This is a genomic window from Massilia atriviolacea, from assembly GCF_003953935.1.
Classification (GTDB): Bacteria; Pseudomonadota; Gammaproteobacteria; order Burkholderiales; family Burkholderiaceae_D; genus Telluria_A; species Telluria_A atriviolacea.
Genome location: NZ_RXLQ01000007.1, coordinates 229,963 through 286,675 on the forward strand (window position 1 = coordinate 229,963; position 56,713 = coordinate 286,675).

51 protein-coding genes, 1 tRNA gene and 1 pseudogene (2 of these 53 running past the window's edge) are annotated in these 56,713 nt (G+C 66.2%); 24 read left to right on the forward strand and 29 right to left on the reverse strand.

The genetic code is table 11. From position 1 onward, the window contains the following. Window positions 1-392, reverse strand: the 5' portion of a protein-coding gene (locus tag EJB06_RS15095; RefSeq protein ID WP_126074860.1) for an MBL fold metallo-hydrolase. It extends 661 nt beyond the left edge of the window; the window shows 392 of its 1,053 coding nt (coding positions 1-392); the start codon lies at window positions 390-392; its stop codon lies off the left edge, out of view. A gap of 141 nt (window positions 393-533) precedes the next feature. Between EJB06_RS15095 and EJB06_RS15100 the strand changes: the two genes are divergently transcribed. The 7 genes from EJB06_RS15100 (at window position 534) to EJB06_RS15130 (ending at window position 7,821) form a co-directional block, all read left to right on the forward strand. Continuing rightward, the gene (locus tag EJB06_RS15100) at window positions 534-932 is read left to right on the forward strand and encodes a MerR family transcriptional regulator (protein WP_126074861.1); all 399 of its coding nucleotides are present in this window, start codon (window positions 534-536) and stop codon (window positions 930-932) included. Between the two features lie 82 nt (window positions 933-1,014). After that, a complete protein-coding gene (locus EJB06_RS15105) occupies window positions 1,015-2,199 on the forward strand; it encodes an isovaleryl-CoA dehydrogenase (RefSeq protein ID WP_126074862.1) in 1,185 nt (394 codons plus the stop codon). A 153-nt stretch (window positions 2,200-2,352) separates the two neighbouring features. Next, window positions 2,353-4,179, forward strand: a complete 1,827-nt coding sequence (aceK, locus tag EJB06_RS15110; RefSeq protein WP_126074863.1) for a bifunctional isocitrate dehydrogenase kinase/phosphatase — start codon at window positions 2,353-2,355, stop codon at window positions 4,177-4,179. Next, the gene (locus EJB06_RS15115) at window positions 4,172-5,371 is read left to right on the forward strand and encodes an acetyl-CoA C-acyltransferase (RefSeq protein WP_126074864.1); all 1,200 of its coding nucleotides are present in this window, start codon (window positions 4,172-4,174) and stop codon (window positions 5,369-5,371) included. The genes aceK and EJB06_RS15115 overlap by 8 nt, the downstream gene beginning before the upstream one ends. An 83-nt stretch (window positions 5,372-5,454) precedes the next feature. Next, window positions 5,455-6,123, forward strand: coding sequence for an SDR family oxidoreductase (locus EJB06_RS15120; protein ID WP_126074865.1), 669 nt, complete (start codon window positions 5,455-5,457; stop codon window positions 6,121-6,123). Window positions 6,124-6,142: 19 nt separating this feature from the next. After that, window positions 6,143-7,270, forward strand: a complete 1,128-nt coding sequence (locus EJB06_RS15125) for an acyl-CoA dehydrogenase family protein (RefSeq protein WP_126074866.1) — start codon at window positions 6,143-6,145, stop codon at window positions 7,268-7,270. Between the two features lie 2 nt (window positions 7,271-7,272). Further along, window positions 7,273-7,821: a GNAT family N-acetyltransferase gene (locus tag EJB06_RS15130; RefSeq protein ID WP_126074867.1), complete on the forward strand. Its 549-nt coding sequence runs from the start codon at window positions 7,273-7,275 to the stop codon at window positions 7,819-7,821. Window positions 7,822-7,892: 71 nt separating this feature from the next. On the opposite strand, the gene EJB06_RS15135 is transcribed toward EJB06_RS15130, so the two are convergent. The 11 genes from EJB06_RS15135 to EJB06_RS15185 form a co-directional block, all read right to left on the reverse strand. Then, window positions 7,893-8,432 (reverse strand): type II secretion system protein, encoded by a 540-nt coding sequence (locus tag EJB06_RS15135; RefSeq protein WP_229427096.1) that lies wholly within the window; start codon window positions 8,430-8,432, stop codon window positions 7,893-7,895. A gap of 169 nt (window positions 8,433-8,601) precedes the next feature. Beyond that, window positions 8,602-8,979 (reverse strand): type IV pilin protein, encoded by a 378-nt coding sequence (locus tag EJB06_RS15140; RefSeq protein WP_126074868.1) that lies wholly within the window; start codon window positions 8,977-8,979, stop codon window positions 8,602-8,604. 5 nt (window positions 8,980-8,984) lie between these two features. Then, window positions 8,985-9,455, reverse strand: a complete 471-nt coding sequence (locus tag EJB06_RS15145; protein ID WP_267876903.1) for a type II secretion system protein — start codon at window positions 9,453-9,455, stop codon at window positions 8,985-8,987. Next, window positions 9,452-11,419, reverse strand: a complete 1,968-nt coding sequence (locus EJB06_RS15150) for a secretin GspD/PilQ domain-containing protein (protein WP_229427097.1) — start codon at window positions 11,417-11,419, stop codon at window positions 9,452-9,454. The genes EJB06_RS15145 and EJB06_RS15150 overlap by 4 nt, the downstream gene beginning before the upstream one ends. Next, a complete protein-coding gene (locus EJB06_RS15155) occupies window positions 11,416-11,958 on the reverse strand; it encodes a hypothetical protein (RefSeq protein WP_126074869.1) in 543 nt (180 codons plus the stop codon). The genes EJB06_RS15150 and EJB06_RS15155 overlap by 4 nt, the downstream gene beginning before the upstream one ends. Continuing rightward, window positions 11,955-12,569 (reverse strand): type 4a pilus biogenesis protein PilO, encoded by a 615-nt coding sequence (locus EJB06_RS15160; protein ID WP_126074870.1) that lies wholly within the window; start codon window positions 12,567-12,569, stop codon window positions 11,955-11,957. The genes EJB06_RS15155 and EJB06_RS15160 overlap by 4 nt, the downstream gene beginning before the upstream one ends. Further along, entirely contained in the window at window positions 12,557-13,108 is a 552-nt protein-coding gene (locus EJB06_RS15165) for a hypothetical protein (RefSeq protein ID WP_126074871.1), read from the reverse strand. The genes EJB06_RS15160 and EJB06_RS15165 overlap by 13 nt, the downstream gene beginning before the upstream one ends. Window positions 13,109-13,110: 2 nt before the next feature. Continuing rightward, on the reverse strand, window positions 13,111-13,917 hold the full coding sequence (locus EJB06_RS15170) for a hypothetical protein (RefSeq protein ID WP_126074872.1): 807 nt from the start codon (window positions 13,915-13,917) through the stop codon (window positions 13,111-13,113). Continuing rightward, on the reverse strand, window positions 13,904-15,598 hold the full coding sequence (locus EJB06_RS15175; RefSeq protein ID WP_126074873.1) for a GspE/PulE family protein: 1,695 nt from the start codon (window positions 15,596-15,598) through the stop codon (window positions 13,904-13,906). Before EJB06_RS15175 ends, EJB06_RS15170 begins: the two co-directional genes overlap by 14 nt. Further along, window positions 15,595-16,785 (reverse strand): type II secretion system F family protein, encoded by a 1,191-nt coding sequence (locus EJB06_RS15180; protein WP_126074874.1) that lies wholly within the window; start codon window positions 16,783-16,785, stop codon window positions 15,595-15,597. The genes EJB06_RS15175 and EJB06_RS15180 overlap by 4 nt, the downstream gene beginning before the upstream one ends. Window positions 16,786-16,940: 155 nt before the next feature. Continuing rightward, window positions 16,941-19,472: a M4 family metallopeptidase gene (locus EJB06_RS15185; protein WP_126074875.1), complete on the reverse strand. Its 2,532-nt coding sequence runs from the start codon at window positions 19,470-19,472 to the stop codon at window positions 16,941-16,943. 752 nt (window positions 19,473-20,224) lie between these two features. On the opposite strand from EJB06_RS15185, the gene EJB06_RS15190 reads away from it, so the two are divergent. Further along, complete coding sequence (locus tag EJB06_RS15190; protein ID WP_126074876.1) at window positions 20,225-20,887, forward strand: hypothetical protein; 663 nt, start codon at window positions 20,225-20,227, stop codon at window positions 20,885-20,887. Between the two features lie 409 nt (window positions 20,888-21,296). On the opposite strand, the gene EJB06_RS15195 is transcribed toward EJB06_RS15190, so the two are convergent. From EJB06_RS15195 to EJB06_RS15205, 3 genes are all read right to left on the reverse strand, one after another. Next, on the reverse strand, window positions 21,297-22,352 hold the full coding sequence (locus EJB06_RS15195) for a S66 peptidase family protein (protein WP_126074877.1): 1,056 nt from the start codon (window positions 22,350-22,352) through the stop codon (window positions 21,297-21,299). 48 nt (window positions 22,353-22,400) lie between these two features. Then, window positions 22,401-25,229 carry a TonB-dependent receptor domain-containing protein gene (locus EJB06_RS15200; protein WP_126074878.1) on the reverse strand — a complete coding sequence of 943 codons (2,829 nt, stop codon included), beginning with the start codon at window positions 25,227-25,229 and terminating at the stop codon, window positions 22,401-22,403. A 172-nt stretch (window positions 25,230-25,401) separates the two neighbouring features. After that, window positions 25,402-27,123: an ABC transporter substrate-binding protein gene (locus EJB06_RS15205; protein ID WP_126074879.1), complete on the reverse strand. Its 1,722-nt coding sequence runs from the start codon at window positions 27,121-27,123 to the stop codon at window positions 25,402-25,404. A gap of 151 nt (window positions 27,124-27,274) precedes the next feature. On the opposite strand from EJB06_RS15205, the gene EJB06_RS15210 reads away from it, so the two are divergent. Further along, window positions 27,275-28,513, forward strand: coding sequence for a spore maturation protein (locus EJB06_RS15210; protein WP_126074880.1), 1,239 nt, complete (start codon window positions 27,275-27,277; stop codon window positions 28,511-28,513). Between the two features lie 2 nt (window positions 28,514-28,515). Next, window positions 28,516-30,021 (forward strand): D-alanyl-D-alanine carboxypeptidase/D-alanyl-D-alanine endopeptidase, encoded by a 1,506-nt coding sequence (gene dacB / locus EJB06_RS15215; RefSeq protein ID WP_229427098.1) that lies wholly within the window; start codon window positions 28,516-28,518, stop codon window positions 30,019-30,021. Window positions 30,022-30,151: 130 nt separating this feature from the next. Here dacB and EJB06_RS15220 read toward each other — a convergent pair whose 3' ends face one another. The 10 genes from EJB06_RS15220 to EJB06_RS15265 all read right to left on the reverse strand — a co-directional run bounded on the left by EJB06_RS15220 (window position 30,152) and on the right by EJB06_RS15265 (window position 39,722). Further along, entirely contained in the window at window positions 30,152-30,553 is a 402-nt protein-coding gene (locus tag EJB06_RS15220) for a GNAT family N-acetyltransferase (RefSeq protein ID WP_126074881.1), read from the reverse strand. 71 nt (window positions 30,554-30,624) lie between these two features. Beyond that, window positions 30,625-31,236, reverse strand: a complete 612-nt coding sequence (locus EJB06_RS15225; protein ID WP_126074882.1) for a M15 family metallopeptidase — start codon at window positions 31,234-31,236, stop codon at window positions 30,625-30,627. After that, on the reverse strand, window positions 31,233-32,141 hold the full coding sequence (locus EJB06_RS15230) for a LysR family transcriptional regulator (RefSeq protein WP_126074883.1): 909 nt from the start codon (window positions 32,139-32,141) through the stop codon (window positions 31,233-31,235). Before EJB06_RS15230 ends, EJB06_RS15225 begins: the two co-directional genes overlap by 4 nt. A gap of 13 nt (window positions 32,142-32,154) precedes the next feature. Continuing rightward, window positions 32,155-32,949 carry an N-acetylmuramoyl-L-alanine amidase gene (locus EJB06_RS15235; protein ID WP_126074884.1) on the reverse strand — a complete coding sequence of 265 codons (795 nt, stop codon included), beginning with the start codon at window positions 32,947-32,949 and terminating at the stop codon, window positions 32,155-32,157. A gap of 23 nt (window positions 32,950-32,972) precedes the next feature. Then, the gene (locus tag EJB06_RS15240) at window positions 32,973-33,896 is read right to left on the reverse strand and encodes an N-acetylglucosamine kinase (RefSeq protein ID WP_126074885.1); all 924 of its coding nucleotides are present in this window, start codon (window positions 33,894-33,896) and stop codon (window positions 32,973-32,975) included. After that, window positions 33,893-35,467, reverse strand: a complete 1,575-nt coding sequence (locus tag EJB06_RS15245) for a glycoside hydrolase family 10-like protein (protein WP_229427099.1) — start codon at window positions 35,465-35,467, stop codon at window positions 33,893-33,895. The genes EJB06_RS15240 and EJB06_RS15245 overlap by 4 nt, the downstream gene beginning before the upstream one ends. Before the next feature lie 85 nt (window positions 35,468-35,552). Then, window positions 35,553-36,677 (reverse strand): acyltransferase family protein, encoded by a 1,125-nt coding sequence (locus EJB06_RS15250; protein WP_126074887.1) that lies wholly within the window; start codon window positions 36,675-36,677, stop codon window positions 35,553-35,555. Between the two features lie 10 nt (window positions 36,678-36,687). After that, the gene (locus tag EJB06_RS15255; RefSeq protein WP_229427100.1) at window positions 36,688-37,974 is read right to left on the reverse strand and encodes an MFS transporter; all 1,287 of its coding nucleotides are present in this window, start codon (window positions 37,972-37,974) and stop codon (window positions 36,688-36,690) included. Window positions 37,975-38,015: 41 nt separating this feature from the next. Next, on the reverse strand, window positions 38,016-38,897 hold the full coding sequence (locus tag EJB06_RS15260; protein WP_126074888.1) for an N-acetylmuramic acid 6-phosphate etherase: 882 nt from the start codon (window positions 38,895-38,897) through the stop codon (window positions 38,016-38,018). A gap of 84 nt (window positions 38,898-38,981) precedes the next feature. Beyond that, a complete protein-coding gene (locus tag EJB06_RS15265; RefSeq protein WP_126074889.1) occupies window positions 38,982-39,722 on the reverse strand; it encodes a GntR family transcriptional regulator in 741 nt (246 codons plus the stop codon). Window positions 39,723-40,084: 362 nt separating this feature from the next. Here EJB06_RS15265 and EJB06_RS15270 point away from each other — a divergent pair, with 362 nt between their 5' ends. The 12 genes from EJB06_RS15270 to EJB06_RS15325 all read left to right on the forward strand — a co-directional run bounded on the left by EJB06_RS15270 (window position 40,085) and on the right by EJB06_RS15325 (window position 53,115). Beyond that, window positions 40,085-41,320 (forward strand): D-amino acid dehydrogenase, encoded by a 1,236-nt coding sequence (locus tag EJB06_RS15270; RefSeq protein WP_126074890.1) that lies wholly within the window; start codon window positions 40,085-40,087, stop codon window positions 41,318-41,320. 166 nt (window positions 41,321-41,486) lie between these two features. Then, complete coding sequence (locus EJB06_RS15275) at window positions 41,487-41,777, forward strand: hypothetical protein (protein WP_126074891.1); 291 nt, start codon at window positions 41,487-41,489, stop codon at window positions 41,775-41,777. A 137-nt stretch (window positions 41,778-41,914) separates the two neighbouring features. Next, entirely contained in the window at window positions 41,915-42,340 is a 426-nt protein-coding gene (locus EJB06_RS15280) for a YchJ family protein (RefSeq protein ID WP_198420838.1), read from the forward strand. Window positions 42,341-42,352: 12 nt separating this feature from the next. Further along, window positions 42,353-43,960 carry a carboxyl transferase domain-containing protein gene (locus EJB06_RS15285; RefSeq protein WP_126074892.1) on the forward strand — a complete coding sequence of 536 codons (1,608 nt, stop codon included), beginning with the start codon at window positions 42,353-42,355 and terminating at the stop codon, window positions 43,958-43,960. Between the two features lie 9 nt (window positions 43,961-43,969). Then, a complete protein-coding gene (locus EJB06_RS15290; protein WP_126074893.1) occupies window positions 43,970-44,755 on the forward strand; it encodes an enoyl-CoA hydratase/isomerase family protein in 786 nt (261 codons plus the stop codon). Window positions 44,756-44,769: 14 nt separating this feature from the next. Beyond that, complete coding sequence (bioA, locus tag EJB06_RS15295) at window positions 44,770-46,110, forward strand: adenosylmethionine--8-amino-7-oxononanoate transaminase (protein ID WP_229427101.1); 1,341 nt, start codon at window positions 44,770-44,772, stop codon at window positions 46,108-46,110. A 3-nt stretch (window positions 46,111-46,113) separates the two neighbouring features. Then, the gene (gene bioF / locus EJB06_RS15300; RefSeq protein ID WP_126074895.1) at window positions 46,114-47,295 is read left to right on the forward strand and encodes an 8-amino-7-oxononanoate synthase; all 1,182 of its coding nucleotides are present in this window, start codon (window positions 46,114-46,116) and stop codon (window positions 47,293-47,295) included. Window position 47,296: 1 nt separating this feature from the next. Next, window positions 47,297-48,103, forward strand: a complete 807-nt coding sequence (gene bioD / locus EJB06_RS15305; RefSeq protein ID WP_126074896.1) for a dethiobiotin synthase — start codon at window positions 47,297-47,299, stop codon at window positions 48,101-48,103. Between the two features lie 16 nt (window positions 48,104-48,119). Further along, window positions 48,120-49,148 carry a biotin synthase BioB gene (gene bioB / locus EJB06_RS15310; RefSeq protein WP_126074897.1) on the forward strand — a complete coding sequence of 343 codons (1,029 nt, stop codon included), beginning with the start codon at window positions 48,120-48,122 and terminating at the stop codon, window positions 49,146-49,148. 34 nt (window positions 49,149-49,182) lie between these two features. Continuing rightward, a complete protein-coding gene (locus tag EJB06_RS15315; protein ID WP_126074898.1) occupies window positions 49,183-51,225 on the forward strand; it encodes an acetyl-CoA carboxylase biotin carboxylase subunit in 2,043 nt (680 codons plus the stop codon). Window positions 51,226-51,253: 28 nt separating this feature from the next. After that, the gene (locus tag EJB06_RS15320) at window positions 51,254-52,183 is read left to right on the forward strand and encodes a 2-hydroxyacid dehydrogenase (RefSeq protein WP_126074899.1); all 930 of its coding nucleotides are present in this window, start codon (window positions 51,254-51,256) and stop codon (window positions 52,181-52,183) included. Between the two features lie 20 nt (window positions 52,184-52,203). Then, window positions 52,204-53,115: a hydroxymethylglutaryl-CoA lyase gene (locus tag EJB06_RS15325; protein WP_126074900.1), complete on the forward strand. Its 912-nt coding sequence runs from the start codon at window positions 52,204-52,206 to the stop codon at window positions 53,113-53,115. A 276-nt stretch (window positions 53,116-53,391) separates the two neighbouring features. On the opposite strand, the pseudogene EJB06_RS32890 reads toward EJB06_RS15325, so the two are convergent. Further along, a pseudogene (locus tag EJB06_RS32890) lies at window positions 53,392-53,565 on the reverse strand (LysR family transcriptional regulator); the annotation flags it as partial. 111 nt (window positions 53,566-53,676) lie between these two features. On the opposite strand from EJB06_RS32890, the gene EJB06_RS15335 reads away from it, so the two are divergent. Continuing rightward, window positions 53,677-54,192 (forward strand): cupin domain-containing protein, encoded by a 516-nt coding sequence (locus EJB06_RS15335; protein ID WP_126074901.1) that lies wholly within the window; start codon window positions 53,677-53,679, stop codon window positions 54,190-54,192. 74 nt (window positions 54,193-54,266) lie between these two features. On the opposite strand, the gene EJB06_RS15340 is transcribed toward EJB06_RS15335, so the two are convergent. Next, a tRNA-Pro gene (locus tag EJB06_RS15340) sits at window positions 54,267-54,343 on the reverse strand. 46 nt (window positions 54,344-54,389) lie between these two features. Between EJB06_RS15340 and EJB06_RS15345 the strand changes: the two genes are divergently transcribed. Beyond that, window positions 54,390-55,055 carry a hypothetical protein gene (locus EJB06_RS15345; protein WP_126074902.1) on the forward strand — a complete coding sequence of 222 codons (666 nt, stop codon included), beginning with the start codon at window positions 54,390-54,392 and terminating at the stop codon, window positions 55,053-55,055. A 27-nt stretch (window positions 55,056-55,082) separates the two neighbouring features. Here EJB06_RS15345 and EJB06_RS15350 read toward each other — a convergent pair whose 3' ends face one another. Beyond that, window positions 55,083-56,087 (reverse strand): alpha/beta hydrolase, encoded by a 1,005-nt coding sequence (locus EJB06_RS15350; protein ID WP_126074903.1) that lies wholly within the window; start codon window positions 56,085-56,087, stop codon window positions 55,083-55,085. A 109-nt stretch (window positions 56,088-56,196) separates the two neighbouring features. Beyond that, window positions 56,197-56,713, reverse strand: the 3' portion of a protein-coding gene (locus tag EJB06_RS15355) for an alpha/beta fold hydrolase (RefSeq protein WP_126074904.1). 215 nt of this gene lie beyond the right edge of the window; the window shows 517 of its 732 coding nt (coding positions 216-732); the start codon falls outside the window, past its right edge; it ends in the stop codon at window positions 56,197-56,199.

The following is a 56,713-nucleotide window of genomic DNA, read 5'->3' on the forward strand; positions in this document are numbered from 1 at the left end:
AGGGCCGCCGACATCATGCGCGCGAAGGCGTATTCGCCGGTGCTCATCCACAAGGGTGCGCCGAAGCGCGCGCACAGCCAGTCGGACAGTCCCACATGGTCCGGATGGCAATGGGTGGCCAGCACGCGCAGCAGCGGCGCGCCGTCCATGCCCTGCGCAAACACCTGCTCCCAGGCGGCGCGCGTGGCATCCGTGGCCGCGCCGCAATCGATAACGGTGTATCCCGTGCGCCCGTCGCGCCGGTCGGCCAGCAGCCACAGGTTGATATGGTCGAGCGCGAACGGCAGCGGCATGCGCAGCCACTGGACGCCGTCGGCCAGGGCCAGCAGGCCGCCTGTGGCGGGCAAGGTCTCGCCCAGGGGATAGGCCAGCGCGGATTCGAGAGCATTCATGCGGCATTCTTTCGTGTTCAGGATAGCGGCAGGCACGCTACAATAGGTTGACGTTGACGTAAACGGCAAGCTGCGCCCCAATTCTAAGCGATTGCGGCAAGCCCCTTCCAACCGCCGCCCATGAATAGTGCCGAGCCACAGATGTCCCTACGTACCTACACCATCGCCGAACTGGCGCGCGAATTCGACATTACCGCGCGCGCCATCCGCTTCTACGAAGACCAGGGCCTGCTGCACCCCAGCCGCGAAGGCGTGGGCGGACGCAACCGGGTCTACACGGCGCGCGACCGCACCCATCTCAAGCTGACCCTGCGCGGCAAGCGCCTCGGCCTGACTTTGTCGGAAATCAAGAGCATCGTCGACATGTACGAGTCGCCCAAGGATACCGCCGCGCAAATGAACCGCTTCCTCGGCGTGCTGGCCCACCAGCGCGAAACCCTGGAGCGCCAGCGCGAGGATATCGACATGGCGCTGGCCGAAATCGCCGCCCATGAAGAAGAATGCCGCCGCATGCTGGCCGAAACGACGGCCAATGCCTGACCGCCCGCCTGCTTGACGTTTACGTTAACGTCAAACATGCGTATGATGAACGCTTCCCTTTCCGACCCCGCGAGGACGACACATGCTGCATCTTCCAGGCTTGACCTTTGACCATGGCGAAGACATCGCCGCGCTGCGCGAAGCAGTTCAACAATTCGCCGCGGTAGAGATCGCTCCCCGCGCGGCGGAGATCGACCGCAGCGACCAGTTCCCGATGGACTTGTGGCGCAAGATGGGCGACCTGGGCGTGCTGGGCATCACTGTCGACGAGCAATACGGCGGCGCCCAGATGGGTTACCTGGCGCACATCGTGGCGATGGAAGAAATCTCGCGCGCGTCGGCCTCGGTCGGCCTGTCGTACGGCGCCCACTCGAATCTGTGCGTCAACCAGATCAAGCGCAACGGCACCGAAGAACAGAAGAAGAAGTACCTGCCGAAGCTCATTTCCGGCGAGTACATCGGCGCCCTCGCCATGTCCGAGCCGAACGCCGGTTCCGACGTGGTCAGCATGAAGCTGCGCGCCGACTTCAAGGGCGACCGCTGGGTGCTCAACGGCACCAAGATGTGGATCACCAACGGCCCCGACGCCGACGTGCTGGTGGTGTACGCCAAGAACGACCTGGAAGCCGGCCCGCGCGGCATGACGGCCTTCATCATCGAAAAAGGCTACAAGGGTTTCTCGATCGCGCAAAAGCTCGACAAGCTCGGCATGCGCGGCTCGCACACGGGCGAACTGGTGTTCCAGGATTGCGAAGTGCCGGCCGAAAACGTGCTCGGCGGCCTGGGCAAGGGCGTCAACGTGCTGATGTCGGGCCTCGACTTCGAGCGCACCGTGCTGTCGGGCGGTCCGCTGGGCATCATGGCGGCCTGCATGGATGCGGTGGTGCCGTACGTGCACGACCGCAAGCAGTTCGGCCAGCCGATCGGCGAATTCCAGCTGATGCAGGGGAAACTGGCCGATATGTATTCGACCATGATGGCCTGCAAGGCGTATGTGTATGCCGTGGGCCAGGCCTGCGACCGCGCAACAACGCCGGAAGCGATCCGCAACCTGCGCAAGGATGCCGCCGGCGCGATCCTGTACAGCGCCGAAAAGGCCACCTGGATGGCGGGCGAAGCGATCCAGACCCTGGGCGGCAACGGTTATATCAACGAGTATCCGGTCGGACGTCTCTGGCGCGATGCGAAGCTCTACGAAATCGGCGCAGGCACCAGCGAAATCCGGCGCATGCTGATCGGGCGCGAATTGTTTGCGGAGACGAAGTAAAGGCAGTTAGTGCGTTACATGCATAGCCGTCGTACCCGCGCCGAGGCGGCACCCGGCGCGAACGACGGGGTGGCGGCTGATCGGCGCGTACCCAACCGTGCCGGCGCGACCATATAGAATAGTCTTCCCACAAAAGACTGATCGAGAAGCCAGATGACACAAGTTGCGTTTCCCAAGCTGCTGTCTTCGCAGATTGCTTTCGACATCGCCCGCACCATTCTCGACGGTTTCGACAAGCACTATCGCCTGTTCCGCCAGACCAGCCAGACCGCCAAGCGCCATTTCGAAACCGGTTCCTGGGCCACCGCCCAGCAGGCGGCGCGCGAGCGCATCGGCTTCTACGACCAGCGCGTGCAGGAATGCGTGCAAGTGCTCGAAGACGAATACGATAACAGCGAACTGAGCGACGAAGTCTGGCGCGAACTCAAGCTGCACTACATCGGCATGCTGTCCGGCCACAAGCAGCCGGAACTGGCCGAAACCTTCTTCAACTCGGTCTGCTGCAACATCCTGCACCGCACCTATTTCCACAACGATTTCATCTTCGTGCGCCCGGTGGTCTCCACCGAGTACATCGAAACCGACGAACTGCTGCCGACCTACCGCGTCTACTACCCGGCCAAGGACGGCCTGCGCTTCGCGCTCAAGCGCATCGTCACGAATTTCCAGCTGAACTGCAAGTTCGCCGACCTGGACCGCGACATCGCCCTGGTCGAAGGCCGCCTGAAGCTGATCTTCGGCGGCGAGGCGCTGGAGCCGAACCACCAGATCCAGGTGCTGTCGAGCCTATTCTTCCGCAACAAGGGCGCCTACATCGTCGGCAAGGGCATCAACGGCAACCGCGAATACCCTTTCATCGTGCCGGTCCTGCACAACCGCCACGGCGAGCTGATCCTCGATACGGTGCTGTTCGACCACGAACAGATCACCATCCTGTTCTCGTTCACGCGCGCCTACTTCCTGGTCGACATGGAAGTGCCCTCGGCCTACGTGCAGTTCCTGCGCAGCCTGCTGCCGCGCAAGCCGCGCAGCGAGATCTACACCATCCTCGGCCTGCAAAAGCAGGGCAAGACGCTGTTCTACCGCGATTACCTGCAGCACCTGAAGCACACCGCCGACCGCTTCGAAATCGCCCCCGGCATCAAGGGCCTGGTGATGCTGGTGTTCGCCCTGCCCTCCTTCCCCTACGTGTTCAAGGTAATCAAGGATTTCTTCCCGCCGCCGAAGGAAACCACGCGCGCCCAGATCAAGGAAAAATACCTGCTGGTCAAGAACCACGACCGCGTGGGGCGCATGGCCGATACGCTCGAATACTCGAACGTGGCTTTTCCGCTGGAACGCTTTTCGGAAGAACTGATCGCCGAGCTGATGCACCACGCACCGTCGCTGGTCGAGTACGAAGGCGACCGCATCATCATCCGCCACCTGTATATCGAACGGCGCATGGTGCCGCTGAATATCTTCCTGAACAAGGCGGAAACGGCCGGCAACGACGCCCTGATCGAGCATGGCGTGATCGAATACGGCAACGCCATCAAGGAACTGGTGGCGGCGAATATCTTCCCCGGCGATATGCTGTATAAAAACTTCGGCGTCACGCGCCACGGCCGCGTGGTGTTCTACGATTACGACGAAATCGAATACATCACCGACTGCCATTTCCGGGATATCCCGCAGGCGCGCAACGAAGAAGACGAAATGTCGGCCGAGCCGTGGTATTCGATCGGCAAGCACGATGTATTTCCCGAGCAGTTCGGCGCATTTTTGCTGGGTAACGCGAAAATCCGCCTGTATTTCATGAAGCACCATGCCGATTTGCTGACCAGGGATTTCTGGCAGTCGCGCAAGCAGCGCATCATGGACGGCCATATCGAGGATGTATTCCCGTATCCGCAGCAAATCCGTTTTTGCAACCAGACATCCGCCGATCATCCGGCGGCTTATACCCCGTCCTATTTGGAGAACTTACACAATGAATGATCCAGTCGTTATCGTCGGCGCGGCCCGCACACCCATGGGCGCGTTCCAGGGCGATTTTTCCTCCAAGTCCGCCAGCGACCTCGGCGCCGTGGCGATTGCCGCCGCCGTCGAGCGTGCCGGCGTCGACGCCAAGCTGGTCGAACACGTCTACTTCGGCAACTGCCTGATGGCCGGCCAGGGCCAGGCCCCGGCGCGCCAGGCCGCCATCAAGGGCGGCTTGCCGTTATCAAGCGGCGCGGTGACCCTGTCCAAGATGTGCGGCTCGGCGATGCAGTCGACCATCTTCGCGCATGACACCCTGCTCGCGGGCAGCGCCGACATCGTCGTCGCCGGCGGCATGGAATCGATGACCAACGCGCCCTACCTGATTCCGAAGGCGCGCGGCGGCTACCGCATCGGCCACGGACAGATGTTCGACCACATGATGTACGACGGCCTGGAAGACGCCTACTCGCGCAACGAGAAGACCGGCGAAGGCCGTTCCATGGGCACCTTTGCCGAAGAATGCGTGGCCAAGTATGCCTTCACGCGCGAGGCGCAGGATGCGTTCGCGATCGCCTCGGTCAAGCGCGCGCAGCAAGCCGGCAGCGAAGGCTGGTTCAAGTGGGAAATCGCGCCGGTCACGGTGAGCACGCGCGCCGGCGATGCGGTCATCGACAAGGACGAAGGCCCGGCCAAGGCAAAGCTGGACAAGATCCCGGCGCTCAAGCCCGCCTTCAAGAAGGATGGCACCATCACCGCCGCCTCGTCGTCGTCGATCAACGACGGCGCCGCCGCGCTGGTGCTGATGCGCGAATCGAAGGCGCGCGAACTGGGCCTGGCCCCGATCGCCCGCATCGTCGGCCACAGCACCTTTGCGCAGGAACCGAACCTGTTCACCACCGCCCCGATCGGCGCGCTGCAAAAGCTGTTCGCCAAGACCGGCTGGAAGCCGTCCGACGTCGACCTGTACGAGATCAACGAAGCGTTTGCCGCGGTGCCGATGGCGGCGATGCACGAACTCGACATCCCGCACGAGAAGGTCAACATCCACGGCGGCGCCTGCGCGCTGGGCCACCCGATCGGCGCCTCCGGCGCGCGCATCATCGTCACCCTGCTCGGCGCCCTGAAGAAAACCGGCGGCAAGCGCGGCGTGGCCTCGCTGTGCATCGGCGGCGGCGAAGCGACCGCGATGGCCTTCGAGATGATGTAATCCGACGCAGCGTCGTTCCCGCCTGCGCGGGAACGACGGACATGGCGCAAGCCTGCCTACCCGAATCCCAACCAAGAAACTCAATGCCAACAGCACTCATCATCGGCGCCTCGCGCGGCATCGGCCGCGAACTGGTGCGCCAGTACCTGGCCGACGGCTGGCGCGTGCTCGCCACCGCCCGCAAGAGCGAAGACTGCGCCGCCCTCGGCGCCATGGGCGCACACCCGTACCAGCTCGATGTCGCCAGCGCCGATTCCATCGCCGCGCTGGGCTGGAACCTGGACGGCGAACTGCCCGACGCGGCCTTCCTCAACGCCGGCGTATACGGCCCGCGCCACGACGGCTTTCCCACCCAGGACGACTTCGACACGGTCATGCACACCAACGTGCTGGCGGCGCTGCGCCTGCTGCCCGTGATCGCGCCGATGGTGGCCGAGGCGCGCGGCAAGCTGGCCGTGATCTCCTCGCGCATGGCGTCGATGGGCGCGCGCAGCAGCGCTTCCGGCACCCTGTACCGCGCCAGCAAGGCGGCCCTGAACTCGGTGCTGGTCGACACCGCCATCCGCTTCGGCCCCAAGGGCGCGACCTGCGTGGCCTTCCATCCGGGCTGGGTCCAGACCGACATGGGCGGCGTCGATGCCGACATCACCCCCGCACAAAGCGCGGCCGGCCTGCGCGCCACCCTGGCCGGCCTGGACCCCGCCGCCAACGGCGCCTTCCTCAATTACGACGGCACGCCACTTCCCTGGTAAGCCCAACCTGACGAGACCTATGATACTGACCGAAGAACACCAGATGATCCGCGACGCCCTGCGCACCTTTTCGCAGGAGCGCCTTGCCCCCAACGCCGCGCGCTGGGACAAGGAGCACTACTTTCCCAAGGAAGAACTGAAGGAACTGGCCGCGCTGGGCGCGTTCGGGGTGGCGGTGCCCGAGGAACTGGGCGGCGCCGGCCTCGATTACGTGTCGCTGGCGCTGGTGCTGGAAGAAATCGCGGCCGGCGACGGCGGCACCTCGACCATCATTTCGGTCAACAACTGCCCGGTATGCAGCATCGCCATGATGTATGCCAACGACGCGCAGAAAGAACAGTGGCTGCGGCCCCTGGCGCAAGGCGCCATGCTGGGCGCGTTCGCGCTGACCGAGCCGCACACCGGCAGCGATGCCTCGGCGCTGCACACCACCGCCACGCGCGACGGCGAGCACTACGTCATCAACGGCACCAAGCAGTTCATCACCAGCGGCAAGTACGCCGACGTGGCGATCGTCATGGCGGTCACCGACAAGGCGGCCGGCAAGAAGGGCATCAGCGCGTTCTGGGTGCCCACTTCCACCCCCGGCTACATCGTGGCCGGCCTGGAACAGAAGATGGGCCAGCACTCGTCGGACACGGCGCAGATCCTGTTCGAGAACTGCCGCATCCCGGCCGCCAACCTGATCGGCGAAGAAGGCCAGGGCTACAAGATCGCCCTGTCGGGCCTCGAGGGCGGGCGCATCGGCATCGCCTCGCAGGCGGTCGGCATGGCGCGCGCCGCATTCGAGGCCGCGCTGGTGTACGCGCGCGAGCGCGAAAGCTTCGGCAAGCCGATTTTCGAGCATCAGGCGGTGCAGTTCAGGCTGTCCGGGATGGCCACGCAAATCGAAGCGGCGCGCCAGTTGATCCGCCACGCCGCGTCGATGAAGGACGCTGGCCTGCCCTGCCTGAAAGAAGCCGCGATGGCCAAGCTGTTCGCTTCCGAAATGGCCGAACGGGTCTGCTCCGACGCGATCCAGGTGCACGGCGGCTACGGCTACGTGAGCGACTTCCCGGTCGAACGCATCTACCGCGACGTGCGCGTGTGCCAGATCTACGAAGGCACCAGCGACATCCAGAAAATCCTGATCGCGCGGGCCTTGTAGGCATGGCGCGGGAAGCGCTCATCCGGCAGGCTGGCGGCGAGGACCTGGAACGGTTCTTCGCCTACCTGGACGACCATCTGCGCGACAACGGCAGCGGCGCCACGGCGCTGTTCATGCCGATGCCGCGCGCCGCCTCGCGCTTCGGTCCCGAGCGCGAAAACGCCTTCCGCAGCGCGTGCGCGAACGCCCTCGGGCAGCCCGGGTGGCGCCGCCTGTGGCTGGCCGTCGACGCGCACGGCGCCATCGCCGGCCACATCGACCTGCGCGCGCGTCCCGAAGGCGCCTGCGCGCACCGCTGCCTGCTCGGCATGGGCGTGCATCGCGACGCCCGCAAGCAGGGGCTGGGCGCGCGCCTGATCGCCGTGGCGGCCGCATGGGCCGCCACGGAAGCGTCGCTCGACTGGATCGACCTTGAGGTGCTGTCGGTGAACCAGCCGGCGCGCCAGCTGTACGCGCGCTGCGGCTTCGTGCAGACCGGCGAGACGGCCGACATGTTCCGCATCGACGGCGAGGCGCTGGCCTATACCTTCATGAGCCGCAGGCTGCCGTGACGGCGCCGCCGTCCTGACAAGCAGCGCGGGCTTTCCTCAGGCGATGGCGTTCACCCACCTCGAATCGGGACTCAGCGCGGCATAGCGGGTCTGGGCAGCACGCCAATATTCAGCGCACCTGCGGGCTTGCCGTCCGCGCCATCCTGCGGCGGGACGAACATATCGTGCGGGTGGACGAAGGTCCAGTCGGCGTAACGGCCCTTGTGGCGAAAGCCGCTGTCGTGCTCGTCGAAGTGATCGATCTTCATCGGCGCGCCCTGCGAGAGCGAATGCACGCCCACGATGCGTCCTTCCACCCGGATCAGGCCCCACTCGGCCTTGCCCGTGATCGGATCCGCGTACAGGCGCCGCAGGTGCCGTTTGGCGTTCGGGAAGCGCGGGTCCTTGAGCAGCTCCTGCAAGGTCAGCGGATACATCTGCGGCCCGGCGGCGGCGCTGCCGTGATAGCGCGCGATGGCGGCGCGAAATTCGTGGCCGATGAACAGCAGCTCGCGTTCCTTGTCGCGCCGTACCGAGGTCGCATACAGCTCGCCGGCGATGCTGCTGCCGATGCCCATGAAGGCCACCAGCAGCAGGGTCCAGATGTACGCGAACCCGGCCTGCCTCCGCAATGCCTTCGATCCGGCCCTTCCCAAATCATCGACACGCTCAGCACCGTCATTCCCGCGAAGGCGGGAATCGAATGCCGTCGCGCCGCCATGGGCGGCAGCATGGACCTGGAGTCCCGCCTGCGCGGAAATGACGGATCGCCGGCCGGCGGCATCGGCCGCGCGCGTCCGGTTACAGCTGTTCATACGGCACGCCGTCGCGCGTCTTGCCGCGCGCGCCGCTGCGGATATCGGCCACGCCGGGTTTGTCCGGATCGATCGACGCCACCGGCTGCCACGTCACGCTCGATTCGGTGATCGGATCGACCGGCACCGAGCGAAAATACTTGTGCGTCACCAGGTCGCCCAGCGAGGACGGATACACGCCCCTGTCGCCGTAGAATTTGTCGATCCCCACGCGCAGCACCTGCAGGTTTTCCTTGAGCGCGACTTCCTTCGACTTGTCGACCGAGCTGAAATAGCGCGGCACGGCGATCGTCAGCAGCGTCGCGATAATCGCCATCACCACCAGCAGTTCGACCAGCGTGAATCCCGCGTATAGTCTTTTCATCTCGCTCACCATTGTTTGTGCGGCACGCCGTTCAATCCCATCGCCGCCGAACGCGAGCTGACGTCGAACACGTCCTCGCCCTCGCTCGGGTTATCCGGCGGCGAGGAATACGAGCGCTTGGCCCAGGTATCGGCGGCGCGCCCCTGGTCCTGGGGCGCGAAGGGATCGCGCGGCAGGCGCCGCAGGAAATACATGTTCTTCTTGGCGGGACTGAGCTGGTCGGGCACGCCCTCGAACAGCTCTTCCAGCTTTTTCGGATAGCCCGAGTCGCCCGCCGCGATCTTGATGCGCCCCAGGTCGGCCGCCTTCTTGTACGCTTCCAGGCCTTCGCGGATCTCGATCAGGGCGCTGCGCAGGCTGCGCTCCTTCTCGCGCTGCACCGCCACCTGCGCCATCGGCACCGCCACCACCGCCAGCGTACCCATGATCGCCAGCGTGATCATCAGCTCGATGAAGGTGAAACCGCGCGCCTTCACTGGATCACCTTGCGCGGCGCATCGGCGCCGGGCGGCTTGCCGGCGGCATTGCCGGTGGCGCTGTCGCCCGCTTCCGGCAGCGGCTGCGGATTGTCGCCACCGGTCATGGGCGATGGCGCCGGCGGCGGCGGCGCCTCCACCGGCTGCGGCTGCGCTGCCTGCTGCGGCGCCGCGCCCGCCCCGCCGCTACCCGCACCGGGGCCGGGACCGGTGCCGCCCACGTTCGACTCGGTGCCGGAATCGAATTGCGCGGTCGTCAGGTCGGGCCGGCGCAGGCCGCGCAGCACGCGCGGCGTGATCGACAGCACGATCTCGCTGCGCGAGGTATCGTCCTTCTGGCTGCCGAACAGGCGCTTGAGCACCGGCAGTTCGCCCAGGCCGGGCAGCTTGTCGGCGCTGCGCCGGTCTTCGTCGCTGATCAGGCCCGCCAGCACCTGGGTCTCGCCGTCGCGCAGGCGCAGCACCGTGCCCGCGCTGCGCGTGCCGATCTGGTACGCCTGCGTGCCCGATTTGCTGATCACTTCCTTGACCACGTTGCTCACTTCCAGGTTGATCTTGATCGCCACCTCGTCGTCGAGGTGCACATTCGGTTCGACGTCGAGCTTGAGGCCGACGTCGACGTAGTTCACGCTGTCGGAACTGACGCCGTTGTTGGTGGTGACGGTGATCACCGGCACGCGGTCGCCGATCAGCACCTTGGCTTTTTCCTTGTTGCGCACGCGGATGCGCGGATTGGCCAGGATGTTGCTGTCGCTGTCGACCTGGTTGGCGTTGATGCTGGCGCTGCCGATGGCGACGTTGATGCGCCCGCGGTTGATGCCGCCCAGGTCCTTCAGGGTCAGGGGTTTGAGGCTGTCGCCGACGCTGGCCAGGCTCAGGGTCGCCTTTTCGGGCCAGCGCACGCCCAGCTCCATCAGGCGCGTGCGTTTGACTTCCAGCACCTCGACTTCGAGCATGACTTCCGGGTCGGCCATGTCCTGCATGGCGATGATGCGTTCGGCCATGCGGATCATGTCGGGCGTATCGCGCATCATGATGATGCCGAGGCGGTCGTCGGTGATGATGTCCTTGGCCTTGAGCAGGGTCTTGATCGAAAACGAGACCGTCTTGGCGTCGGCATTGGTCAGGTAAAAACTGCGCACCACCAGCTGCTGGTAATCCTTTACCTTTTGCGCGGTGTTCGGGTAGATGGTGATGGCGCGCTCGCCCGTCACCGTCTGTTCCAGCTGGCTGGCCGCGAGCAGCATGCGGATCGCTTCTTCCAGGCTGGTATTGCGCACCGAGATGGTGGTGCGGATGGCCGGGTCGACATCGCGGTCGAACACGAAGTTCAGGCCCGAGACCTTGCCCAGGAAGTCGAACACGGAGCGCACCGGCGCGTCGCGAAATTCCAGCGTCACCGGCTTTTTGTAGGCGGCGGCCAGCTTGCCGCCGCCGGCGTTCTTTTTGGCCTGCTCCTCGGCGATGCGGCTTTTGAGCGCCAGCGCGTCGCGCTGGTTGGGGCGCTCCTGCAGCACCACGCGCAGCGCTTCGAGCGCCTGCGCCAGGTCGGCCTCGCCGGCGCGCCGCCACGACGCTTCGGCGCCGGCCACCATCTCCTTGTGGCGCTGTTCCAGCGCGATCGCCTGCAGGCCCTGCTGCGCCACCGCGTTGGCCGGATCGATGGCCAGCACCTGGGCCGACAGCTTTTCGGATTCGGCGAAGTTGCCTTGCTGGCGCAGCTGTTCGGCGCGCCCGTTCAGGGCGTTGACGATGCTGGCCCTGCGGCTTAACAGGCCAATCCGGTATTCGGCGTTGCCGGGGTCCTGGCGCACGGCTTCTTCGAGCTTGGCCAGGCCCTGTTCGATCTGTCCCTGCTCGATCAGGGCCTTGCCTTCCTTGAAGGTTTGGGGGCCGGCGCAGGCGCTCAGGGCCGCCGCCAGGGCCAGCATGCGCAAGGTGTTACGGGTCAGTGTGCGATTCAATTCATCTCCCCTACTGCGAGTGTCTGTTTCTTCCGGAGCGGCAGATACGTGAAGGTCAGCGAGTCCGCGCCGGCGCTGTCGAAGGTGTAGCTGTCGTCGATCTTGTCGCCCACGTAGGCGACCACGTTGCGCTCGTCGACCTGTAAAAAATAGGCCTGCCTGCCGTCGTCGAGGAAGCGCCCCAGCAGGCGGATCGGCAGTTCGGGCGCGCCGTCGGCGGTGTCGGGCGCCCTGGCCTGGGCTGGCTTGGTGACGGCGCTGTCGGCCGGCTTGAGCGGCGCCGTGTCGGCCCCGGCGACAAGCTGCGCCTGCCAGCTCTGGCGCGCAAAGGCGTTGCCCAGTTCCTCGTCCTGGCCGCGCGGGCGGATTTCCAGCAGCGGGGCTTCGGGCTCCTGCAGCGCCGCCTGCACCGGCGCCGCTGGCGCGGGCGCGATGCCGCGCGCCTGGGCCGGGGCGATCAGGTCGGTCTCGTCGTCCGGTGCGAAATAGCCGGCCAGCAGCGTCACGCCCAACGCCACCGCCATCGTCATCTTTTTCATCGGCGTCCTCCTTTTGCTGCGGCCTTCCTGACCAGCAGGTTGAAATGCACGCGCGCTTCGACCTCGCCGGTGTCGATCTGCTCGCGCTTGAATGTGACGGAATCGAGCGTCAGGGCCGGCATGTCGCGCAGCGCGCCGACGATAAAGGCCTGCACGTTTGCGTAGTCGGCCTTGATCGGCAGCGTGATCTGGTAGCGCATGAAGGCCGCGCCGTCCTCGGCCTGCGCCTTGTAGTCGGCCTTGGCCAGCACCACGCCGTTGCTGGTGGCGACATCGACCAGTTGCTTGAGCAGGTCGGGAATGGTGTCGTGGGCCGGCAGGTAGGCGTAGAAGGCGGCCACGCGGCGCGCGCCGTCCGGCAGCGCCACCCTGTGCTGCGCCGGCTTGGCCGAACGCGCGGCGGCGATCTGCCGCGCCAGTTCCTGCTGGCGCGCTTCCAGGCGCTGCGATTGCCACGCGCACAGGGCGGCCAGTGCCAGCGCGCAGGCGCCGACGGCGGCGCCCCAGCCCAGGCGCGCCCCATGGAGGCGCGCTTCCCAGGCGACTCGCGCGGCCAGCATCGACGGCGCCGCCGCCTGCCGCCCCGCGCTGGCGATTTTCAATCCTGCCATTGCGCCTCCAGTTGAAAACGGTAGGGCCGGTTGGCCGCCGCGCCGTTCAATTCATGCTTGACCAGGTACACGGAGGTGAACAGGGCCTGCTCGTTGAGGTAGGCGACGTACTTCATCATGTCGCCCGCGGTTTCGGCTTCGGCCGCGATCTTCAGGCCGCCGGCGGCGGCGCCGCCTTGCGCGCCGTTGTCGGGCTTGCCGTTCAGGTCCATGCCGAGCAGTGCGACGTGGATGTCGGCCGGGGCCTGCACCGTTTTCACCAGGCGCCCGACCGGCAGATTCAACTGGCGCACGGCGTCGCCGATGATGGCCAGCTGGCGGTCCTGGGCGCGCTGCTCGGCTTCCGACAGGCGCGCCTGCGGCGCCTCGCGCGGCGCCACCTGCGCCAGCTGCGCTTCCAGCGCGCCGGCCTGGCGCGCCTGCAGCACCCAGTCGACGCCGGCCACGCCCAGCGCCAGCAGGCCGCCGGCCAGCAGGGCCAGGCGCCAGCCCCTGGGCGCCGCCGCGCCCTGTACGAAATTGAGTTGGGTCAGCGCCATGCTCAACACCTCATCATGGCAACGGCGGCGTAGCCGGGCGCCGGGGCCGGCGGCAGCTTGACCATGTCGAAGTGCTCGGGCAGCACCGGCGCCACCGGCCGTTCGTCGAGGCTGACCAGGGCCACCTGCGCGATTTCGCCCAGCTCCGGCGCGCGCAGGGTCCAACGCTGCCACGCTTGCGGCAGTTCGCTTTCCCACGGGCCGCGCAGGGCTTGCGCCTGCACCGCGTGAATGCGGCCGTTGGCGGCGGCGGCCAGCACCAGGCGGCCCGGTTCGACCAGGGCAAAGGCCTGCGGCTGGCTCGATGCGATGGCGCGCCAGGTGATCGACAGGACCGATTCGATCGCCATGCACGGATGGCCGCATTCGCGCGCCACGTCCTGCAAGCCTTGCAGGAAATCGCGTTCGATGGCGCAGGCCAGGCGCGGCTGGCCGTACGGCGCGTCGTCGCACACGATGGCCCAGGTGCGGGCGGCGTCGCCGTAGATGCCGATGAACTGGGCCAGCTGGAAGCGCTGCGCCGATCCCTGGTGCAGCAGGGCGTCGCTCCACGGGATCATGGCCAGCTGGCACCAGCGCGTGGTCAGCGCCACCGAGACCGGCACGCCTTTCAGGGTCACGCCGGCGGTGCGCAGGTAGGCGCCGAAGGCGGCCAGCGCGCCATCCCATTTGCCGTCGCTCTGGTCGAGGGGAATCCGTACTTCGCTGTGGGCGACGATGCGCTTGCCGCTGCGGACCACGGCGGTGAGCAGGTCCGGCGCGAGGGACACGCACACGGTGCGGCTGGAGAAGAGTTCAGTAAGTGACACGGTTAAGCTCCATCAGTGTTGTTTCGCCCTGGCGCACCAGGTCCAGCGCCGCTTCGCGCACCAGGCGGATGCCGGCGCGCGCCGCTTCTTCCTTCATGCGGCTGACCGGCGCACGGGTGGTGATCATTTCGCGCATGGCGTCGTTGAGGATCAGGACTTCGGCCACCGCCTTGCGGCCCTTGTAGCCGGTGCCGCGGCAATGGCCGCAGCCGGCGCCGGCCTTGAAGCGCCAGCCGGCCACCTGGGCAGGCGTCAGGCCGCTGTCGCGCAGTTCGTCCGGGTCGGGCGGCACCGCCACCGCGCAGTGTTCGCAATTGAGGCGCAGCAGGCGCTGGGCCACGATGCCGTTCAGGGCGGCGGCGAAGCTGTAGGCGTCCACGCCCATGTGCAGGAAGCGGCCGACCACGTCGAACACATTGTTCGCGTGCAGGGTGGTAAACACCAGGTGGCCGGTCAGCGCGGCCTGCACCGCGATCTGCGCGGTTTCGTCGTCGCGGATTTCGCCGATCATGATCTTGTCGGGATCGTGCCGCAAAATCGAGCGCAGGCCGCGCGCGAAGGTCAGTCCCTTCTTTTCGTTGACGGGAATCTGCAGCACGCGCGGCAGCCGGTATTCGACCGGGTCTTCGATGGTGACGATCTTGTCGCGCCCGGTGTTGATCTCGGTGATGGCCGCGTACAGGGTGGTGGTCTTGCCCGAGCCGGTCGGCCCGGTCACCAGCAGCATGCCGTGCGGCTTGGCGGCCAGGCGGCGGATCAGGACGATCGCGTCGGCGTTCAGGCCCAGGCTTTCCAGGCGCAGCGACTGAGCCGCCTCGGTCAGGGCGCGCCGGTCCAGCAGGCGCAGGACCGCGTCTTCGCCAAAGATATTCGGCATGATCGAGACGCGGAAGTCGATTTCGGCGCCCTTCACGCGCACCTTGAAGCGGCCGTCCTGCGGAATGCGGCGCTCGGCGATGTCCAGGTCGGCCATGACCTTGATGCGCGAGATGATCTGTTCGGCCATCTGCAAGCCCTGCACCTGGCCGGCCTGCACCAGCACCCCGTCGACCCGGTACTTGATAATGAGCTTGTCGCCGTCGCATTCGAGGTGGATGTCGCTGGCCTGGAACTTGAGCGCGTCGTAGATGGTGGAGTTGACCAGCTTGACCACCGGGCTGCTGTCTTCGCTGATGCGCACCAGCGAGATGTCTTCGATGCTCTGGTCCAGGCTGTCGACCTGGTCGGCGTCGCCGGCCATGCCGGCCATGGCTTGCTGCGCGTTCTCCTGCTGCGCCAGATACGCGCTCAGTTCGTCCGGGTGCGTCAGCGCCACCGAGAAACCGCCCGCGAGCGCGGCGTCGGCCCATTGCAGGGTGTCGTCGGCGAAGGGGTCGCCCAGCACCAGCACCGGCAGGCCGGGGCCCTCCATCAGCACGCACTCGCGCTGGGCGCAGTCGGTATAGGGCATCAGCCCGAAAGCCGGGGTGCCGGCCTGCAGCGCGCCGATGGTCCACAGCGGATAGGCAAACAGCGCGGCCAGTTCGGCGACGAAGGTTTCCGGTTCCAGGCCCGTCATCTCTTCCAGCACCACCAGCAGCGGGCGGCCCTGGCCTGGGGCGGCCAGGCGCGCCTGCCGCACCAGCGCGGCGCAGAGCGGCGCGGCCGCCGGCGCAGTGTGGGGAAAACCGGGCGCGTTCATGACAGGCTCCCGGCCAGTTCGAAAATCGGCATGTACATCAGCACCACCACGCCGCCGATCACCACGCCGATGAAGGTCATGAGCAGCGGTTCGAGCAGGCGCGAGGCCCAGTCGACCCAGCGCGCGAATTGTTCGTCGTGAAAACGGGCCGAGCGCTCCAGCATGTCGCCCAGGCGGCCGGTGTTTTCGCCGACCTTGAGCAGCGATTGCGCGACCGGCGTGGCCAGCTGGTTCTGTTCCAGCGCGCAGGAAAACGGCATGCCCTCCTGCACCGCGCGGCGGGCGGCGTCGAGCTGCTGCTGCTGGCCGGGCAGCAGCATGGCCGAGACCATGGCCAGCCCCTTGGAGAGGGGAATGCCGGCGTGCAGCAGCAGGCTCAGGGCGCGGTAAAAGCGCGCCAGGCGGAACTCGGCCGCGCGCGCGTTCAGCAGCGGCAGGCGCAAGAGGGCCAGGATCAGGCGCTGGCGGATCGCAGGATGGCCGAGCGCGAACACGATGCCCCCGACCAGGGCCGCCAGCGCGCCGAGCAGCACGAAGGGATGGGCCGCCATGAGCTGGCCGAAGCCGAGCATCATTGCCGAGGCCCAGGGAATGTCGCGCCCCGAGGTTTCGTACACCACGCTGAACTTGGGCACCACGTAGCCGAGCAGGAACAGGGTGACCAGGCTGCCGACCACCAGCAGCATGAGCGGATAGATGGCGGCCGAGACCAGCTTCTTGCGGATCGCTTCGAACTGCAGCTGGTAGGCGACAAAACGGCCGAGGGCTTCGGGCAGGTTGCCGGAGCGCTCGGCCGCGTGGACGGTGGCGACGTAGATTTCGGGGAAGATGGCGGGAAAGTCGTTCAAGGTATCCGACAGGCTCTTGCCCTGCTGTAGGGTCTGCAGGATGGCGCCGATGGTGGCGCGCGTGGCGGGCTGGGTTTCCTTGTTGTGCAAGGTGGCGATGGCTTCGGTGAGGTTGAGCCCCGCTTCGAGCAGGGCCAGCAACTCCTGGCTGAACTGCATCAGGGGAAACGCGTGTTTGCGGCGCGGCTCGGCCGGCGCCTGCGGGCGCTCGATGGCGAGGACGCGCCAGCCCTTGCGCGCGGCGATGCGGATGGCATCGGCTTCGCTGGGGGCATCGATGGCGATATGCTGGCGGCTGCCTGCGGCGGCAGCGGCCTGGACCTGGAGTTGAAACTGCATGCTTGACCCTTCGTACTAATTGACTCCCTGCATCAGAAAAGGACCTGGTTATCCAGGTGACATCACGGCCTCCTTAAAGAAAAATAGCCCCGGCCGAAGCCGGAGCTGAAAAAAGAGGACAGACAGCCAGCCATCCTCTTGTGGGGTCACCCGGTTTATTGCGTCAGCAGACTCACTTTGTCGACCACGAACGAGGTTTGCAGCGACGAGTCTTCACGCGCCGAGAACGACAGGGTCACGGTCTGGCCCTTGTACGGCAGCAGGTTGAAGGTGCGGACCTGGTAACCGGCAGCCTTGTTCAGGTTGGTGTAGGTTGCCAGGGTGCCGAGCACGGTGCCGGCCGCGTTCTTGACCGTGACGGTCAGGCGGTCGTAGGCCACGTTTTCGGTTTCCGCGGTATCGATGTGCAGCGCGAAGCTCAGTGCCGCCGAGGTGGCCGCTGCCGGAATCGCGACCGCCTGGGTGATCGTTTCGGTGCGGGTCACGCCGTTGCCGCCCAGCCATGCGTAACGCGTGCCTTCGTACGCGGTCTGGCCGCTGAAGTTGCCGATGGCGGAGGTGGTGCCGGCCCAGCCGGTGGTGCTCGACTCGAAGCCGCCGTTGACCACGCGCTCGGTGGTGCCGCCGCCGCCGCCGCCGACCGTCAGGGTGGCGTTGGCGCTGGTGGCGGTGGTCGGGCTGGCGGCCGAATCGGTGACTTTCACGCTGAACACGGCGCCGCTGTCGGCGGTTTGCGCGGTCAGGCTGTAGCTGGCCGAGGTGGCGCCGGCGATCGCCGCGCCGTTACGCAGCCACTGGTAGGTGTACGGCGCGGTGCCGCCGGTGGCGGTGACGGAGAAGGTGGCGGTGGCGCCAGCCTGGACGGTCACGCTCGCTGGCTGCGAACTGATCGACACGCCGCCGCCCGGGGTGCCGCCTTCGTCGATGTCGGCGCCGACGTTAATTGCCGCGTAGGCACGGGTGACGGCGATGGCTTCCTTGCTGCCCACGCCATACAGTTCCTGTGCGGCCAGCAGCACCTTGTTACGCGCGTCGGCGTAGTTGGTCGAGGCGGTGAACTTGGTGGTGGCGGCCTTGAACCAGATGCGGAAGGCCTTGTCGGTGCCGATACCGGTCATCGCGGCCGGGCTCTTGACCAGGTACTGGCTGTAGTAGTTGGACGAGGAGCTGGCGTTCGAGCCTTGCGACAGGAAGTAGAACATGCGGTTGTTCGGGCCGCTGCTGTAGTGGACGTCCAGGTTCTTGATGGTGCTGCTCCAGGCGTTCGGGCTGGAACCGTCCAGGCTCGGCTTGTACATATAGCGCAGCGGATTGCCCGACTTGGCGATTTCCTTGCCCATGGCCCAGTCGTTGCCGGTGTTCGGGATCACCGTGCCGGTGCCGCCGGCGCGCGCATAGGCTTCCACCACTTCGCCGGTGATGTCCGAGCTCGACTCGTTCAGGCCGCCCGATTCGCCGCTGTAGGTCAGGTCGGAGGTGGCGTTGGTCACGCCGTGGCCCATTTCGTGGCCGATCACGTCGATCGAACCGAGGCTGGTGAACATCGAGCCGCCGTCGCCGATGAACATGCACTTGCAGCCATCGCTGTAGTAGGCGTTGTCGTAGTTGCTGTTGACGTGGGCGGCGATGTAGGTGGCGGTGTTGTTGCCGTCCAGCGATTGCCAGCCGAGCACGTTTTTCAGGGTGTCGTAGGTGTTCATCAAGCCCCACATCGCGTTCACGGCCGCGGTCTGGCCGTTGGCGTTGGTGGTGCTGCCGCCGTTGTACTGCAGGCCGTCGCCCCAGTCGTTGGTGGTGTTGGTGTAGACCTGGCCGGCGCTGGTGGTCTTGTTGGCGTTGGTGATGGCCATCATGCCGTAGGTGCCGCCGGTGCCGCGCGAGGGATCCTTCATCGAGTAGGTGCTGCCGGACAGGCTGGTGTTCAGGGGCACGGTGCCGTTGTACTGGCTTTTGCCGGTGCCGGCCACGGTCTGCAGCGCTTTCCACTGCTTGATCACGCTGCCGTCGCGGGCGTTGACGATGGTGTCGTAGAAGACGGGATTGATGCCTTCCATCATGCGCGTCTTGACCAGGTAGGCCAGCGCGTAATCGGTCACTTCCTCGACCAGGTCGAGCGCGTTGAGCTGGGCTTCCGACTTGTTCAGGGCGCCCGGTGCGCGCTTGGTGGCGACGATCGGGTAGATGATCAGTTCGGCGGTTGGCGGCACATGGTGCACGGCGTTGGGCGACACTTTCTTGATGACCATGTCGATCACGGCGGGCGCCTGCACTTGCGGCACCACGTTGAAGTCGGCGGTGCGCGCGCGCAGGGCGGCATTGCCGCCGCTACCCTGGCCCAGGCCCGAGCGGCGGTCGGAAATCGACTCGCTGACGATATCGCCGGCATCGTTGGTCACCACCACCGATTCCGACTGGAACACGCGCACGCCTTTGTAGGTGTGGGCGGCGCGGCTGATGCGAGTGCCGATCACGCCCGGATGCTGGACCGTGATGGAGAAACCATGGTCGGCGTCGAGACCGTGGGTGGCGCGCGTGGCGGCCAGTTTGGCAACCAGGGCCTGGCCCTGTTGCGGCGAATGGAGGGCGGTCGGACCGGCCATGATCGGCGCGTTGGCGAGCGCCTGGCCAACCATCATCAAGGGCAGTGCAGCAATCGACGCAGCGAGCAATGTTTTGCGGAAGTTCATTATTTCTCCATTGATAGTTCAGTGATTGAATGAGATGAAACTGCTGGCCACGATGCTGTGGCGGCCACCCGAGCGCGCCGATCAGTTGGTCCGGTGAACGCGAGAGAATGCACACTATTCCTGTTTCTTAAGCCAAGTCAAAAAAATGGGTGATTTGGTCGTATGCACACCAAATGTTCAGTTTTAGACATTCTTTTCTAGAAACTGAACGGTATACAAGGCAAATTGCCTGAAGAATGTTTTGTTGACGTGGGTAAATATGAGGCATTTTTCCCACATGGCGGGCAATTAGATGCCGCACTCTAAGACGTGCGGAAATGTAACAATTCATCTAGAAAACGAACTCAATTCGATTGCGTTGGAGCGGGGATGCGGTCTACACTCGTTCTCAGTTGCCGGGAAAAACTCTCAGGCAACATGGATTAAAGCGCACGGGGCACACTCCGGATATAGCGCAATCAGTTAACGGGAAAATCATGACGTCACACCTCACCTATGCATGGGCATGTTTGTCTCCTCCTCCGGTGCTGTTGCCCAAGCCCGATCCCCAGGGAACCCAGCCGACCTGACCGACATGCCGATGGTGCACGAGCGGCAGGAGATTGCGGCAACCGGCAGTGCCCAGTAGGACAGTCGAAAAGAACCAATTCACGGTAACAGCGCGACAACCATGCGGACGCAGCGACAGGGCCTGGCCTTTGCATGTCGCGCGCGCGGATGGGCGGCGGCTACCCAATGAGGACCGGAGAGAGATGCTTTCGATCGCGACCAAAGTTGAGCAAATAGTGTCGGAGTCGGCGTTCCTGACGGAAGGGATATCGCTGGGGCTGATCAATCTGTCGGAGCTGGCGCGCCAGCTGCGGCCCCAGCTCGAGTCGGATCTGTGGAAGCCGGTGGGGCAGGCGGCGGTGGTGATGGCGCTGCGGCGCCTGTCGGAGCGCCTGCCGCAGCAGGCGGCGCAGTCGCAGCCGATCGTGATTTCGCCGCGCACCAGCGAGCTGACCACGCGCACCGAGCTGACCCTGGTGACTTACCGGCTGTCGGACAACAGCAATGAATGCCAGCGCGAACTGCTGGCCCTGGCCGAGCGGCATCCGGGCAGTTTCGTGTCGGTCACGCGCGGGGTGCACGAGATGCTGGTGGTGTGCAGCCGGCCGCTGATCCATCTGGTCGAATCGGCCTTTGCCAGCGAGCGTCATATTGCCCGGGTGGAAAACCTGACCGCGCTGACCCTGCGCCTCAATCCCGACGCTTTGAAGACGCCCGGCATTTATCACGGCGTGCTGAAAAAGCTGGCCTGGAACAAGATCAACATCGTCACCATGATGTGCACATTTTCCGAGCTGACCGTGCTGCTGGAACAACCGCAGACCGGGCCGGCGTTCTCGGTGCTATCGCAGATCGTATCGCACTGACCGCCGCTGATGCCCAGCCCGTGTCCACCCCGGTGCCAGGTCTGACATTCGGACACGGACTCTACGCTAACGCACACTACGGATCAGTGTCCACCCCGGTGCCAGGTCTGACATTCGGACACGGACTCTACGCTAACGCACACTACGGATCAGGGCGTGTCCACCCTGGTGCCAGGTCTGACTTTCGGACACGGACTCTTCATTAACGCATTTTATGGATCAGGCCGTGTCCGAATGTCAGACCTGGCACCGAAGTGGACAGGCACCGAAGTGGACACGGACTCCACGCTAATGCAACTTACGGATCAGGCCGTGTCTGAATGTCAGACCTGGCACCGGGGTGGACACGCACTGGGCCGGGGTTTTCGGTGTTGTCGCGGATGGTGTCGCACGGAACGCCAACGGCCGGTCAGGAGACGGCGGGCTCCAGCAGGGTGACGGTCTGGCGCGCGGTGTCGAGCCGGGCCGTCACGCCCAGCGGCAGGGTGAACTGGTGGCGGATGTGGCCGAAGGAGTAGCCGCTCACGGCCGGAATCACCAGCGGCTTCAGGTGCAGGTCCAGCGTCTCATCCAGGGTCAATGACGGCTCTTCATCTTCCGGCCCGCAGCGGTCGCAGATGCCGACCATCAGCGCCGCCGCATTGCGCAAGCCCACCGACAGGTCGAGCTGGGTCAGCCAGCGGTCGATCCGGTAGGGCGCTTCGTTCACTTCTTCCAGGAACAGAATCGCTTTGCGGAAGTCCGCCGCATACGGCGTGCCCATCAGCGCGCTGACCAGGCTCAGGTTGCCGCCGATGAGGGGGCCGGTGGCCTGGCCGCTGGTCACCGTGCGCAGGGAAAAATGCGGTTCCAGCAAGGCGCGCCGGCTGTTTTCCAGCGCCATCGGTATGGTGTAGCTCGCCTGCGGATGCATCAGCACGGCCAGCATGTGTTCCAGCGCGTAGTCCGATGGCCCGGAGGTGGCCACCGGTCCGTGGAAGGTCACCAGCCGCGCTTGCTTGAGGATGGCCAGCTGCAGCGCGCTGATGTCGGAGTAGCCCAGCAGGATGGTGGGATTGGCGCGGATCAGCGCGTAATCGAGGTGTTCCAGCAGGGAGATGCAGCCGGAGCCGCCGCGCATGCACCAGATCGCCCTGACGTCGCGCTCGGCGAACATGGCGTGCAGGTCGTCGACGCGCTGCCGCACCGCCCCGGCGTAGCCGCCATGCACGGCGCGCAGGTTGTTCGCCAGTTTCGCCCGGAAACCCAGCGTTTCGATGCGCGCCACCGCGTAGCCGATGGCGTCGTCGTTGATGCGCCCGCCCGGGGCGACCAGGCCGATCACGTCGCCGGCGCGCAGGCGCGGAGGTTTGAGCAGGGTTCGCGGCATCGGTCGTGAGGCGCTGCGGGAAGTCGATGGCAACAACACGGCGCCGGCCGCCAGGCCCGCAAACGCGCGCCGGCTGATCTTGTCGCTAGGGGGCATGCGTGCTTTCGAAAAGGCGGCCCGTCCCAGGGCCGCCCGCCGGGACCATCAAAGGAACTTGTAATTGGCCATCAGGGTCAGCGAGCGCCCGCGCGGGTCGGCCACGCGCGGCTCCCACGAGCTGCCGGCCCCGGTGTTGCCGTCGTAGGTGATGGCGAATGGCGGATCCTCGTCGAACAGGTTCTTGATCCCGGCCGTCAAGGTCAGGTTTTTCACGCCAGTGTAGCTCAGGCTGGCATGAAAGATCGAGTACGCGTCGACTTTGGGATGGTAGTTGGACGGCACGATCCGGCCGCTGGCCACGCCCGGCAACACCTGGTCGGTGTAGCCGCTGCGGTAGACGTTCTGGAACATGGCGCTCCAGGGGCCCCGGGCAAACGTGACGTAGGCGGTGTGCTTCCATTTCAGGCCGAGGTCGCCGGTGAAGCTGAAGACGCCGACTTCATCCTTGCTGTAGGGCGCGGTTTCCAGGGGCTTGCTCTTTTTCTTGAGCAAGTAGGAACCGTCGACACCGGCTGCCCAGTTGCCCGCCCACACTTTGCCGTTGCTGCGGGCGCCGACTTCGATGCCGCGCGTAATCGCCGCCCCCGTATTGAGCCAGCGCCGGTCGATCCCGGCCAGCTTGCCCTGCTCATCGCGATAGAACTGCTCCTTGAACAGTTCGTAGTTGGCCAGCATGACGGGCAGGTCGACTTCCTTGATGGTCTCGAAGCGCCGCACTTCCCAGATGTCCATGTTCACAGAGAAACGCGCGGACGGCTCGAACACCACGCCGACGCTGCCCTGCCTGGAGGTTTCCGGGCCGAGCTTGGGCTTGCCGCCGGTAAGGATGATGGGGGTGATCGATTCGCAGCCGGGCTTGGTGGTGTCGACCTTGCCGCTGGCGCACATGCCCGGATCGGCCAGGTCCTTGCCGGCGTAGGTCGTTTCGGTGATGCCGTTGAATAACTGGTTGAACGCGGGCGCGCGGAAGCCTTCGTTGTACGAACCGCGAACCAGCCACTGCGCACTCGGCTGGTAGCGGAAGGAGACCTTGGGATTGAGCGTGTTGCCGAAGCCGGAATAATGGTCCTGGCGCGCCGCCAGCGTGAGGTCGAGCTCCTTGGTGACAGGCACCAGCAGCTCGGCGTAGAAGGCGCGGATGTCGCGGCTGACTTGCGGCAGGGCATTGACATCGTCGAAGGGGGCGTTGAGGATGGCGCGCCGTTCGGCAATGTTGCGCAGGTCGCCGTTGAATTTGTATGCTTCCTTGCGCAGGTCGGTGCCCACCGCCGCCATGACCGGCCCGGCCGGCAAGGTATAGACCTCGCCCGACAGCGAGGCGTCGAAGGCGGTCAGGGTGGTCTTGCCGCCGTACAGCACGACGCCGGCGGCCGAGGCGCCGCGGATCAGGTCCAGCGCCTGCTGCGACTGGGTCTGGCCGGCTTTCAGGAAGGGATTGATCAAGCCGCTGCCGAGCGCGGCCGCCAGCGGGGCGGTGTAGCTGTAGCCATTGCCGAGGGTCGATTCCGATTCGCTGGTGGCGCGCGTCAGGCCGACCTTGTAGTCATAGCTGCCGATCTGGCCGTCGGCGCCCAGTTGCAGGCGGCCGGCTTTGCTCTCGGTGGCGATTTCGCGGTCGCCGCATTCCATGCAGCGCCAGCGGTAGGCGATCGGCAAGCCGCGGTTGGCTTCGATCGACGGGAATTCGGCCACCAGGGCGTTGAAGACCTCGTTGTAGGCCGCGCCCGTGCTCGGATAGAAGGAGCTGGCCGGAAAGGTGCTGGCGCCCGGCGAGACCTGGTTCGGCGAAAAGCGCTTGGCCACCTCCGTCTTTGCGCCGACCAGCTCGGCAAAAAACACGTGCCCGCCACGGCGCACGGTGGCGCGCGTGACGACGTTGCTGTTTTTAACGGGCTGCTGCAGCACGGCCGCGCGGCCGGTATCCCAGGCGCAACCGAGGCCGCCCGAGGGCGTGTCCCACAGCTTGTCGTCGTAGGCGCCCATGCCGTCGATCGATGCGCAGCCGGCGCCGCCGGGCAGGTCGAGCAGGCTGACGCCGGAATAGGCTTGATTGGTGCCGCGCCGCACCGGGCCGGTGTTGCTGCTGCGGCTGAAGACGGTGTCGCCGAGGCTGGTGGCGAAGACGTTGGCGAACGGCGTGCCGCGCGTGTCGACCGAAACGCCACGGTCGGGCTGGAAGGTGTTCACGAAGTCGCGCTGCTTGCCGCGCAGGGCCTTGTTTTCGCCGCTGGACAGGGCGAACAGCAGGTTGAAGCCCTGTTCCTGCAGGTCGCCGAAACCGCCCGTGAGCTGGTAGCGCTGAATGTTGCCGCCGCCGGCTTCCGTGACGTCGGTAAACGCCTGCGCTTCCAGGCCCTTGTAGTTTTTCTTGAGAATGAAATTGATCACGCCGCCGATGGCGTCGGTGCCGTAGATGGCCGAGGCGCCGTCTTTCAGCACCTCGACCCGCTCGACCGCCGCGAAGGGAATCGCATTGAGGTCGACCGCCGAGCCTTTCATGCCGTGCGTGGCGACGCGGCGGCCGTTGAGCAGCACCAGGGTGCTGTCGGCGCCCTGCCCGCGCAGATTGGCCGAGGACGCGCCATTGTTGCCGCGCTGCGCGCCGGACGTGACGTCGGCATTGCTGGCGAGGTTGTCGGAACCGTTGCCGTTGATGTTCAGGGTGGCGATCAGTTGCTCGGCGTTGACGATGCCTTGGGCTTCGATCTGCTTGCGCGAAATCACTTCGACCGGCAGCGCGCCTTCCCTGGCAATGCGCTTGATGCTGCTGCCGGTGATTTCGACACGCGCCATGGGCGACTCGGCCGCTTGCGCGGCGGCGCCGCCGGCCACGCACATGAGGGCCATCGTTTGCGCTAGCTTGCTTAACTTCACGGTTTCTCCTTGGATTTTTGATGCTCTGTGAGCACACATTATTTTTCTTGGCAAGACGTCATGAATCGGACGAGCCTACGCCCTGCCCGCTGGGCCAGCCAATGAAATTTCCTGAAGCAACTATAACTTGAGGGAATGGCTCGCCGGCAGGCCTGTGGGTATTCACTGTGCATCAACGGGCGATTTTACCGGCGCGCCGGCGCTGTTCCGGGTCGATGTCGAGGTAGCGCCAGGTGGTGAATTCGACCGGGTGGCGCTTGTAGTTTTTTAACCACGGGTGTTGCAGGTCGGCAGACAGCGGGTGGCTCAGCGGTACCCAGGGGTTATAGGCGTGGATCAATTGATTCATTTCGCCGTAGAGTTTCTGGCGCGCGGGCGAGTCGCCCAGCAGGCGCGCCTGTTCGTAGCGCTCGTTGTAAGCGGGCAAATTAAAGCGCGCGTAGTTGGCGCGGCCGCGGTTGGCGCCGTACAGGAGCTGATAAAAATTGTCGCCATCGGGAAAATCGGCGATCCAGTTGCTCTCGAACATTTGCACCTTGCCCAGGCGCGAGGCCTTGATGATGTCGGTCTTCTTGTCGGTCCGGAACACCACGCGCAGGCCGATGGCGTTCAGGTTCTTGCGCCACAGTTCGTCGCGCAGGCGACCGCCGACGGTCGCTTCGCTGTGCATGGTCAGGGTCAGCGGCTTGCCGTCCGGGGCGCGCCGGAATCCGTCCGGATCGCGCTGGCGGTAGCCGAAGCGCTCCAGCAGCGCCTGCGCCAGCGCCTTGTTATAGGGCACCGGGGTGCGGTAAGCCGGGTCGTAGCCGAGCACGTTCGGCGGCAGCGGCGACTCGGCGCGCAGGGCGAAGCCTTTCTTGAGCAGGCCGATATCTTCGGCACTGTCGTAGCTGAGCGCAATGGCGCGGCGCAGGGCCACCTTGTCCTTGCCGTAGCCGCCCAGCACGGGGTCTTCCATGTTCATCCACATATAATACGTCTGCAGGACCGGGAAGCGGGTCAGGACGATGCCGCGCGCGGCCAGCGCGGGTTTCAGCCGGCCGTCCTGGATCACCATATCGGTCAGCGATTCTGGCACCTGCTCCAGGTAATCGTATTCGCCGCTCAAAAAGCCCAGCATGCGCCCCTGGAATTCCTCGGCGATGCGCACCTCGACCTTGTCCAGCAGCGGCAGGCGCCGTCCGTGCCGGGTGAGGCCCCAGTCGCGGTTGGCCAGCAGCACGATCTTGTCGCTGCGCTTCCATTCCCCCAGGCGAAACGGGCCGCTGCCGACCGGATGGTTGCCGGCCTGGCCCGGATAGGCCTCGATCGCTTCGCGCGCCACCACGCCAGAGGCCGGCATCGCCAGGTAGAACAGGAAGTTCCTGTCGGGCGCTGCCAGGGTAAGGCGCAGGGTGTGGCGCTCGGGCGCTTGCAGGCCGGCAATCTCGGTGGACTGGCTGAAAGCCCCCTTGAGCGCGGCATCGCCCTTGAGCTTGCCGTCGAACAGGAACAGCCACGGCGATTTGAGGGCCGGGTCGTACAGGCGCTTGAGGCTGTAAACATAGTCGGCGGCGGTGACTTCGCGGCGCTGGCCACGGAAGGCCGGGTCGGGGCTGAACAGCATGCCGGGACGCAGGCGGAAGGTGTACACCAGGCCGTCGGCGCTGACCTCCGGCAGCGCCATGGCGGCGTTGGCGCGCAAGGCGACCGGACGGGCGTCGACGTCGTAGCGCAGCAGCGGGTCGAACAGGTTTTCCAGCAGGCTCAGGGTGGCGATGTCGGACGCCACCGCCGGATCCAGCCCGGTTTCGCTGGTGGTCAGGAAAGTGTGCAGGACTTTCTCCGCCGCAAACGCCGGCGCGGCGAGCAGCAGGGCAACAACGCTGATAACAAGAGAGCGGCGAATCGTCATGGCAAGTCCTCGTGGTCCGGTGCGTATGATAGGCCACGGCGATGCCTGCGGGTTTTTTACATAGTCAGGGTGCATGGTTTCATTAATTCGCGGTAACCTGCGCCTATACTCTCGCTGCAACATCGGCTCCCTAACGCGAAACGAATACGATATGGCATTAAATTACATCTGGTCCGGCTTTTTCCTGGTCGGCTTCCTGGCGGCCCTGGCGCAGTGGCTGTTCCTCGGCGATACCGAGATTTTCAAGAAGATCGTCGACGGTACCTTCGAATCGGCCAAGATGGGCGTGATGGATATTGCCCTGCCGCTGGCCGGGGTGATGACCTTGTGGCTCGGCATCATGAACATCGGCGAAAAGGCCGGCGCCATCGGCTGGCTGGCCAGGGTGATCGCGCCCTTCTTCTCGCGGATTTTCCCGGAAGTGCCGAAAGACCACCCGGCCACCGGCCACATGGTGATGAATTTTTCCGCCAACCTGCTCGGACTCGACAACGCCGCCACGCCCTTCGGCCTGAAGGCCATGGAAAGCTTGCAAACGCTTAACCCCGACAAGGATACGGCCAGCAACGCGCAGATCATGTTCCTGGTGCTGCATACCTCGGGGCTGACCCTGATTCCCCTGGCCATCATGGCCCAGCGCGCCATTCTCGGCGCCAAGGATCCGTCCGACATCTTTATTCCCTGCATGATCGCGACCTATGTGGCGACCCTGACCGGCATCATCGTGGTGTCGATCAAGCAGCGCATCAACCTGCTCAACCGCGTCGTGATCGGCTGGCTGGGCGGGATGACGGCCGCCATCTGCGCGCTGATCTTCTTTTTCACCAATTTCCTGACCAAGCCCGAGATCGAACTGGTGTCGCGCGTGTCGAGCAACCTGATCCTGTTCTCGATCATCATCGTCTTCATCCTCGGCGCCATGCGCAAGCAGGTCAATGTGTACGAAGCCTTCATCGAAGGCGCCAAGGGCGGCATCCAGACCTCGCTGACCATCATTCCCTACCTGGTGGGGATGCTGGTGGCGATCAGCGTGATCCGCAATTCTGGCGTGCTCGGCTTTGTGGTGCGGGGGCTGGAATGGATTTTCATCAGCCTCGGCATGCCCACCGAATTCACCCCGGCGCTGCCGACCGCGCTGATGAAGCCGCTGTCGGGCAGCGGCTCCAAGGCCATGATGATCGACGCCATGACCACCTACGGCGTCGATTCCTTCGTCGGACGGCTGGCCTGCATCTTCCAGGGCTCGGCCGATACGACCTTCTACATCGTGGCGCTGTACTTCGGCTCGGTGGGCATCCGCAAGACGCGCTATGCGATTTCGTGCGGCCTGATCGCCGATTTTGCCGGCATCGTCACGGCGATCTGCGTCGCTTACCTGTTCTTCGGTTAATCATGAACATCACCATGCTGCGTCCGCTCGCGCTTGCCGTCCTGCTGGCTGTATCGCAGGCGGCCAGCGCCCAGTTGCCGGCGCCGGTCAGCCAGTTGCTGTTCGACGCCAATATTCCCGAAGACGCCATGAGCGCGCTGGTGCTGCGCGGCGACACGGCGCTGCTGTCGCACCAGGCGGAGCGTCAACTCAATCCGGCCTCGACCATGAAACTGGTGACCACGATCGTCGCGCTCGACCAGCTCGGGCCGGCGTTTCGCGGCCGCACCGAACTGCGCAGCGGCGCCAGCGTGAGCGGCGACGTGCTGCGCGGCGACCTGGTGCTGCGTGGCGGGGCCGATGCCGATTTCAGCGGCGAGGTGCTGGAACGCATGCTGCAATCCTTGCGCAACCAGGGCATCCGCAAGATCGACGGGCGCCTGGTGCTGGACCGCCAGCTGTTCAACCCGGCCCGGCCCGATATCGGCGCGCCGCAGTTCGACGAATCGCCCGAGGCCTACACCAACGTCATTCCCGACGCCTTGATGGTCAACAAGAACATGCTGGAACTCGACCTGCGCTCGGGCTCCGGCACCCTGGCGGCGGTGGCGTATCCGGTGCTCGACGGGGTGACGGTGAGCTCGGCCATGACCCTGGTCGACGCCGACTGCGGCAGCTGGGCCAACGGCTGGAAGCAGCCGGACGTGCTGCGCGACAAGCTCGGCAAGATCACGGTCGTGCTCAAAGGCAGTTTTCCGAAATATTGCGCGAAGACCTACCGGATCAACGTGCTCGACCGCCAGGATTACCTGGACCGCCTGTTCCGCGCCACCTGGCATCGGCTGGGCGGGGTGCTGGTGGGCGATACGGTCGAGGCGGCCGGCCCGCCGGCCACGCGCCTGCTGGCCGAGCACGTGTCGCGCAGCCTGCCCGACATCGTGCGCGACTTCAACAAGAGTTCCGACAACACCCTGGCGCGCACGGTGTTCCTGACCCTGGGCAGCCTGGAAGCCGATCCGCTGGCGGGCAGCCGCGCGCTGGCGGCCGTTCCCGGCGAAACCACCGTGGCGCGCGCCGAGCGCACGGTGCGCGACTGGATGCGCGCGCGCGGCATCGACGATACCGGGCTGGTGCTGGAAAATGGCTCGGGCCTGTCGCGCATCGAACGCATCAGCGCGGTGCAGATGGGCGGGGTGCTGCAAGCGGGACTGCGCAGCAACTGGTCGCCGGAATTCGTCAGCAGCCTGCCGATCGCAGCGGTGGACGGCACCCTGCGCCGGCGCCTGGCCGACAGTCCCGCAGCCCAGCGCGCGCGCCTGAAAACCGGCACCTTGCGCAATGTGGTGGCGGTGGCCGGTTACGTGCGCGATGCCGGCGGACAGCAATGCGTGGTGGTGGCCATGATCAACAGCGAGTTGATCGGCAACGGCAAGGGCCGCGCCGTGCTCGATGCGCTGGTCGATTGGGTGGCGCGGTCGGGGGCGGCGCATGGAGGTGAAGGAGCTGGAACAATCGCACCGATACGCTAAAGTGCACCGATACGCCGGAAAAGTGCACCGATTCTCCAGGAATTGAGCCTGTACGCGCTGGTTTGAGCCGATTCTTTATCCATTGAGCCGATACTGGCCGGATCTTTCCATACGTTGAAGGCGCGGGGGTTCAGTGCTCGGTGCCGGCGTAAATCCACATCGGCGCGGTGCGGCCGGCGCGCGTGAATCCCAGCGATTCGTAGAAGGCGATGGCGTCGCCGTCGGCCGTCAGCATCTGCTGGTGGAAACCGGCGTAACGCGCGCACAGGGCCTGCATCATCAGGCGCCCGATGCCCTTGCGCTGGTGCGCCGGGTCGACCAGGAAATGCGGATAGTAGACCACCAGGTGGCCGTCCGAAATAGCGTTGCCGATGCCGACCAGCACGCCGTCCTCGCGCGCCGTGACCAGGCTGTGCGAGTTGCGCAGCGCCGCCATCAGCTGCCCGGGCTTGTCTGCCGACGACCATGCGTTGGCGCGGTACAGGGCGATGACTTCGGCTTCGTCGATCTGGTCGTTCAGGCTGATGTTCATGGAGAAGGGCGGCGGCTGTTGTTGGGAGTTCTTTATGGTAACAGTCAGCGCGGCAATGCGCTGGCGGCCCCTTACAGCACCCGCTGGAACGTCTGCCGGACCCAGTCGCGGTCGCCGCAATCGAAGTGCCACCATTCGCTGGCGATGCCGACAAAGCCGGCCTGCGCCATCGCGGCGCGCAGCAGTTGCCGGTTTTCCACCTGCAAGGCCGTCAGCTCGCCGCGCGCCAGCAGCAGTTCTTCGCGCGCCGGATGCGAACGCTCGCTCATGTCGTCGAAGCCGGTGCCCATGTCGAGTTCGCGCCCCTGTTCATCGAGAAGGGTGATGTCGAGCGCCATGCCGAAGGAGTGGATCGACCCGCGCTCGGGGGGCGCGAGGTACATGCGCAGGCCGGTGCCGTCGAGCGCGTCCCACAGCGCTTCCTGCACCCGCTGCGGACGCAAGGCATCGAGAACCAGCGCGCGGCAGCCGGGCCGCTCGCGCGCCAGCCAGGCCACCACCCGCGCCAGCGCAGCGGCGGCATCGACGTGCAGCCAGGCGCAGTCGAACGGCGAATACAGGTCGCGCCCGGTGAAGTTATCCGTGCCCGCGTAGCGCAGGTCGACCGCGATCCCGCCGATGCCGGACAGATGGCGGAATGCGGCGCATTGGCCGACCTGTTCGATGGGCAAGCCGTCGATCATCGCCCCACCCCGCGCGCCAGGCATTGGCGCGCCGCCGCACCGATGCTGGCGACCAGCGCGCGGGCGCCGTGCGAGAGCGGCGCATTGCTGGCGGTCAGCAAGAACAACTGGACGGGAATCGGCGGCGTCCAGGCGCGCCGCTGCACCCTGGCGTCCTGCGCCGAGGCCGCCGTGAAGGGATCGACCACCGCCATGCCGGCGCCGGCCTCGACCAGCGAGCGGGCGATCTGGTAGGTCTGCACCACCGTGCGGAAGACCGGATGGACGCCCTGCGCTTCGCAGGCGGCCACCAGTTGCTCGCCGAGCGGGTCGTTGTCGGCGTGGCCGATCAGCTCGCCGCTCAGTTCCTGGGCCCCGACCGGCTGGCCGCAGGCATCCTCGCGCCAGCTTCCTGCCGGGGCGATGACGGTCATCACGCCTTCGGCCAGCGCTTCGGCCACGATGCCGGGGTGGCGCGGGTCTTGCAGCGACAGCGCCAGGTCGGCTTCGCCCAGGCGCAGGGTCTGGACGATCTCGCTGGTGTGGTGCGTGCCGAGCTCGCAGCGCGTGTGCGGGAAGTCCTTGCGCCACACCGTCATCGCCTGCGGCAATACGCTGACGGCAATCGTCGGCGTGGCCACCAGGCGGATGGTGTCGACCGCGCCGCCCTTGAGGCTGGCGGCAAGACGGCGCACGCCTTGCAGGTCGCGGTGCAGCTTTTCGGTTTCGGCGAACAGGCGGTGCGCCTCGGGCTTGGGGTAGAGCTTGCCGCGCACGCGCTCGAACAGGGGCATGCCGAGTTGCAGTTCGCAATGCTGCAAGACCTTGGTCACGGCCGGCTGCGAAATGTGCAGCACCTGCGCCGCGCCGCTGATCGTGCCCACCTGCATGATGGCGTGGAAGACTTCGATGTGGCGCAGGCGCATGGTGCGATCCCGTCTAGGCTGCCGGCTTCACGGCGGGCGTGGTGAGGGCGTCGAGCAGGGCCGCCGTCTCGGCGTCCGGCGCGCCGTCGATGGCGAGCGGGCGGTATTTCATCTGGAAGGCGGCGATGACGTTGCGGGTCGCTTCGTCGAGCAGGCCGGTCTGCGGCACCGCGTAGCCGACCGTGGCCAGGCGCGCCTGGAACCAGGCGACGTCGGGCAGCATCAGGTCGTACACGGGGCGCGCGGCGGCCACTTTGGCGGCGTCGGGCCAGAGCACCAGGCCGTGCCGGGCCAGCTGGTCCCACGGGAACAGCGGGCCGGGGTCCTGCTTGCGCTGGGGGGCGATGTCGCTGTGGCCGAGGATGTTTTCGGGCGGGATGTTGTGGCGCTGGACGATGTCTTTCAGCAGCCCGACCAGGCGGTCGACCTGGGCTTGCGGGAAGGGATACCAGACGCGGCCGGTCGGCGATTCGGTGAAGCCGGGGTTGACGATTTCGATGCCGATCGAGCTGCCGTTGAGCAGGGTGTAGTTTTTCCAGTTCGATACACCGGCGTGGTTGGACTGGCGCGTTTCGTCGACCAGGCCGTAGACGATGGGAACGGCTTCGTCGGTCAGGAGGTAGTGGCTGCTGACGGTTTGCTCGGTCAGGACCTTGATCGATTGCGGCAGGTTGATCGCCGTGTAGTGCAGGATGACGAACTTGACGCGGCTGCTCTGGCCCTTGGCCGAGTAAGTGCGGTCGATGGCGGGACCGGTGGCGCAGCCGGTGAGCAGGGCGATCAGGAGGGCGGCGAGCAGGGTTTTCATCGGCGAGTAAGGGTAGTGGTGAGTTATCCTCCGTCGTTCCCGCAGGCGGGAACGACGAGGGTGGCGGCCAAGCGCGCCGCTGCATGATGAGCGCGGGCCGTCGTTTGCGTCAAGCTTAGCGCATCCGGCAATTCGGCGCGCATCGTGTTCACAATCAGGGGATGCAGCGTGGCGGCGCGTCCGGCCAGCACCACCGGCCGCGCACCGAAGCGCGCCGTCAGGGCGCGCGCCAGGCGCGCCAGTTCGCGGCCCGCTTGCGCAAGAATCGCGGCCGCCACCGGATCGGCCTCGGCACTGGCCGCGACCGCCAGCGCCAGCCGGCCGACCTCGCCGCGCTCCTGTCCATACATGAACTGGCGCGACAGGGTCCAGTCGTCGCCGCCGATCTGCGCGAACACGGCCTGGGCCAGCGGCGAGGCGCGCCAGCGGCCCGGCTCCTCGTCCTCGTTGCGCCAGATGTGGCGCAGCGCCTCGCGCGCGATCCAGAAGCCGCCGCCGCCGTCGTCCAGGATCACGCCACGCCCGCCGGCGCGGTGAAGCACGCCGCCGGCGTCGATCCACGCGCCGATCGAGCCGGTCCCGGCATACACCAGGTAGCCCTCGCCCGGCGCGAAGCAGGCGAGATAGGCGATGTCGATATCGTTGCTGAGGAGCACCGATGCCTCCGGCAGCCCGAACGATTCGGCCAGCCACTGGCGCAACTGCGCGCCGTCGCCGCCGAAACCGGTCAGCCCGGCGCGCAGCGCCTGCGGCTTGCCATGGACGAGCACGGCGGCCGCCAGCGCGGCAAGACCGGCTTGTACCCTGGCGCGGCCCTCGTCGCTGCCCATCTGCAAGGCCGACAGTCCGCCCTGCTCGCCTTCGGCCAGGATCGTCCCGTCGGGCGCCGCCAGCGCCCAGCGCGTGCGGGTGCCGCCGGCGTCGATGCCGAGGCCGACCCGGCTCATGGCTTGAACACCTGGATGCGTTCGCTCTCGATGCCGAGGCGGTCGACCGCGCTGACGAACACGGCACTGGCCGGGCCGCTCCTGGGATCATCAAGCACGGTCCAGTCGACCCGCGAGGCGGGCACGACGGCAAAGCGCCATTCGCCGCCATGGCGCGACCAGATGGCGTACTGCGCGTTGGCCTTGCCGGCCGTGAGCTTGAGCGCCACGCCGTTGCCCTCGCGCCGCGCGCTCACGGCCGGCACGCCGGGCGCCTCGTCGCCCAGCCAGGGCGAAGCCGGCACCAGCGCCGGGGCGATGTAGTGGCCGGCCTTGAGCAGGTCGCTGACGCCCTGGCGGTTTTCCATCAGGGCCACCATGCTGAAATGCACGTGCCCGCCGGCGCCCGCGCGGCTGCGCGTCACGCCGATCTGCTGCACGATCTCCTTGGCCGGGACGCCTTTGCTGGCGGCGCCGATGCGGCTCGTAAGCAGGCCCGGCCAGATATGGCGCCGCTTGCCGTTCTGCGCCACCCAGTAGTCGAGCAGCACGTCGTAGGCCTGCGGCGGCTGGGCAATCGGCCAGTACAGCTGGGGCGACAGATAATCGAGCCAGCCGTTGGCCAGCCACAGTTCGGCGTCGGCGTAGAGCTTGTCGTACTGGCTGAAACCGACGATGCCTTTGGGCCGCCGGTCCGGCCGGCCGATGCCGAAGGGACTGATGCCGAGCCGCACCCAGCTTTTCTCGCGGTGGATGCCGTTATACATCGCCTCGATCAGCTTGTTGACGTTCTGGCGGCGCCAGTCGGCACGGTCGAGCTTGCCGCCGGAGAGCAGGTAGCGCTGCCAGGCCGGCTGGTCGGGAAACTCGAGTTCGGCCTTGGGCACGTAGGCGCCGTCCAGCGCGGCCGTTTCGGCCCCGCTGGCGCCGGGCGCCTCGATCGGGTAGGGGTAGAAATAATCGTCCAGGTGCACGCCGTCGATGTCGTAGCGGCGCACAACGTCGAGGATCACGTCCAGCGTATGTTTCGACGCGGATTCTTCGCCCGGGTCCATCCACAGGAAGCGCCCGTAGGTTTTCACGGCCGCCGGATTGGACCTGGAAATATGGTCGTGCGCGGGCGGCGACTTGGCGGTGGCGTGGCGCGCGCGGTAGGGGTTGAACCAGGCGTGCAGTTCCAGTCCGCGCGCATGGGCTTGCGTGACCCAGAACTTGAGCGGATCGTACCAGGGCTGCGGGGCCTGGCCCTGGGTGCCGCTCAGGTATTCGGTCCACGGCTCCAGCCTGGACGGGTAGATCGCGTCGGCGCTCGGGCGCACCTGCAGCACGATGGCGTTCAGGTGCATGGCCTTGGCGCGGTCGAGGATGGCGATGGCTTCGGCCTGCTGTTTCTCGGCCGGCAGGTTGGCGCGCGAGGGCCAGTCGATATTGGCCACGGTCGAGACCCAGGCGGCGCGAAATTCGCGCGGCGCCACCGGCGGCATGGTCTCGCTGCCGCCCTGGATGGTGGCCGGCGTGGGCGTCACGCCATACGCCGCGCCGCTAACGGGTGTGCCCGGCGCCGTCGGCGCCACCGAGGTGCACGCTGTCATCAACCCGCTCAGCGCCATGGCGCCGGCTACCCCTGCTCGCGCGAATGCGCGTCTTGTCCTGTTCGGCTGCAAACCATTCCCCAATTTAAACTTTTACAAACCACTTCTTGCGCCACATGCCCCAGGCGATCAAGAACATCGCCGCATTAAACAGCAGAGCATAAAGCAAAGAGCTGTTGACAGGCGACACGCCAAGCGCACTCACCTGTGCATACAGGCGCGTGGCCAGGGTGACGCCGCCGGGCGCGATAAAACCCAGCATTTTAGACACCAGCCCGGAAAAGGCGAAAATAAACAGGGCATTCATGCCGTAAATGAGGAGCGGCGTGCTGCAGCGCGCTGCCGCGCTCCGGATCGCCGCATGGGGATTGGCGTCGAGCAGCCAGTAAAAGCTGGAAAACACGATCAGGGCCCAGCCGGTCATGAACAGGCAGAAAGAAGGTGTCCACAGGCTCTTGTTGATCGGCATGAGGATGACGTCGAGCATGGCGCCGGTCCACAGCAGGGCCAGGCCGGCCAGCAGCATCCAGACGGTCTGTTCGGTGCGCGAGTATCCGGACAGCAGCCAGCGCCCCGCCAGCACGCCCAGCAGCTGGCTGCACAGGGCCGGGATGGTCGAGAGCAAGCCTTCCGGGTCCCAGGTCGCCGATTGCGGCCACAGGTGGCCGTCCAGCAGCAGGCGGTCGATGTAGGCGCCGAAGTCCTGGCCCGGTTCCAGCACGCCGGCGCCGATGCCGGGCACGGGCACGCACAGCATCAGCACGCTGTACAGCGCCAGCAGGCCGGCGATCCACATGACTTGCTGGCGCCAGCTGAAATACAGCACGATGGGCGCGGCCAGCAGGGTGCAGATGGCGATGCGTTGCAGCACGCCCGGGATGCGCACGGTGGACAGGTCGAAGCCCGGGATCAGGTTGAGCGCCAGGCCGATCAGGAAGATGATGCCGGCGCGCACGGCCAGCTTACGCAGCAATGCCGGTTTGTCGGCGCCAAGGGCGGCCAGGCGGCCCAGCGAGAAGGCCATCGACACGCCGCCGATGAACAGGAAGAAGGGAAAAATCCAGTCCGTGAAGGTCCAGCCATGCCATGCGGCGTGGGCCAGCTGGGAATACAGATGGCTCCAGTCGCCGGGATTGTTCACCAGGGTCATGGCGGCGATGGTGAAGCCGCGGAAAGCGTCCAGCGAGGCAAGGCGGGCGGGGGCCGTCATCGATCGGCCATCACTTGTCGACCCGCTTGCCGAACGCGGGATCGATTTTCACCAGCGCGGCCATGATAAAGGCGGGAATCGTCATCACGCACACGTAGATGAAGAAGTGCTGGTAGCCCAGGTATTCCTGGATTTTGCCGCTGAACATGCCCGGCACCATCATGCCGAGGGCCATCAGCCCGGTGCAGATGGCGTAGTGGGCGGTCTTGTGTTCGCCGTCCGAGACCATGATCATGTACAGCATCATGGCGGTGAAGCCGAAGCCGTAGCCGAACTGCTCGAGCGCGATGCTGGACGCGATCAGCACGAAGTTCTGCGGCAGGGCGGTGGCCAGGTAGACGAACACGACGTCGGGAATGTGCACCGAGAACACCATCAGCCACAGGCAGCGCTTCAGGCCCAGGCGCGAAATCAGGTAGCCGCCCAGCAGGCCGCCCAGGGTCAGGGCGATGATGCCGATGGTGCTGTAGGCCAGTCCGACCTGCTCGGTCGTCATGCCGAGGCCGCCCTTGACGAGCGGGTCTTTCATGAAGGGAATCGCCAGTTTCAGCAATTGCGATTCGCCCAGGCGGAAGGTGAGGATGAAGCCGAGGATCAGCCAGATGTCGCGCTTGCCGAAAAACGAGGCAAAGGTGGCGAAGAACTCGGCCAGCTTGTTCTCGCCGCCCGCCACGGCCTGATCCTCGGCGGGCCGCCCCAGCACCACGCTGTGATAGGCGAACAGGCCGATGAACACGGCCGCCAGCACGAAGAACACGACCGACCAGGCAAAGCCGACGTCGCCGCTGCTGGTGCTCAGGTGGCCGGCCAGCATGGCCATGGCGCCGCCGCCGACGATCGTGGCCAGCCGGTAGAAGGTACTGCGCACGCCGACGAAGGCGGCTTGCTGGTATTGCTTCAGGCCGAGCATGTAGAAGCCGTCGGCGGCGATGTCGTGGGTGGCGGAAAAGAAGGCCATCACCCACAGCACGGCCAGGCTGATCTGGAAGTAGGCGGGCAGGTGCATGGTGAAACCGACCGCCGCCAGGGCGGCGCCGATGGCCAGCTGCAGGCTCACGATCCACCAGCGCTTGGTGCGCACCATGTCCACCAGCGGCGACCAGAGCGGCTTGATTACCCACGGCAGGTACAGCCAGCTGGTATAGAAAGCGATATCGTCGTTGCCGACCCCGCGGTCCTTGTACATCAGGACCGACAGGGTCATCACCACCACGTAAGGAATGGCTTGGCCAAAATACAGGGAAGGCACCCACAGCCAGGGACTTTTATCTTGCGCAGTTCGGATCGCAGTTTGCATCGCAGTTTGTTTTATTCTTTCGTGATACGGCGCCAGGGACCTCAGGCCGCAAGCGCCTGGCGCACGCTGCCGCGCGCGCTGTCAAGCAGGGCCCTGGCCTGGCCGATACTGGTTTTTCTGGTCAGGGCCACGATGGCGACCTTGACATGGAAATCGCATTGTTCCAGCACCGCGCGGGCGGCGGCCTCGTCGGCGCCGGTGGCAAACATCGTCAGGCGGACCGCGCGCAGCACCAGCTTGGCATTGCTTGGCTTCAAGTCTACCATCAGGTTGCCGTAGACCTTGTGTAAACGCACCATCAAGGCGCTCGAAAAGGTGTTCAGGGCAATTTTCTGGGACGTGCCGGCTTTCAGGCGGGTGCTGCCGGAAATGACTTCGGGGCCGGTGTCGAGGGTGATGCCGATCTGCGCTTCGCGCACCACCGGGGCATCGGGATTGTTGGCGAAGCCGACCGTCAGCGCACCGGCCTCGGCGGCGGCGCGCAGGGCCCCCAGCACGTAGGGCGTGGCGCCCGAGGCGGCCAGCAGCAGCACCACGTCGTCGCGCCCGGGATTGAGCGCGCGCAGGTCGGCCGCGCCCTGGGCGCTGTCGTCCTCGGCCCCTTCGACCGCGACGAACATGGCGTCGATGCCGCCGGCCAGCAGCGCCAGCGCGCGTTCGTGTGGCCAGGAAAAGGTGGGATACAGTTCGACGCTGTCGAGCACACCGAGGCGGCCCGAGGTGCCGGCGCCCACGTAGATCAGGCGCCCGCCGGCGTCGATGCGCGGCAGGGCGGCCGTGACGGCGGCGGCGATCCCGGCGGACGCGGCCTGCACCGCGCGCACGGCATGGAATTGATCGTCGACCAGCGTGCGGACCAGCTCGGCGGTCGGATACTGGTCGAGGGCCGCATGCTGGCCATCGGGCGTTTCGGTATTCAACATGGCCGCTCCGGGATGCTGGGATGCGGCTAGTGTAATGCCAAATGCGTGATGTTCAGTATGAAACAGGCAAAAGTAAACACCGCATCAGGCGACGCGGCGCATCTCCGCCACGAAGTCGTAATGGTCGCTGCGGCAATACGAATGGGTCAGTTCGACCGCCTGGCCCGATTCCAGGTAGCCCACGCGCGTGATGTACAGCACGGCCTGGCCTTCGGGCACGCCGAGCTGGCCGGCCAGCACGGCGCCGGCATTCATGGCGCGGATGTGCTGCAGCGCGCGCACCGGGGTGTGGCCGGTGGTGGCCAGGTGCTCGTACAGGGAATTGCCGACCGCTTCCGGACGCGGCAGCACGCTGGCGGGAATCACGCTGACCTCGTAGGCCATGACGACCTCGTCGGCCAGGCGCAGGCGTTCGAGGCGGGCCACGCGCGCATTCGGCGACAGGCCCAGGCTCAGTTGCTCGTCGGCGGAGGCGACCACCACCGAGCGGCTGAGCCACTGCGATCCGGGACGGTAGCCGCGCTGCTGCAACTGCTCGGAAAAGCTGGACAGGTTCGACAGCGGCTGCTCGATGCGCGGCGCCACGTAGTTGCCGGAGCCGCGGCGGCGCACCACCAGGCCCTGCTCGACCAGCTGGTCGATGGCCTTGCGGGCGGTCACGCGCGACACGTCGAGCTGTTCGGACAGCAGCCGTTCGGACGGCAGCGCCTGGTCGACCTGGTAGCGCCCGTCGCGCACATCCTGGATCAGCTTGCGTGCCACTTGCATGTACAGCGGGGAATTGTCGTTCAAATCGACCTTGAAATCGGTATGGGTAGTGCTCATTACGGTTCCGCTCATGGTCATGGTCCTGTGCTGCTGCCATCGTGCCGGCGCGCGCAACAGTGCGTCGCATTGCCGCTGCCGGTCAGTATGCGCCAGTATGAAATACGCCACCGCGCACATATCGGCACGTTATCGCGGGCGGCGAAAGAGTGTGGCGCTGGTCGTACATTCTAGCCTGATTGGCCTGCCGGCTCCCGCGCCGCGCCGGAATTTTTATGCCGTGCTGCCAAAGGGGCCAGAGTTCTTATTTCCTCGACAAGACTCATGAGCGGCGGTTATGGGCGCGCCCGCAAGATTCATTGGCGCGCGCGGCGCTCTGTCCGTAAGCTGGCGCCATCGGCATCGGCAAGGGGTGGAACGGCATGCGGGAGGTGATCGTGATCGGCGGCGGGGTGGTGGGACTGGCGTCGGCCTGGTGGCTGGCCGAGGCCGGCTTCGGCGTGACCCTGCTCGAAGGCGAGGCCACGCTCGGCGCCGGCGCGAGTTTCCGCAACGGCGGCCAGCTCAGCTATCGCTACGTGGCGCCGTTCGCCGATGCCGGGGTGCCGCTCAAGGCGCTGCGCTGGCTGCTGCAAAAAGATGGGCCGCTGCGTTTCCGGCCCGAGGCCGACCGCCGCCAGTGGCGCTGGCTGGCGCAGTTCGTGGCGCACTGCAATGCGCACACCCATCGCCGCACCACGGCGCGCCTGCTCGCTTTAGGCGAACTGAGCCGCACTGCGCTGGGGCGGCTGGACGGCATCCTGCCCAAAGACGAGTTCGCTTGGCGCGAGGCGGGCAAGCTGGTGGTATACCGCTCGCCGGCCTTGTTCGACGCGGCGGCGCGGGCGGCCGGCGGCGGCGAGGTGCTGTCGGCGGCCGGGTGCGTGGCGCGCGAGCCGGCCCTGGCGGCGGCGCAGGCGGTGCTGGCCGGCGGCGTGTTCAACCAGGGGGAGGCGGTGGCGGACTGCCACGCGTTTTGCGTCGGACTGGGGCAGCGCCTGCGCGCGCATGCGCGTTTTCGCGGCATCGTGCGCGGCCAGGCGCGCCAGTTGCTGGTCGAGCACGGCAAGGTACGCTGGCTCGATACCAGCGCCGGGATGCTGGCGGCCGACGACATCGTGCTGGCGGCGGGCATCCGCAGCCGGACGCTGGCGGCCACGGCGGGCATTTACCTGCCGCTGTATCCGCTCAAGGGCTACAGCCTGTCCGCGCCGATCCGGCCCGGGGACCTGGCGCCCGACATCAGCGTGACCGACTTCGAGCGCAAGGTGCTGTATGCGCGCATCGGCGAACAGCTGCGGGTGGCGGCCATGGTCGACATGGTGGGCGAGGATGCCTCGCTCGACGCGCGGCGGATTGCGGGACTGCTGCGCCAGGCGCGCGCGGCGATGCCGCGCGCGGCCGATTACGAGGCGATGACGGCCTGGGCCGGCCTGCGTCCGGCCACGCCCGGCAGCGCGCCGATCATCGGGGCCACGCCCTTGAGCAATCTGTGGCTGAACGTGGGGCACGGGCCGCTGGGGTTTACCCTGGCGTGCGGCTCGGCCAGCGTGCTGGCCGATGTGATGCGGGGTGTGGCGCCGCCGATCGGCATGGAGGGGCTGGGGCTGGGTGGCTGACGATCGATGGGGTACTGGCAAGGCGTGTGGCGGCGGCGGGAAAGGCGGACAGGCGTTAACCAGGTGTGCCGGCCACGACCGGCTCCGAATGCGAAAAAATGCGAACAAAACTTGACGGCATGTTCAACAAAGTTCAATGTTCATGTAACGTGAACAGAGAGTAAAAATGAACGCTCCAGCTCTACTCCGGACCAGCCAGCAGCGAAACGCCGAACTTGTACTGGACGCCGCTATCGCTGCCCTGGCCACGAGCACCGGCGTTGCCGGACAAAGATGCGCTTTTGAGCCAGGCAATGAACCTGCAAGCCGTGCGGATGCCCAGCTCGAGCTGCTCGTCGACGGCAGGTCGTATCGCTATCTCGTCGAGATGGCCCGCGCACTGGGCACCAGGTCCGACCCGGAGGGCTACGCTGCCAAGCTGTTGGCTCAGTTCAAGGCGGGCTTCGGCGCACAGTAGAGAGTACACGCCGCGTCACTGAAGCTCCAACCACCCTCGCTTGCTTTTCCAGTCCGCGCGCACGCAAAGGCGCACACGGTCCCATCGTCGCCGGCAATATGGCGGATAATTGCAAGATTCCGTCTTTGCAAACAATCATGCCCTCTCCCTCCAGTTGCCCCTGCGGCGGCGCCGCCTTCGCCGCCTGCTGCGCTCCCTTCCTGAGCGGTGACGCCGTGCCCCCCACGGCGGAAGCCCTGATGCGCTCGCGCTACACCGCCTACACCCTGGGAAACGAGGCCTACCTGCGCGCCACCTGGCATCCGAGCACCGTCCCGGCCGAGCCCATCGTCGGCGAAAACGATCCTGCCCGCTGGCTCGGACTGGAGATTAAATCTGCTTTACGTTTACGTAAACGTCAAGCAAACCTGCTAGAATCGCCGGACGCCGATACCGTAGAATTCGTCGCCCGCTACAAGATTGGCGGGCGCGCGCACCGCCTGCACGAAGTGAGCCGTTTCGTCCGCGAGACCCATGACGGCGTGGCGCGCTGGTACTACCTGGACGGCAGTTTCCCGGACTAAAAAAGGATCGCAATGCCCCACATCGACAGCAAACTCAATCCGCGCAGCGACGACTTCAAGGCCAACGCCGCAGCCATGCAACGCATCGTCGACGACCTGCGCGCCAAGGTCACCGCGGCCGCCGCCGGCGGGGGCGACGCCGCCAGCGCCAGGCATGTCGCGCGCGGCAAGCTGCTGCCGCGCGACCGCGTGCAGATGCTGCTCGATCCCGGCACGCCCTTCCTCGAACTGTCGCAGCTGGCCGCCTACGAGATGTACGACGGCGCCGCACCGGCCGCCGGCATCATCACCGGCATCGGCCGCGTGTCCGGCCAGGAGTGCGTGATCGTCTGTAACGACGCCACCGTCAAGGGCGGCACCTATTACCCGATGACGGTCAAGAAGCACCTGCGCGCGCAGGAAATCGCCGACCAGAACAAGCTGCCCTGCATCTACCTGGTCGACTCGGGCGGCGCCAACCTGCCGAACCAGGACGACGTCTTCCCCGACCGCGACCATTTCGGGCGCATCTTCTTCAACCAGGCCAATTTGTCGGCCAAGGGCATCCCGCAGATCGCCGTCGTGATGGGCTCGTGCACCGCCGGCGGCGCCTACGTGCCGGCCATGAGCGACGAGTCGATCATCGTCAAGGAACAGGGCACGATTTTCCTGGGCGGCCCGCCGCTGGTGAAAGCGGCCACCGGCGAAGTGGTCACGGCCGAAGACCTGGGCGGCGGCGATGTGCACACGCGCCTGTCCGGCGTGGTCGACCACCTGGCGCAGAACGACCTGCACGCGCTGTCCCTGGCGCGCACCATCGTGTCGAACCTGAACCGCGTCAAACCGGCCCAGATGGCGCTGCGCGCGTCCGTCGAACCCACATACGCACCCGAAGAACTGTACGGCGTGATCCCGGTCGATACGCGCAAGCCCTTCGACGTGCGCGAAGTCATCGCCCGCATCGTCGACGGCAGCGACTTCGACGAATTCAAGGCGCGCTACGGCACCACCCTCATTTGCGGCTTCGCCCACATTTACGGCGTCAAGGTCGGCATCATCGCCAACAACGGCATCCTGTTCTCCGAGTCGGCCTTGAAGGGCACGCACTTCATCGAACTGTGCTGCCAGCGCAGGATCCCGCTGGTGTTCCTGCAAAATATCACCGGCTTCATGGTCGGGCGCAAATACGAAAACGAAGGCATCGCCCGCAACGGCGCCAAGATGGTCACGGCGGTCGCCACGGCGGCGGTGCCGAAGTTCACGGTCATCATCGGCGGCAGCTTCGGCGCCGGCAACTACGGCATGTGCGGACGCGCGTTCTCGCCGCGCTTCCTGTGGATGTGGCCTAACGCGCGCATCTCGGTGATGGGCGGCGACCAGGCCGCGTCGGTGCTGGCCACGGTCAAGCGCGACGGCATCGAGGGCAAGGGCGGCCAGTGGTCGCCGGAAGAAGAAGCCGCCTTCAAGCAGCCGATCAAGGAACAGTACGAACACCAGGGCCACCCTTACTACGCCACCGCGCGCCTGTGGGACGATGGCGTGATCGATCCGGCCGACACCCGCATGGTGCTCGGCCTGGGACTGTCGGCCGCCCTCAACGCGGAGATCCCGGACACGAAGTTCGGCGTCTTCCGCATGTAAAGGAACAACATGGAATATCAAACACTCGCCGTCGCCGTCGCCGGCAAGGTCGCCACCGTCACCTTGAACCGCCCGGACGTGCGCAACGCCTTCAACGAGATCACGATCGCCGAACTGTCGCTCGCTTTCGATGAACTGGGCCGCGCAGACGATATCCGCGCCATCGTGCTCGATGCGAACGGGCCGGCCTTCTGCGCCGGCGCGGACCTGAACTGGATGAAGAAGATGGCCGGCTATTCGCACGCCGAAAACAGCGAGGACGCCTCCAGGCTGGCCGAGATGCTGCGCGCGATCTACCTGTGCCCGAAACCGGTGCTCGCCAAGATCCAGGGCGACTGCTACGCCGGCGGCATGGGCGTGGTGGCCGCCTGCGACATCGCGGTAACTGTCAACAGCGCCAGCTTCTGCCTGTCCGAAGTCAAGCTCGGACTGATCCCGGCGACCATTTCGCCATACGTGATCCGCGCCATGGGCGAGAACGCGGCGCGCCGCTACTTCCTCACGGCCGAAAAATTCAGCGCCCAGGAAGCGCACCGCATCGGCTTCGTGCACGATGTGGTGCCGGCCGACGCGCTCGACGCCCACGTGGCGGCCATCGTCAACGCGATCGTCACCAGCAGCCCGAACGCCGTGCGCGAAGCCAAGGTGCTGGTGCGCGAGATCGCCGGCAAGGCGGTCGACGCGGCGATGGTGGTCGACACCGCCGAACGCATCGCCAACGTGCGCGCCTCAAGCGAAGGGCGCGAAGGCGTGGCCTCGTTCCTCGAAAAACGCAAGCCTTCGTGGCTGGTGTAAGGGGGATGGCGGACATGTCCCAGGATTGGGTAGCGCGCAGCCTGCGCAGCGTGTGGCATCCGTGCACGCAGATGCAGCATCACGCGAACGGTGAAAACAGCGTTCCGCTGATTCCGGTCAGCCACGGGCGCGGCGCGTGGCTGTATGACCACGAGGGCAAGCGTTACCTGGATGCGATCAGTTCCTGGTGGGTCAACCTGTTCGGCCACGCCAACCCGGTCATCAACGCGGCCCTCAAGGACCAGCTGGACCGGCTCGAGCACGCCATGCTGGCCGGCTTCACGCACGAACCGGTGGTGCGCCTGTCGGAGCAGTTGTCCGAGATGACCGGCAAGGTGCTCGGCCACGCGTTCTATGCGTCGGACGGCGCATCGGCGGTCGAGATCGCGCTGAAAATGAGTTTCCATGCGTGGCGCAACGCGGGCCTGTCGGACAAGCAGGAATTCGTCTGCCTGCAGGGCAGCTACCACGGCGAAACCATCGGCGCGCTGGCGGTCACCGACGTGGCCCTGTTCAAGGATGCCTACGGCCCGCTGCTGCGCGCCGCGCGCGTGGTGGCCTCGCCGGACGCGCGCAATGCGCTGGAAGGCGAAAGCGCGCAGGACGTGGCGCGGCGCGCCGCCGCCGATGTGGAAAAGCTGTTCGAAGAACGCGCGGACCGCATCGCCGCCATCATCATCGAACCGCTGGTCCAGTGCGCGACCGGCATGGCGATGCACGACCCGCTGTACCTGACCCTGGTGCGCGAACTGTGCGACCGCTTCCAGGTGCACATGATCCTCGACGAAATCGCGGTCGGCTGCGGACGCACCGGCACCTTTTTCGCCTGCGAGCAGGCCGCCATCTGGCCCGACTTCCTGTGCCTGTCGAAAGGCATCAGCGGCGGCTACCTGCCGCTCTCGCTGGTGCTCACGCGCGACGAGGTGTACCAGGCCTTCTACAGCGCCGATGTCACGCGCGGCTTCCTGCATTCGCACTCGTACACCGGCAATCCGCTGGCCTGCCGCGCGGCGCTGGCGACCCTGCAGATCTTCCAGGACGACGATGTGTTGAACCGCAACCGCGCGCGCGCCACGCGCCTGACGATGGCGCTCGCGCCCCTGGCAGAACATGAGCGCGTGCGCAATTTCCGCCAGCGCGGCATGATCTGGGCCTTCGACGCGGTCGAACCGGACGCCGCGCGCGCCGCCACCTTCTCGCGCCGCTTCTTCGCCAGCGCGCTGGAAAACGAACTGCTGCTGCGCCCCATCGGCCGCACCGTCTACCTGATGCCGCCGTATATCCTCGGCGACGAGGAAAGCGACGGCCTGGCCGAGCGCACCCGCGCCGTGTTCGACTCCGTGATCGCGAGCTGACAGATGAAACTGATCGACGCCATCGAGAGCCAGCTGCGCCAGCTCGACGAGCAAAGCCTGACGCGCGAACGGCGCGTGGTGGAAACGCCGTGCAAGCCGCGCCTGATGGTGGGCGGGCGCGCGCTGCTGGCCTTTGCCAGCAACGACTACCTGGGCCTGGCCGCGCACCCGCGCGTGGTCGACGCGCTGCGCGAAGGCGCGGACCTGTACGGCGCCGGCAGCGGCGCCTCGCACCTGATCTCGGGCCACAGCGTGGCGCACCAGCGGCTGGAAGACCGGCTGGCCGAATTCGTCGGCCCGCACCTGGAATCGGCGCGCGCGCTGAGCTTTTGCACCGGCTACATGGCCAACCTGGCGATCCTGACCGCCCTCGGCGCCGACGGCGACGCCCAGATTTTTTCGGAGTCGCTGAACCACGCCTCGCTGATCGACGGCGCGCGCCTGGCGCGTGCCTCGGTCAAGGTGTATCCGCACGCCGACCTGGCGGCCCTCGGCGCCCTGCTGGCCGCCAGCAACGCCACCACCAAGCTGGTGGTCACCGACAGCGTCTTCAGCATGGATGGCGACATCGCTCCCCTGCCCGAGCTGCTGGCGCTGTGCGAACGGCACGATGCATGGCTGGTGATCGACGACGCCCACGGCTTCGGCGTGCTGGGCGCGCACGGACGCGGCGCGCTCGAGCACTTCGATCTGCGCTCGCCGAATATCGTCTACATGGGCACCCTGGGCAAGGCCGCCGGCGTCGGCGGCGCGTTCGTGGCGGCGCACGCCAGCGTGATCGAACTGATGATCCAGCGCGGACGCCCGTACATCTACACCACCGCCGCGCCGCCGGCGCTGGCGCACGCGCTGCTGGCCAGCATCGACATCATCGGCGGCGACGAAGGCGCCTCGCGCCGCGCGCACCTGCAGTCCCTGATCGCCGCCTTCGACGAGCAGCTCGACCTGACCCGCTGGCAGCGCGTACCGTCGAACACCGCGATCCAGGCGATCGTGATCGGCACCAACGAAGAAGTCCTGCGCATCGGCGCCGGCCTGCACGGCCATGGCCTGTGGGTGCCGGCGATCCGGCCTCCGACCGTGCCCGAAGGGACCGCGCGCCTGCGCGCGACCCTCTCGGCTGCGCACACGCACGAAGAAGTCGCGCAGCTTGCCGCTGTGCTCAACGACCTGGAAAGGACGTGAAATGAGCCTCAATGATCCCATCGTACCCGTCGTAACCGAACCGGCAGCCGGCGCCGAAGCGGTCCTCGCCGCCGAGCCGCAGCCGTCGCTGGCGGCCGAAGGCCTGCCGTCCCGCTTCTGCTGCTTCGTCACCGGCACCGACACCGAAATCGGCAAGACGCTGGTCTCGGCCGCGATCCTGCACACGCTGGTGGCCGGCGGCGTGCGCGCCTGCGGCATGAAGCCGGTGGCCGCCGGCGCCGCCATGCGCGACGGCGAGCTGCATAACGACGACGCCGACATGCTGGTCGCCGAGAGCAATGTGCACCTGCCGGTCAACATCACCACCCCCTACATGCTGCGCGAAGCCTGCGCGCCGCACATCGCCGCCCGCATCGATGGCGTGACCATCGAACCGGTGCCGATCATCGCCGCCTATGCCGAAATCGCGGCCGCCTCGGATGCCGTGGTGGTCGAGGGCGTGGGCGGCTTCCGGGTGCCGTTCTCGGACGATTTCGACAGCGCCCAGCTGGCCGAACAACTCAACCTGCCGGTGATCCTGGTGGTGGGTCTGCGCCTCGGCTGCATCAGCCACGCGCTGCTGACGGTCGAGGCGATCATCGCGCGCGGCCTGGTGCTGGCCGGCTGGGTGGTCAACGAGATCGATCCGGACATGCGCTTCGCCGACGAGAATGTCGAGGCGCTGGCCGAGCGCATCCCGGCGCGCCTGCTGGGGCGCGTCCCGTACCTGGACCAGCCGACTGCTGCTAGAGCGGCCAAATTTATTGATCTCGCGGGGCTGCCTGGCTGGCCGTCCGCGCGCGACTGAACCTGAAGGAACCACGATGTCCCAAACTCTCTCTTTCCACCCGCCTGCGGCCGCGATCACCCTGCTTGACACGGCCACCTGGCCGCTGGCGGACGTGCTGGCCCTGTTCGAGCTGCCCTTCAACGAACTGATGTTCCAGGCCCAGACCGTGCACCGCAAGCAGTTCCCGGCGGGCGACGTCGAACTGGCCACGCTGTTGTCGATCAAGACCGGCGGCTGCGAGGAAGACTGCGGCTACTGCCCGCAGGCGGCGCGCTACGACACCGGCGTCGAAGCCAAGAAGATCCTCGGCATCGACACGGTGCTCGACGCCGCGCGCCAGGCCAAGGCCAACGGCGCCACCCGCTTCTGCATGGGCGCCGCCTGGCGCAGCCCGAAAGAGCGCGACATGGAAAAGGTCGAAGAGATGGTGCGCGAAGTCAAGGCGCTGGGCCTGGAAACCTGCGCCACCCTCGGCATGCTCGAGGAAGGCCAGGCCGACCGCCTGAAGGAAGCGGGCCTGGACTACTACAACCACAACCTGGACACCGCGCCTGAGTTCTACAGCAATGTGATCTCGACCCGCGAATACCAGGACCGCCTCGACACCCTGGGCCGCGTGCGCAGCGCCGGCCTGAAGGTCTGCTGCGGCGGCATCGTCGGCATGGGCGAATCGCGCCTGCAGCGCGCCGGCCTGATCGCGCAACTGGCGAACCTGAACCCGTACCCGGAATCGGTGCCTGTGAATCACCTGGTGCAGGTCGAAGGCACGCCGCTGCACGGCATGGACCCGCTCGACCCGTTCGAATTCGTGCGCACCATCGCAGTCGCCCGCATCACCATGCCGCAGGCGCGCGTGCGCCTGTCGGCGGGCCGCCGCCAGATGGGCGAAGCGGTGCAGGCGATGTGCTTCCTGGCCGGCGCGAATTCGATTTTCTACGGCGACAAGCTGCTCACCACCGACAACCCGGAAGCCGAGGACGACCGCGTCCTGCTGGCCAAACTGGGCCTGGTAACGCGCGCGTCGACCCTGGAATCGGCGCCCAAGGCCAGCTGCGGCGGCTGATCCACCACCTTAGAACAACCATCGAGACCCACGCATGTTCACAAAAATCCTCATCGCCAACCGTGGCGAAATCGCTTGCCGTGTCGCCGCTACCGCGCGCCGCATGGGCATCAGGACTGTCGCCGTGTACTCCGAGGCCGACGCGAACGCCAAGCATGTCGCGGTATGCGATGAAGCTGTGCTGATCGGCCCCGCCGCCGCCAAAGAGAGCTATCTGTGCGGCGACAAGATCATCGCCGTGGCGCTGGCCACCGGCGCCGAAGCGATCCACCCAGGCTACGGCTTCCTGTCCGAAAACGCGGAATTCGCCGATGCCTGCGCCGAGGTGGGCCTGGTGTTCATTGGCCCGCCGGGTTCCGCCATGCGCGCGATGGGTTCCAAGTCGGCCGCCAAGTCGCTGATGGAAAAAGCCAACGTGCCGCTGGTGCCGGGCTATCACGGCGACGAGCAGGATCCGGACTTCTTGCAGCAGCAGGGCGACCGTATCGGTTACCCGGTGCTGCTCAAGGCCAGCGCCGGCGGCGGCGGCAAGGGCATGCGCGTGATCGAAAAATCGGAAGACTTCAAGGCGGCGCTGGCCTCCTGCAAGCGCGAGGCGATCAGCTCTTTCGGCGACGACAAGGTGCTCGCCGAAAAGTACCTGCTGCGTCCACGCCATATCGAAATCCAGGTGTTCGCCGACACCCACGGCAACTGCGTCTACCTGCACGAGCGCGACTGCTCGGTGCAGCGGCGCCACCAGAAGGTGCTGGAAGAAGCGCCGGCGCCGGGCATGTCGGCGGAGCGCCGCGCCGCCATGGGCGAGGCGGCGGTGGCTGCCGCGCGCGCGGTCGGTTACGTGGGCGCGGGCACGGTCGAATTCATCGCCAACCAGGATGGTTCGTTCTACTTCATGGAGATGAACACGCGCCTGCAGGTGGAGCATCCGGTGACCGAAATGATCACCGGGACCGACCTGGTGGAGTGGCAGCTGCGCGTGGCCAACGGCCAGGCGCTGCCGAAGACGCAGGCGGAGCTGGGCATCCACGGCCACGCGATCGAAGCGCGCATCTACGCCGAGAATCCCGAAAAGGGCTTCCTGCCGTCGATCGGCACCTTGCGCCATATGGATACGCCGGGCGCGGTGAGTTTTGAACTGGGAGGCACGCCGGGCGGTTCGCCGGCGGCGGTGCGCATCGATTCCGGCGTGCGCGAGGGCGACGCCATCTCGCCGTATTACGATCCGATGATCGCCAAGCTGATTGTCTGGGGCGCGGACCGCACGCAGGCGCTGGCGCGCATGTCGCAGGCGCTGGCCGAGTTCCAGATCGTCGGCCTGGCCACGAATATCGCCTTCCTCAAGCGCCTGGTCGAAGGCACCGCCTTCGCCACGGCCGACCTGGACACGGGCCTGATCGAACGCAATGCGGACACCCTGTTCCCGCCGCCAAAAGCGGCGCCGGTCGGCGCGCTGGCGCTGGCGGCGGTGGCCCTGACCCGCGCCGAGAAGCAGGCCTCGAGCGGCCAGTCGCAGAATGCCGCCGACCCGTGGGGCAATGCGCTCGGCTGGCGCCTGAACAGCGCCTACCAGCGCCAGCTCGCGTTCAGCGACGAGTATTCGGCGGCGAAAGAGAGCAAGACCTACAAGGTCGGCCTGACCTACCGCCCGCACGGCTGGGACCTGTCGGTGAACGGCATCGAGGCCGAACTGGCGGTGACCGCGCAGGACGGCGCGGAGCTGTCGATCAAGCTCGGTGCGACCTCGATCCACGGCGCCGTGCGGCGCGACGGCGACACCTTCCACGTGTTCACGGGCGGGCGGCACTTTGTGCTGGCCTATAACGACCCGATGGCGCATGCCGGCGAAGCCGAAGCCGCAGGCGGGCGCCTGACCGCGCCAATGCCGGGCAAAGTGGTGGCGGTTCTCGCCACCAAAGGACAGCAAGTCAAGAAGGGCGATCCGCTCGTCATCATGGAAGCGATGAAGATGGAACATACCATCGGCGCGCCAGGCGACGGGCTGGTTGAGGAAATCCTGTATCAGGTAGGAGACCAGGTCGCCGACGGCGCACCGCTGTTGGCATTCAAGGCTGCATAAAACTAGAAAAACCATAGTGGAGACAAGCATGCGCATTCTTCTACATCGGGCCGACGGCGTTACCGAGCCGTGGGTCCGCGATTTCGCCAGCGTGCTGCCCCAGGCCGAAGTGGTAGTCTGGCAGGAGGGCGTCTACTGCGCGCCGTGCGATTACGCGGTCCTGTGGTCGCCGCCGGCGGCGCTGCTCGACCAGCTGGCCAAGGTCAAGGCCATCTTCCTGACCGGCGCCGGCGTGGACGCCATTCTCAAGTTCGGCGACGCGCTGCCGCCGGTGCCGATCATCCGCCTGGGCGACGCCGGCATGGCGGTCCAGATGGCCGAATACGTGGCGCACGCGGTGCTGCGCTACTTCCGCCGCTTCGACGAATACGAACGCCAGGCGCGCCGTGGCGTCTGGGCGCCGCTGCCGCAGTTCGACAAGGCGCAATTCACGGTCGGCGTGATGGGCATGGGCATGCTGGGCAAGCGCGTGCTCGACTCGCTGGCGCAGTTCGGTTTTCCGCTGCGCGGCTGGAGCCGCGGCTACAAGGAGATCGAGGGCGTGACCTGCTTTGCGGGCGAAGAAGGCCTCGACGACTTCTTGCGCGGCACGCGGGTGCTGGTGTGCATGCTGCCGCTCACGCCCGACACCACCAACCTGCTGGCGCGCGCCAACCTGTCCAAGCTGCCCGAGGGCGCATACGTGGTCAACGTGGCGCGCGGCGCGCACGTGGCCGAGCCGGATTTGCTGACCCTGATCCGTTCGGGCCACATCGCCGGGGCCACGCTCGACGTGTTCCGCAACGAGCCGCTGCCAGGACCGCATCCGTTCTGGGACGAGCCGCGCATCACCATCACGCCGCATATCTCGGCGCTGACCTTGCGCAGCGAAAGCGTGGCGCAGATCGCCGGCAAGATCGGCGCGCTGGAACGCGGCGAAGCGGTGGCCGACGTGGTCGACCGCGCACGCGGGTATTAACCGTTACCGAAGGAACCAACATGAGCACCCTGCCGCAACAAGTCAAGATCGTCGAAGTCGGGCCGCGCGACGGCCTGCAGAACGAGAAGGAGTCGGTGCCCGCCGCCGTCAAGATCGAGCTGGTCGACCGCCTCTCGCGCGCCGGCTTCGCGAACATCGAAGCGGCGTCGTTCGTCTCGCCCAAGTGGGTGCCGCAGATGGCGACCAGCACCGAGGTGATGGCCGGGATCGCGCGCCGCGCGGGCGCCATTTATTCGGCGCTCACGCCGAACATGCAGGGCTTCGATGCGGCGCTGGCGGCCAAGGCCGACGAAGTCGTCATCTTCGGCTCGGCCTCGGAGGCGTTCTCGCAAAAGAACATCAACTGCTCGATCGCCGAATCGATTGCGCGCTTCGAGGGCGTGGCCAGGGCGGCCAAGGAACACGGCCTGCGCCTGCGCGGCAGCATCAGCTGCGCGTTCGGCTGCCCGTACCAGGGCGAAGTCTCGCTCGACGCCGTGGCCGACGTGGTGGGGCGCATGCGCGAACTGGGATGCGACGAGATCGACATCGCCGATACCATCGGCGTGGCGACCGCGCGCAAGACGCAGGCGGTGATGCTGCGCGCCGCACAGGAGTTTCACCTGGACCGGATCTCGGGGCACTTTCACGACACCTACGGACAGGCGCTGGCGAATATCTATGCCAGCCTGGAAGTGGGCGTGTCGATCTTCCATTCGTCGGTGTCGGGACTGGGCGGCTGCCCGTATGCCAAGGGCGCGACGGGGAATGTGGCGACCGAGGATGTGCTGTACCTGATGCAGGGCTTGGGCATCGATACCGGGATCGACCTCGATATGGTGGTCGATGCGGGGCAGTTCATTTCGCAGCACCTGGGCCGCAAGGGATCTAGCCGCGCGGGCAATGCGCTGGCGGCCAAGCGCGCGGGCTGATCGCACCTTCGGACCCCTGGCCGCACAGCCTTGGGTCCCCGCCTGCGCGGGGACGAGGGCCGATGCGGCTAATCGTGTCGAGGGCTGTGGCCGGCGACGAAGCCGCGCAGGAAGGCGATGAACATCCCGACCCTGGCCGGCAGGTGGCGCGTGTTGGGGTAGACCGTACGCGCCCTGCTCCGGCAGCGCATACGCGGGCAGTAGCCGCACCAGGCGCCCCGCCGCCACATCGTCGTGCACCAGCCAGTCGGGCAAAACCGCCACGCCCGCGCCAGCGGGCGCGAGACTGCGCGTGGTGCGCGTCAGGAGCGACACGCCGAGCTCCCCCTCCAGCTGCTTCAGGTTGAAGCTCAGCATGGCTTTGGTGACGTCCAGGCGGGCTGCGGCGTTGGTGAACGAGCCGGTCTCGACAATGGTGACGAACATTTGCAGCCGGTTCAGGTTGAGCATCCATGGCCAATCGATTGTCAATGCAGATTGACAGTGTATTACGGCGAAAACGATTTTTCTTCCTCTGCCGCACTTTTATAATGGCTTGTCAATCATGCAAAGGAGACTGCCATGCCCCATCCCCTTATTAATCTCGACCAGCTTGCGCCGCAAGACATGCCGCCGCAATACGCGCCCACGGGCGCGGCGGCAGAGCGCTTTGCGCCGCGCATCGCGATGATTGGCGAGCTGATCGGCATGCGCGCGCTGGGCTGCAACCTGACCGTGCTGGCGCCCGGCAAGCGCGCCTTTCCCTTTCATAATCATCGGGTAAACGAAGAGGTGTTCATCGTTGTCCAAGGCAGTGGGACGATCAGGATCGGGGCCGACAGCTATCCCTTGCGGCAGGGCGATATTGTTGCCTGTCCGGCGGGCGGGCAGGAGACGGCGCATCAGATTATCAATACGGGTGAGGGAGAGTTGCGTTATCTGGCGCTGAGCACCAACCAGTCGCCGGAAGTGGTGGAATTTCCCGATTCCGGGAAGTATGCGACACTGCTGCTCGATGCGGACGGCGGCGCACGCACGCTGCCACAACGGACAGTCGGCCACATTGGCCAATCGGTCGACTACTGGGAAGGAGAATGATTGCGAAACAGAACTGCTAGAGGGAGATATGACAGGTCGACGAGATGTTCTTCGTCGGCCTGCATAAGTAAGACTGGTCGGAGTACAAGGATTCGAACCTTGGACCCCCTGGTCCCAAACCAGGTGCGCTACCGGGCTGCGCCACACTCCGAGGACAAGAATCATAGCGGAGGGAATGCGCTTGGTCAAGGGTGAGTATGATTTTTTCGCATTTTTCTACGAAATCGATGAATTTTTACGCATTTGCTGACGGTCGAGCGGCGAGCGGCCGCGTTTTGCCGCGAATCGGTGCCGGCATCGCTGTGTCGATTGCCTTGCATGGACTGCTGCTGTTCGCCTACCGGCAGGCAGTGGCGCCGCCGTGGCGGGACGATGCCGAGGCGCCGCACGCGGCGCTGGTGGTGATGCTGCGCGCGCCGCAGGTGATGCCTGAGCGGGAGGCGAAACCGGAGCGGCCGGTAAAAGAGAAGCCGGCGCTCAAGGTGGACAAGACGCGATCGGCCGGTGCCAGGCCCTCAGCGGCGCAGAAGATTCCGGCGCCCGTCGCAGCGGCGCCGCATGTGATTGCATCGGCGGAGTCTGCCACACCGGCAGCGTTCACTGTGGCGCCACCGCCAGGGTCGCCGCAGTTCGATCCGGATGCGGCCCGCAAGTTTGCTCGCCAGATCGCCACCCAGGCGGATCCGGCACGCGCCGGCATGGCGGTGGCGCAGATTCCACCGAAGCCGTATGCCACCGACACCAGGGCGGCACGCGTGATCGCCCAAGCCAGGCGGCCGGACTGCAAGGATGGCATTCCCGGCGGCTTGCTGGCACCGCTCGTCCTGCTGCTCGACAAGAAGGATAGCGGATGCAAGTGGTAGGCCGGCATGTCCACCGGCCCGCACTGCTTACTTGAGGCGCTGTTTCAGTTCCTGCGACGCCTGGTCCAGTGCGCTGCGGGTACTCGGCAAGGCCGACAGCGCATTGAGCAGGCCGAAGTCGTGGATCATGCCGTTGTAGCGCACGCTCTTGACGTCCACGCCGGCGGCGTCGAGCTTGCGGCCGTAGGCTTCGCCTTCATCGCGCAGCACGTCGAATTCGGCGGTCTGGATCAGGGTCGGCGGCAGGCCTTGCAGTTGCGCGCTGCTCGCTTGCAGCGGCGATGCGTAGATCTCTTTGCGCTCGCCGGCATCCCTGGTGTAGTGATCCCAGAACCAGACCATCAGGTCGCGCGTCAAAAAGTGGCCGTCGGCGAACTGCTTGTACGACGGCGTATCGAAGTTGGCATCGGTCACGGGCCACATCAGCACCTGGGCGCGCAGCTTCGGTGCGCCCTGGTCTTTTGCCATCAGGCTGACCACCGCCGCCATGTTGCCGCCCACGCTGTTGCCGGCCACCGCCAGGCGCTTGCCGTCGACGTCGATCGCGTCGCCGTTCTCGGACACCCAGCGCGTTGCCGCATACGCCTGCCTGAGCGCCACGCCGTAGCCCGCTTCCGGCGATGGCGTGTAGTTGACGAACACCGCCGCCGCGCCGGAACCGGCCACCAGGTCGCGCACCAGGCGCTCGTGGGTCGGATAGTCGCCCAGCACCCAGCCGCCGCCGTGGAAGAACATGAAGGCCGCAATCTTGCCCTTGGCCCCTGCCGGACGCACGATGGTCAGCCGGACCGGCTTGCCGTCGAGGGTGACCGTCTTTTCGCTCACGTCGGCCGGCGCCAGCGCCACCTTGCCGCCCTTCTGCGCCCCGACCAGCACGGCGCGCGCTTCCTCGGGCGTCATCTGGTTGAGCGGCTTGCCGCCTTCGATCGCTTTTAAAAATTGCGCGGTGTTGCGTTCGACGCCGGGGAGGCTGGCCGCATGGGCGGTCGAGAGCGAAGCGGCGAGCAGGGTCAGGGCGAGGGCGGATTTCATGGTGTTTCCTTTTTAATTGATGTCTATTAAGTAGTGAGCTATGTATTGGTGCGATTACCTNNNGATGTCTATTAAGTAGTGAGCTATGTATTGGTGCGATTACCTGGCTTTATTGACCCTGGGCGGCGTCTTCGATCAGGCGGGCAACGGCGGCCGGGTTCGAGGTCATCACGACGTGCGAGGCATCCTTGATCTCGACGGTCTTGCGCGATTTGGCGCGTTCGGCCATGAAGCCGAGCGCTGCAGCCGGGATATTCTTGTCGCCGCTGCCGTAGATGAAGTAGGACGGCAGCTTCTTCCAGGCCGGGGCGCCGGACGCTTCGGTCAGGGCCGCTTCGGCGATCGGGCGCTGGGCGATTGCCATCAGCTGGGCCTGGGCTTGCGGCACGTCGGCGGCGAACTGCTGGTGGAACTTGTCCTGCTGGATGTAGAAATCCTTGCCGCCGCCGGCGTTAGCGACCGGCTCGGCCAGCGCCTGGCCCAGGGTGCCGCCAGGGAAGCGGCCGGACAGTTCCAACGCCGTTTCACCCTGTTCCGGCGCGAAGGCGGCCACGTAGACCAGGCTTTTGACGTTCGGGTTGCCGTTGGCGGCGGTCGAGATCACCGCGCCGCCGTAGGAGTGACCG

Coding starts and splice junctions, on each gene's coding strand:
- EJB06_RS15325 (WP_126074900.1), top strand. CDS start 52,204: ATGAGCACCCTGCCGCAACAAGTCAAGATCGTCGAAGTCGGGCCGCGC.
- EJB06_RS15130 (WP_126074867.1), top strand. CDS start 7,273: ATGGCGCGGGAAGCGCTCATCCGGCAGGCTGGCGGCGAGGACCTGGAA.
- EJB06_RS15350 (WP_126074903.1), bottom strand. CDS start 56,087: ATGAAATCCGCCCTCGCCCTGACCCTGCTCGCCGCTTCGCTCTCGACC.
- EJB06_RS15265 (WP_126074889.1), bottom strand. CDS start 39,722: ATGAGCACTACCCATACCGATTTCAAGGTCGATTTGAACGACAATTCC.
- bioB (WP_126074897.1), top strand. CDS start 48,120: ATGTCCCAAACTCTCTCTTTCCACCCGCCTGCGGCCGCGATCACCCTG.
- EJB06_RS15125 (WP_126074866.1), top strand. CDS start 6,143: ATGATACTGACCGAAGAACACCAGATGATCCGCGACGCCCTGCGCACC.
- EJB06_RS15115 (WP_126074864.1), top strand. CDS start 4,172: ATGAATGATCCAGTCGTTATCGTCGGCGCGGCCCGCACACCCATGGGC.
- EJB06_RS15175 (WP_126074873.1), bottom strand. CDS start 15,598: ATGAACGCGCCCGGTTTTCCCCACACTGCGCCGGCGGCCGCGCCGCTC.
- EJB06_RS15140 (WP_126074868.1), bottom strand. CDS start 8,979: ATGAAAAGACTATACGCGGGATTCACGCTGGTCGAACTGCTGGTGGTG.
- EJB06_RS15270 (WP_126074890.1), top strand. CDS start 40,085: ATGCGGGAGGTGATCGTGATCGGCGGCGGGGTGGTGGGACTGGCGTCG.
- bioD (WP_126074896.1), top strand. CDS start 47,297: ATGAGCCTCAATGATCCCATCGTACCCGTCGTAACCGAACCGGCAGCC.
- EJB06_RS15250 (WP_126074887.1), bottom strand. CDS start 36,677: ATGACGGCCCCCGCCCGCCTTGCCTCGCTGGACGCTTTCCGCGGCTTC.
- EJB06_RS15240 (WP_126074885.1), bottom strand. CDS start 33,896: ATGAGCCGGGTCGGCCTCGGCATCGACGCCGGCGGCACCCGCACGCGC.
- EJB06_RS15255 (WP_229427100.1), bottom strand. CDS start 37,974: ATGCAAACTGCGATCCGAACTGCGCAAGATAAAAGTCCCTGGCTGTGG.
- EJB06_RS15220 (WP_126074881.1), bottom strand. CDS start 30,553: ATGAACATCAGCCTGAACGACCAGATCGACGAAGCCGAAGTCATCGCC.
- EJB06_RS15320 (WP_126074899.1), top strand. CDS start 51,254: ATGCGCATTCTTCTACATCGGGCCGACGGCGTTACCGAGCCGTGGGTC.
- EJB06_RS15195 (WP_126074877.1), bottom strand. CDS start 22,352: ATGCCCCCTAGCGACAAGATCAGCCGGCGCGCGTTTGCGGGCCTGGCG.
- EJB06_RS15180 (WP_126074874.1), bottom strand. CDS start 16,785: ATGCAGTTTCAACTCCAGGTCCAGGCCGCTGCCGCCGCAGGCAGCCGC.
- EJB06_RS15155 (WP_126074869.1), bottom strand. CDS start 11,958: ATGAAAAAGATGACGATGGCGGTGGCGTTGGGCGTGACGCTGCTGGCC.
- EJB06_RS15235 (WP_126074884.1), bottom strand. CDS start 32,949: ATGAAAACCCTGCTCGCCGCCCTCCTGATCGCCCTGCTCACCGGCTGC.
- bioF (WP_126074895.1), top strand. CDS start 46,114: ATGAAACTGATCGACGCCATCGAGAGCCAGCTGCGCCAGCTCGACGAG.
- EJB06_RS15210 (WP_126074880.1), top strand. CDS start 27,275: ATGGCATTAAATTACATCTGGTCCGGCTTTTTCCTGGTCGGCTTCCTG.
- EJB06_RS15185 (WP_126074875.1), bottom strand. CDS start 19,472: ATGAACTTCCGCAAAACATTGCTCGCTGCGTCGATTGCTGCACTGCCC.
- EJB06_RS15260 (WP_126074888.1), bottom strand. CDS start 38,897: ATGTTGAATACCGAAACGCCCGATGGCCAGCATGCGGCCCTCGACCAG.
- EJB06_RS15335 (WP_126074901.1), top strand. CDS start 53,677: ATGCCCCATCCCCTTATTAATCTCGACCAGCTTGCGCCGCAAGACATG.
- EJB06_RS15285 (WP_126074892.1), top strand. CDS start 42,353: ATGCCCCACATCGACAGCAAACTCAATCCGCGCAGCGACGACTTCAAG.
- EJB06_RS15105 (WP_126074862.1), top strand. CDS start 1,015: ATGCTGCATCTTCCAGGCTTGACCTTTGACCATGGCGAAGACATCGCC.
- EJB06_RS15345 (WP_126074902.1), top strand. CDS start 54,390: ATGATTTTTTCGCATTTTTCTACGAAATCGATGAATTTTTACGCATTT.
- EJB06_RS15290 (WP_126074893.1), top strand. CDS start 43,970: ATGGAATATCAAACACTCGCCGTCGCCGTCGCCGGCAAGGTCGCCACC.
- EJB06_RS15190 (WP_126074876.1), top strand. CDS start 20,225: ATGCTTTCGATCGCGACCAAAGTTGAGCAAATAGTGTCGGAGTCGGCG.
- EJB06_RS15245 (WP_229427099.1), bottom strand. CDS start 35,467: ATGACAGCGTGCACCTCGGTGGCGCCGACGGCGCCGGGCACACCCGTT.
- aceK (WP_126074863.1), top strand. CDS start 2,353: ATGACACAAGTTGCGTTTCCCAAGCTGCTGTCTTCGCAGATTGCTTTC.
- EJB06_RS15230 (WP_126074883.1), bottom strand. CDS start 32,141: ATGCGCCTGCGCCACATCGAAGTCTTCCACGCCATCATGCAGGTGGGC.
- EJB06_RS15225 (WP_126074882.1), bottom strand. CDS start 31,236: ATGATCGACGGCTTGCCCATCGAACAGGTCGGCCAATGCGCCGCATTC.
- dacB (WP_229427098.1), top strand. CDS start 28,516: ATGAACATCACCATGCTGCGTCCGCTCGCGCTTGCCGTCCTGCTGGCT.
- bioA (WP_229427101.1), top strand. CDS start 44,770: ATGTCCCAGGATTGGGTAGCGCGCAGCCTGCGCAGCGTGTGGCATCCG.
- EJB06_RS15120 (WP_126074865.1), top strand. CDS start 5,455: ATGCCAACAGCACTCATCATCGGCGCCTCGCGCGGCATCGGCCGCGAA.
- EJB06_RS15275 (WP_126074891.1), top strand. CDS start 41,487: ATGAACGCTCCAGCTCTACTCCGGACCAGCCAGCAGCGAAACGCCGAA.
- EJB06_RS15160 (WP_126074870.1), bottom strand. CDS start 12,569: ATGGCAGGATTGAAAATCGCCAGCGCGGGGCGGCAGGCGGCGGCGCCG.
- EJB06_RS15280 (WP_198420838.1), top strand. CDS start 41,915: ATGCCCTCTCCCTCCAGTTGCCCCTGCGGCGGCGCCGCCTTCGCCGCC.
- EJB06_RS15315 (WP_126074898.1), top strand. CDS start 49,183: ATGTTCACAAAAATCCTCATCGCCAACCGTGGCGAAATCGCTTGCCGT.
- EJB06_RS15100 (WP_126074861.1), top strand. CDS start 534: ATGTCCCTACGTACCTACACCATCGCCGAACTGGCGCGCGAATTCGAC.
- EJB06_RS15165 (WP_126074871.1), bottom strand. CDS start 13,108: ATGGCGCTGACCCAACTCAATTTCGTACAGGGCGCGGCGGCGCCCAGG.
- EJB06_RS15205 (WP_126074879.1), bottom strand. CDS start 27,123: ATGACGATTCGCCGCTCTCTTGTTATCAGCGTTGTTGCCCTGCTGCTC.